Origin of the sequence: Leptothrix sp. (in: b-proteobacteria) (assembly GCF_965250675.1) — a bacterium.
Lineage (GTDB): Bacteria > Pseudomonadota > Gammaproteobacteria > Burkholderiales > Burkholderiaceae_C > Sphaerotilus.
Genome location: NZ_CBDFPH010000001.1, coordinates 668272 through 720945 on the forward strand (window position 1 = coordinate 668272; position 52674 = coordinate 720945).

The following is a 52674-nucleotide window of genomic DNA, read 5'->3' on the forward strand; positions in this document are numbered from 1 at the left end:
CCAGTTGCAAGACACCGGTCTTGCTGGTGCGCTGAATCAGCGCTTGGCGCGGGCCTTCTTGGCAGCTTGATCGGCGCTGTTCTGCAGGCTCATGTCCAGACCGAAGGCCGTGCCGTGATCGGAGAAGTCCGGCGTGCGCTTGACACGCCGCTTGACGCGCGGATGGCGGCGCGTGCTGGGCTGCACCTCGGCTTGCGGCTTGAACCAGTTGCTCAACCGCGCCCACCACTTGATTCGAGTTTCCATGCTTTTCTCCTGCCACCCTGATTGACCGACGAATCCAGCTGTTACTTCAGCCTGTACGCAGTTTCATGATAGTGAGCAGGATCTGCACAAATTTGATGCCATCCTGTTGCAAGCCGGTGCGCCGTGCGGTTTGACCGTCGATGTTGTTAATTCAAGACGAATTTTCAAAGCGGGCCTGTCAACCCTTGGGTTGAGGGGTAGCCAGTGCGGGGTGCGCCTTGCGTCAGTGCCGCACCGATGCGATCGAGCAGCGAGTTGGGGCCGGCATCCGTCGCACCCTCGCCTCCGTTCTCGCCATGCAGCTTCCACTGGTGCCAGTGCAGCGCAATCTCGATCGTGACCTGCGGATGCAGCACCTGCAGCGCGCCCGCCGCCACGCGTTCGGCCAGTAGTGGCCAGGCCGCCACGCCGATGCCCCAACTGCTCTCGACCGCCCGCACGTAGGCCTCCGCTGACGGGACATAGCGCTGGCGCAGCCGGGGCGCGCGCACGCCAAACGTCCGGCTGACCCACTGCGCCTGCACGTCGTCCTTGCGGTTGAAGACCACAAAGGGCTGATCCGTGAAGTTGCCCCGGTGCAGGCCCGCGCTACCCAGCTCGGTGGCAATGAAGCGCGGGCTGGCCACGGCGGCGTAGTGCATCACGCACAGGGGCGTGATGCGGCAGCCGCGCAGCGCCTCGCTCACGGTCGAGACGCAGCCCAGCACGCGGCCCTCGCGCAGCCATTCGTGGGTGAAGTCCTGGTCGTCGACCACCAGTTCCAGCGAAATCCCGGCGTCGACCACCGGTTGCAGCGCGGGCAGCACCCAGGTGGCGAGGCTGTCGGCGTTGACGGCGATCGGCACGCGCTCCTGCGCATCGGCGCGCTGGCCCAGTTCGCGGGCGATATCGCTGCGCATGGCCTGCATCTGGCGCGCGTAGCGCAGCAGCACCTGGCCGGCCTCGGTCAGGCGCAGTGGGCGCTCGCGCACCACCAGCGGCTGGCCGACTTGAACTTCCAGCGCGCGCAGGCGCTGCGACACGGCGCTCTGGGTGATGGCCAGGCGGTGGGCGGCGCGCTCGAAGTGGCCTTCATCGACCAGCGCGGCCAGGCAGTCAAGGGCGGCGGGGTCGAAGTTGTTCATCGATCAATCATCAGTGTTTCTAATGAAATTCAATAAATATTAATCTATCTATTCAAAAGCATGGCTGCGCCCGAAGATTGCATCCCAACGAATTCATGTCTATTTCAGGAGCTTGTCATGCACGTTGTTGTACTTGGCGCCGGCATCATCGGCATCAGCACGGCCTGGCATCTGCTGTCGCAAGGCCATGAGGTCACGGTGGTGGATCGCTGCGCGGACGCAGCCATGGAGACCAGTTTTGCCAATGGTGCGCAGATCTCGGTCAGTTTCTGCGAACCCTGGGCCAACGCCGGCGCGCCGTTCAAGGTCGCCAAATGGCTGTTGCGCGACGATTCGCCGCTGCTGTTTCGCCCCCGGCTGGACCCGCACCAGTGGCGCTGGGGCCTGTCGTTCCTGGGGCAATGCACCGACGCGGCTTTCGAGCGCAACGTGCGGCAGCTGGTCGCCCTCGGGCGCTACAGCCATGCAGCGCTCAAGGACGTGGTGGCCGCAACCGGCATCGAATACCAGCGGCTGGAGCGCGGCATCCTGCACTTCTTCTCCACCCAGGCCGATCTGGAGGCCGGCGCGGCGGGTGCCGAGTTGATGCGCCGCTACGGTGTGGACCGCCGCGTGCTCAGCCGAGACGAGGTCCTGCGCGTGGAGCCCGCCCTGGCCGCCTATGGCGCGCAGATTGCTGGTGGCACCTACACCGCCAGCGACGAGTCGGGCGATGCACGCGTCTTCACCCAGGCGCTGGCGCAGCGCTGTGCGCAGATGGGCGCGCGCTTCCTGTTCGGCCATGACATCGAAGCACTCGCCACTGCGGGCGGTGCGGTCGAGCACGTGCGCGTGCGCAGCCGCGAAACCGGCGTGAGTCAGACGCTGCGCGGCGATGCGGTGGTGGTCGCGCTCGGCTCCTACAGCGCGCCGCTGCTGCGGCAGGTGGGTGTGTGCCTCAACATCTATCCGGCCAAGGGCTATTCGGCAACTTTCAAGCTGCGTGATCCGGCGCGCGCCAGCGTCGTCAGCCTGCTGGACGACTCACGCAAGATCGCCATCTCCCGGCTGGGCGATCAGGTCCGGGTGGCGGGTACGGCCGAGATGGCGGGCTATGACACTCGCCTCGACAGCGCCACCGCCCGCGTCCGCTGCGAGGCGCTGCGCACCCGCTACGAGGAACTTTTCCCCGGTGTGGCCGACACCACCGAGCCGAATTACTGGACCGGCCTGCGCCCCAGCACGCCCGACAACATCCCCTACATTGGCCGTACGCGCGTGGCTGGGCTGTGGGTCAATGCCGGGCACGGCACGCTCGGCTGGACCCATGGCGCCGGCTCGGGCCGCGCGCTGGCCGACCTGATCGGCGGCCTGCAACCGGCGCTGGATTTCAGGTTCTGTGGCGTCGATGCATCCTTTAGCCAAGCTCGCTACGCACCGGCTTGACGTGTCTCAAAACGAGGCGACTTAGCGACGCTGCTTCCACCATTGTGGGGATGTGCAGGGGGATGAGGCTTACCTACATTTCATTTCAGTTGCTGTCGCACGAAACCATCAGAACCAGAAACCATTGCACTGAAGTCCGCACCCAATAAAAAGCAACACGCGGAACGGGGCAATGATCATCCGGACATTTACGGCGTTCTGCCTGCAGAATTGCTCTTGAGCCCACCCTGGCGGTGGGCTTTTTCTTTGGGGCGGATTCAACCGCGAATTGGATCCGCTGAGACTCAAACCACCTGCCGCAGTGCCTGCGCGGTTTCCTGCAGCAGCGGCAGAAGGCGGGCGACCACTTCCTCGCGGCTGTAGGGCTGGATAGGCATGGTGGTGCCGATGGCGCCCAGGCAGTTGCCCTTGCGGTCTTTCAGTGCGACGGCCATGCCGCGCAGGCCGATCTCCAGTTGCTGCTCGGTGATCCAATAGCCCAGCCGGCGCGCGCCCATCACGTCGGCGTGGAACTGCACCGGGTCGGTGATGGTGTTGGGTGCGAAGGCGGCGAAGTGGTGTTCGGCAATCCAGCGCTCCAGCGCCTCGTCGGTGTAGTGCGCCAGGATGACCAGCGACGGCGTGACCACATGCGCCGGCACCCGCGCGCCGGCATGGAAGCCGATCGAGATCACGCGCGGGCTGTTGCTGCGCGCCAGGTAGACGATCTCGTGGCCATCAAGCACGCTGAAGTTGACCGTCTCGCCGCACGCCTGCGACATCCGCTGGATGAAGGGCTGCACCAGGCGTGGCAGCCGCGCTGCGCCCAGATAGCTTTGCCCCAGCCGCAGCACGCGCGGCAGCAGCCAGAACTGCTTGCCGTCGTGGTCGGCATAGCCGAAGTGCACCAGGCTCAACAGATAGCGGCGCGCTGCGGTGCGGGTGATGCCGCTGCGGGCGGCGCACTCGCTGGGGGTCAGGCGCGGGTGCTCATCGTCGAAGGCCTCGATGACGCGCAGGCCCTTGCCCAGGCCTTCGATCAGATCCTTGCGATCAATGGGGGGTTCCATGGGCAGCCTCCGGTGGACGGTGTGGGGAAGGGCGACCGTCATCGCCTGGGAGCCTAGGACAAACCCCGGAAGCGTTCGATGAGCGCGCAGCGTGCGCGATTATCGCGCAAATGGCGTGTTTGCTGCTTGTGACTGCGACAGCGCAAACCTAGAGTCGCATCCATCGCAGCATGATCGTGCTGCAGCGCATACAACCACTTCATGCAAATTTCCGGCAACACCCGCGTCTTCATGGTTCTGGGCCATCCTGTGGCCCAGGTGCGGGCGCCGGAGGTTTTCAACCACCTGTTCGCCCAGCATGGCGTGGACGCCGTGCTGGTGCCGGCCCATGTGGCGCCGGAGGATCTGGCCGGCTTTGTGCGCCACACCCTCGCGGCCCGCAACATCGACGGCCTGTGGGTCACCGTGCCGCACAAGACCGCGCTGCTGCCGCTGCTGGCGCACTGCGACCTGAGCGGCAGCACGGCCGATGCCGTCAACGCCGTGCGCCGCAGGGCCGACGGCAGCCTGGAAGGCGCGCTGTTCGATGGCATCGGCTTCGCCAAGTCGCTCGACCACTTCGGCGTGCCCTGCCGCGGCGCCCGCGTGCTGATCGTGGGTGCTGGTGGCGCGGGCGTGGCGATTGCCACCGCGCTGGTGCAGCGCCCGCTGGCCGAGCTGGCGCTGTTCGACGCCACGCCTGGCCGCGCCGAGAGCGCCGCCGAGCGGCTGCGCAGCGTCACCGCCGTCAGCGTCAGCACGCCCGCCAGCGGCGACCCGGGCGGCTATGACATCGTCATCAACGCGACGCCGCTGGGCCTGGACAACACCGATCCGCTGCCGCTGGACGTGAGCCGGGTCGACGCCGGTGCGGTGGTGATGGACATCCTGATGAAGAACCAGCCCACGCCGCTGCTGCGCGCCTGCGCCGAGCGCGGCCTGACGGCGCACCCCGGCTACGAGATGCTGATCCAGCAGGTGCCCGAGTACCTGCGCTTCTTCGGCCTCGACGACGTGGCGCGGGCGGTGCAGGCCGATCTGGCGCCGGTGCGGGCGTTGTTCGAGCCCGAGTTCCGTGATTGATTTCCGCGACTGATCCGCGACCCTTTTCCCGACCGACCTTGTTCTACCCCCTGGCGCATACCGCCTGACCTTGCAGGAGACTTCCATGAACTTCACCCGTCGTCACGTGAGCGCCGCCGTTGCGCTGCTGGCCCTGTCTGCTGCCGGTCTGGCGCAGGCGCAAGCCACCATCAAGATTGCCAATATCGTCGAGCTCTCGGGCGCGGGCGCCACCGCCGGCACCAACTTCAAGAACGGCGTCGAGCTGGCGGTCAAGGAAATCAACGCCGCCGGCGGCATCCTGGGCAAGAAGATCGAGACCGTCACCTCCGACACCCAGAGCAACCCCGGCGTGGCCAAGGGCCTGACGCAGAAGGCCATCGATGACGAGGTGTTCGCGGTGTTCGGCCCGGTGTTCTCCGGCTCGATCATGGTCAGCATGGCCGAGACCCAGCGCGCCCAGGTGCCCAATTTCACCGGTGGCGAGGCCGCGGCCATCACCCAGAAGGGCAACCCGTACATCTTCCGCACCAGCTTCACGCAGACCACCGCGATGCCCAAGGTGGCCAAGTACATCGCCACGGGCCTGAAGGCCAAGACGGTCGCGGTGATGTTCGTCAACAATGACTTCGGCAAGGGCGGACGCGACGCCATCACCAAGGCGCTGGAAGCCAGCGGCGTGAAGGTGGTGGCCGACATCTCGACCGACTCGGGCCAGGTCGACTTCTCTGCGCCGGTGCTCAAGGCCAAGCAGTCCAACGCCGACGCGCTGTTCGTCTACACCAACGAGGAAGAGTCCGCCCGTGCCCTGCGCGAACTGCGCAAGCAGGGCTGGAGCAAGCCCATCGTCGGCGAGACCACGCTGACGGGCCAGAAGGTGATCGAGCTGGCCGGTGAAGCCGCCAACGGCGTCGTCGCCCACGTCGGCCTGACGGTGGACGCGCCCAACCCGCTGATGCTCAAGTACAAGGCCAAGTTCTACCAGGACTACAAGTACATCTCCGACCACAACGGCATCAAGGGCTACACCGGCGTCTACTCGCTCAAGGCGGCGATCGAGAAGGTCGGCAAGCTCGACCGCATCGCCGTGGCCAAGGTCCTGCACGGCCTGCAGATCAGCGCCGCCAAGGAGCCCGGCGTGCTGATGGACGTGAGCTTCGACGCCAACGGCGACCTCGACCGCGAGAGCTTCGTGGTCGAAGTCAAGGACGGCAAGCAGATCGTCAAGGAAGTGCTGCCCCCGCTCAACCCGATGTCCGCTGCGGCGCCCGCCAAGGCCGCTGCACCCAAGAAGTAAGCCGCTCCTGCGGCGCTCGGGTCGGCGTTCTGCCGGCCTGGTTTCTCTCTCTCCCGTCATCGCCCCCAAGTCCCTCCCCTGCATCGGCGCCACAGAAGCGCCGGGCGGGGGAGGGCACCCCTCGGCATTCCCTGTCACTGGCCACGTCGAAAGGACCGCCCCATGACCGACTTCCTCCAACTGCTGTTCTCCGGTGTCGCCACCGGCAGCATCTACGCGCTGGCCGCCCTCGGCTTCACGCTGCTGTGGCAGGCCAGCGGCACCATCAACTTCGCCCAGGGCGAGTTCGTGATGCTGCCCGCCTTCATCATGCTGGCCTTCATGGCCGCCGGCCTGCCGCTGCTGGCTGCGTTTGCGGCGACCTGCTTCGTGGCGGTGTTCGTGCTGGGCTGGGCCTTCAAGCGCGGCATTGCCGACCCGCTGCTCAAGTTCGGCCTGATGCCGATCGTGGTGGCCACCATCGGTCTGTCGATCGCCATGCGCAACGGCATCCGTGCCGGCTACAGCGCCGAGGCGCACCCGTTCCCGAGCCTGTTCGCCGACAAGCTGTTCAACATCGGCGGCGTCACCATCACGCTGGCCGACGTCGGCACGCTGGGCTTTGCGCTGCTGCTGGTGCTGGCCACGCAGGCCTTCCTGAACAAGACCGTCACCGGCCGCGCCATGCAGGCCGTGGCGCAGAACACCGAGAGCGCCACGGTGCTGGGCATCAACGTGCCGCGCATGGTGTTCTACACGTTTGCCATCAACGCGCTGCTGGCCTGCGCCGCCGCGTTGCTGGTCACGCCGACCTATCTGGCCAAGTTCGACATGGGCGAAGGCCTGGGCAACAAGGCCTTCTTCGCCGCCATCATCGGCGGTTTCAACAACAGCCGCGGCGCGCTGCTGGGCGGCGTGATCGTCGGCGTGGCCGAGAACCTGGCCGCAGCCTACATCTCGCCGGCCTACAAGGACGCGGTCGCGCTGGTGCTGTTCATGGTCGTGATTCTCTTCAAGCCGCAAGGCCTGCTGGGCGTCAAGGAAATGCGCAAGGTCTGAGGAGCCACACGTCATGAAACTTCTACACAAGCTCGGCCTGCTGGCCATCCTGGTGCTGTTGCTGGCGGCGCCGCCGCTGCTCAAGAACTACGGCATCTACCTCTTCACCTACTGGCTGGTGTTCATCATCGCCACCATGGGGCTGAACCTGACCATCGGCTATGCGGGGCAGAAGTCGCTCGGCCACGCGGCCTTCTTCGGCATCGGCGCCTACACGGTGGCCATCATGATGCAGGCCGGCTTCAGCTTCTGGGTCGGCTTGCCGGTGGCCATGATCGGCTGCTTCGTGATCGGCCTGGCGGTCGGATTCCCGGCGCTGCGCGTGCAGACCATCTACCTTGCATTCGCCACGCTGGGCTTCAACACCGCCGTCTGGCTGGTGATGCGCAACGAGGAGTGGCTCACCGGGGGAACCTTCGGCATCAACGGCATTGCCCGCCCGACGCTGTTCGGCCTCGACCTGAGCGGCAACCTGGCGTACTACTACTTCGTGCTCGGAGTGGCGCTGATTCTGGGTGCGCTGCTGTTCGGTCTGCTGCGCTCGCCCTGGGGCAAGGCGTTCACCGCACTGCGTGACAACCCGATCCGGGCCGAGTCGCTCGGCATCAGCGTGCAGGGCTACACCTTGCTGGCGTTTGCGATCGGCGCGGTCTACGCCGGCGTGGCCGGGGCGCTGTTTGCCAGCCTGGTGCAGTTCATCGAGCCGGCGCCGTTCACCGTGGGCGCGTCGATCATGATGTACCTGATGGTCGTGCTGGGGGGGCCGGGCTACTTCTTCGGCCCGGTGCTGGGCGCGGCCATGGGCGTGCTGCTGCCCGAGTGGCTGCGCTTCGCGCAGGCCTGGTACCTGTTCATCTTCGGCGCGGCCGTGATCCTGCTGATGCTGTGGCTGCCCGATGGCCTGCTGAGCATTCCGGACCGCCTGCGCGCCCGCCGTCTCTCGCGTGAGGCGTCTGCCGCCCGCGCTGCATCGGCCGCTGCCGCTGCTGCCAACGAAGGAGCCCAGTCATGAGCCAAGCGCTGCTCAAAGTCACCGACCTGAAGAAGTCCTACGGCGCCATCAAGGCCGTGGGCGGCGTGAGCTTCGAAGTCCGCCCCGGCGAGATCTTCGGCGTGATCGGCCCCAACGGTTCGGGCAAGACCACGATGTTCAACAGCGTGCTCGGCCAGATCACGCCGGACGCCGGCCGCATTGAGCTCAATGGCCGCGACATCACCAACCTGAGCCCGCTGGAACTCAACCGCCGTGGCGTTGGCCGCACTTTCCAGACCCTGCAGGTGTTCGGCAAGATGACGGTGCGCGACAACCTGATCGTGGCCGCACAGGAGCACAAGGGCACGATGTTCAGCCGCATGTTCGCGCCGAGCGACTCGGGGCTGGGCGCCAAGGCCGACGAGCTGATCGACCTGTTCCGCATCCGCCATGTGGCCGACAAGAAGGCCGGCGAGCTGAGCTACGGCCAGCAGAAGCTGGTCGACATTGCAATGGCGTTCATGAGCGAGCCGGATCTGGTCTTGCTGGATGAGCCGTGCGCCGGCGTCAACCCGAGCCTGGTGGGCGGCATCAGCACGCTGCTCAAGCAGTTGAACCAGAAGCAGAAGGGCTCCTTCGTGGTGATCGAGCACAACATGGACTTCGTGATGGACCTGTGCCACCGCATCATGGTGATGGTCGAGGGCCAGGTGATGGCCATCGGCACGCCGGCCGAAATCCGCGCCAACAAGCAAGTTCTGGACGCCTACCTGGGAAGCTGACCATGACGACCTCTCATTCAGAGCACGCCATCGAGTTTGACAACGTGCTCGCCGGCTACGGCGACTTCATGATCCTGAACAACCTCAGCTTCAAGGCCAGGCGCGGCGCCATCACGCTGCTGCTGGGGCCCAACGGCGCGGGCAAGAGCACGGTGCTCAAGACGCTGTTCGGCCTGCTGAAGGTGCGCAATGGCAGCATCAAGCTCGACGGCCAGGACATCACCGGCGCCAGCTCCAAGGACCTGCTGGTCCAGCACGGCATCGCCTTCGTGCCGCAGGGCCGCAACCTGTTCGGCCAGCTGTCGGTCTACGAGAACCTGGAACTGGGCGGCATCACCCTGGGCATGAAGACCACGCGCGAGCGCATCCCCGAGGTGCTGGAGCGTTTCCCGCGCGTCAAGGAGCGCATCAACAGCCCGGCAGCGGCCTTGTCCGGCGGCGAGCAGAAGCAGCTCGAAGTGGGCCGCGCGCTGCTGCTGCGCCCCAAGGTGCTGCTGATCGACGAGCCGTCCATCGGCCTGTCGCCGCTGGTGGTGCAGGACGTCTTCAAGCTGCTGCGCCAGCTGGCCGACCAGGGCACCACGGTGCTGATGGTCGAGCAGAACGTCAAGAGCGCGCTGAAGATCGCCGATGAGGCCATCGCGCTGGAATCCGGCCGCCGCGTGCTGCAGAAGCGCGCCGACGAGTTGCTCAACGACCCGAACATCGAGCGGCTGTTCCTGGGCGGTGCGCATCAGGCGTCGAGCGGCGCCAAAGCAGCATGACGGCAGCCAGGCTCCGTATCGCGGTGGCCGGCGCCGGGCTGATCGGCCGGGCGCACATCGAGCGCATTCAGGCCAGCAGCGAATGCGAGCTGGTCGCGCTGGTCGATCCGAAGCCCGCGCCGGCCACGCTGGCGCAGGCGGGTGAACACGTGCCGGTCTACGCCGATCTGGCCGCGATGCTGGAGTCACAAAAGCCTGACGGCGTGATCCTGGCCACGCCCAACGCGCTGCATGTCAGCGGTGCGCTGGCCTGCATCGCCGCCGGTGTGGCGGTGCTGGTCGAGAAACCGATTGCCGACAGCGTGGCCGAGGCGCAGCGCCTGGTCGACGCGGCCGACGCCAGCGGCGTGCCGGTGCTGGTGGGCCACCACCGCCGCCACAGCGCGGTGCTGGCGAACGCGGTCGAGGCGATCCGCAGCGGCCACATCGGCCGGCTGGTGGGCGTGCAGGCCAGCGCGACCTTCCTCAAGCCCGACCATTACTTCACCGACGCGCCGTGGCGCACGCAGCCGGGCGGCGGGCCGATCCTGATCAACCTGATCCACGAGATCGACAACCTGCGCGCGCTGGTGGGTGACGTGGTCGAGGTGCAGGCTTTTGCGTCGAACGCGACGCGCGGCTTTGCGGTCGAAGACACCGTGGCCATCAACCTGCGCTTTGCCAACGGCGCGCTGGGCACTTTCCTCTTGAGCGACACCGCTGCCAGCCCGCGCAGCTGGGAGCAGACCAGCGGCGAGAACAAGGCCTACGACCACCACGGCGACCAGGACTGCTACGTGATCGCCGGCACGCAGGGCTCGATCATGGTGCCGACGCAGCGCGTCTACCGCTACGAGGGCGAGCGTTCGTGGTTTGCGCCGCTGAGCATGGCGCCGCTGCCGCAGACCGAGGTCGATCCGCTGGTGCGCCAGCTGGCGCATTTCTGCGCCGTGATCCGCCGCGAGGTCGCGCCGCTGGTCAGCGCCCGAGAGGCCTTCAAGACGCTGCAAGTGACCTTGGCGGTGGCCGAGGCCGCCCGCACCGGCCAGCGGGTGCGGTTGATCTGAAAAATCGCCTGAGACGCGGCTAGAGTTACGGTTTACCGAACCCAGCCTCAGGAGCCCCCCGATGACCGAAGTCCTGCTCGAACGCGAAGCCGCCGAGGCGCTGCCCAACCCGATCGGGCTGGATGGCATCGAGTACATCGAATACGCCACCTCGCGGCCGCAGGCGCTCGGCCAGGTGCTGGAAACGCTCGGCTTCAGGCCGGTGGCGCGGCACCGCTCGCGCGAGGTGCTGCTCTACCGCCAGGGCAGCATGAACATCATCGTCAACGCGCATCCCGGCCTGCTGCGCGGCTCGACCGCCAGCAGCCGCCACCCGCAGGCGCCGGGCGAGTCGCCGCGCATTTCGGCGATCGCACTGCGCGTGCGCGACGCGCGCAAGGCTTTTGAGGACACGCTGGAGCGCGGCGCCTGGGAAGTGCCCATGCACGCGCAGGTGATGGAGCTGAATATTCCCGGCATCCACGGCCCGGGCGGCGCGCACATCTATTTTGTCGACCGCTACCGCGAGTTCTCGATCTACGACGTCGACTTCGTGCCGATTCCCGGCGTCGACCAGCGCCCGCCCGCCGTGGCCGGCCTGCATTTCTTCGGCGTGGTGCAGTACATCGGCCTCGACCGCACCGACGACTGGGTGGCGTTCTACCGCGAGCTGATGGGTTTTGCCGAACTGCCGCCCGAGCAGCGCTTCGGCATCCTGCCCAAGGGCGTGGTGCTGCAGAGCCCGTGCGGCCAGTTCTTCCTGCAGCTGATCGAGCCCGATCCGCTGGTGCTCGACAACACCGAGCTGTTCCAGCGCATCGGCCTGGGCGTGGCCGACGTGCAGCAGGCCGCAGCCGTGCTGCGCGCGCAGGGCGTCGAGTTCGTCGAGTCGGCCAAGACCCACACCGACGAGCGCGGCGCGCTCACCCGCACCTACATGGGCACGGTGATGTTCGAGCTGGTGCACGACGAACGCGGTGAACGCGGCGAATGGAGCAAGGGCGCATGAACAGCTTCGGCATGGACACCATCACGCTGGCCGGACCGCTGGAGGCCAAGCTGCAGGCGATCAAGGGTGCGGGTTTCAGCCAGGTCATGCTGGCCGCGCGCGATCTGGTCGGTCACCCGCAGGGACTGGACGCCGCGATTGCCGCCGTGCGCGACAGCGGCCTGCGTGTCACCGGCTTCCAGGTGCTGCGTGATTTCGAGGGCCTGTCGGGCCACCTGCACGCCTACAAGGTCGACATCGCCAAGAGCATGATCGAGATGGCCGCGGCGCTGGGCTGCAAGGTGCTGCTGGCGTGCTCGTCGACCTCGACCCACGCCAGCCAGGACAGCGCTGACCTGGTGCGCGACCTGCGCAAGCTGGCGATGCTGGCGGTGCCGCACGGCATCCGCATCGCCTACGAGGCGCTGTCGTGGGGCCGCACGGTCAATGAGTTCCAACAGTCGTGGGACCTGGTGATGCGCGCCGATTGCCCCAACCTCGGGCTGGGCATCGACTCGTTCCACATCCTGGCGGCCAGGAGCTCGCTCGAAGAGCTGGACTACATCGATCCGGCCAAGATCTATCTGGTGCAGCTGGCTGATTTCATGTGGCAGGAAGTCCGCTCGTTCGAGGAGCGCATGTCCACCGCGCGCCACTTCCGCGTCTTCCCTGGCGAGGGCGTGCACAGCGACGAACTGGTCGACCTGGTGCTGCGCCTGGACCGCATGGGCTACCGGGGCGACTACAGCTTCGAGGTCTTCAACGACGACTACCAGCAACTGCCGCTGCCGGTGGTGGCCGAGCGCGCCCGCAAGAGCGCGCTGTGGCTCGATGAGGACGTGCTGCGCCGCTCCACCCCGCTGCCCGACCGCGTGACGCTGCGCGGGCGCGAGTCAGTGGTGCTCTGAGCAGCTTTCGTTCAAGCTTTCGTCCATCACGGCGGCCCGGTACGCATGCCAGCTGGCATGCCCCAGCACCGGGCCGACCACCAGCAGCCCGGCAAACCACGGCAGCATCGCCAGCACCACCGCCACGGTCAGCAGCGCGCCCCACAGCAGCATCACGCCGGGCTGGGTCAGCACCAGGCGCAGGCTGGTGAGGCCGGCGGTGATGGCGTCGACCTGGCGGTCCAGCATCATCGGAATGCTGATGACGCTGACGGCGAAGATCAGCCCGGCAAACACCGCGCCCACGCCCAGGTAGGCGACGATGAAGCCGAGGTTCTCGGGGTCGAGCAGCGCCAGCAGCGAGCCCTTGAAGTCCGGCATGCCGTCGAAGCTGACCGCAAAGATCACCAGGCTGGCGCGGCCCCACAGCATCTCCAGCACCAGCAGCACGAAGCCGAAGATCGCCATCGGCCCGATGTGCTCGTCCCAGGCGGTCAGGCTGTCGCCGAGGTCGGGCTGCTCGCCACGCTCCAGCCGCAGGCTGACCTGGTACAGCCCCATGCACAGGAATGGCCCCATCAGCAGAAAGCCGGCCGAGAGCGCCAGCGTCCAGGCAGGCGCCTGCTCGAACACCTTCATCAGCGCCCAGCCCATCGCCATGAAGCACAGGCCGTAGAAGCTGCCGATGCCGGGGTGACGTGCGTAATCACGCCAGCCCAGCGCCAGCCAGCGCAGCGGGTCGCGCAGGGTGAGTGGGGCCAGCGTGGGAGCTGCTGCATGGCCTGCCGCTTTGTGCGGGTCGACGTCGGACATGTTCGGTAGAGGGTCGCTCATCGGGTTGCAGTTCCAGGAAAGTGCGGCGGTGGATCTTTCGGGCAGATGAATTTATTAACTGCGCTTAAGTTTCGAGAATTGCAAGATCAAGCGCGTTGATGAATCCCGTTAATGAGGTGGCGAAACCCCCTATTCAAAGCAATTCAGCGCCTCATTTCTGCACTAAAGTGAGGGTTATTGAAACAAATTTGTAACAAGGACGCCATCGTGCAGGGATCTCTACGCAAACAGGACCGCTTTGGCTGGGTCGATTTCGCCAAAGGCTTTTGCATTGTGGCCGTGGTCGCCATGTGGGTCGTGGGCACGATGCAGGAGCACGTTGCAGGGACTCCGGCGGGCTGGCTGGGCTACTTCGTGTCATTCGCGAAGCCGTTCCGCATGCCCGATTTCTTCCTGATCTCGGGCCTGTTCCTGTCGCGCGTGATTGATCGGCCATGGCGGCATTACCTCGATACCAAGGTGGTCCACTACCTCTACTTCTTTGTGCTGTGGACGTTCCTCACCGTGCCGGTGACTTGGCTGCTCGGCCATGAGACGCCGACCAGTGCGACTGAGGCGCTCACGTCGCTGCTCTACCTGCTGTATTCACCGTTCCAGAACCTCTGGTTCATCATGATGCTGTCGGTCTACTTCGTCGCCACGCGTCTGCTGCGTCAGGTGCCGGTCTGGATCGTCATGCCTGCTGCGCTGCTGCTCATGGTTTTTCCGCTCAGCACCGGCATTTATCACGTCGACCGGTTTGGCGTGTATTTCGGCTTTTTCTATGCCGGTCATGTGTTCGCAAACCGGTTCTTTGCGCTGGCTGACTGGACCAGCGAGCATCGCAAGGTGGCGACTGCCGGCCTGCTGGTCTGGGCCATCTGCAATGGCGCGGCAGTGAAACTGCGGTTGAACGATGGCTTTACCGCCAACATGATCATGGGCTTCCTGGGCATCAGCGCCGTGGTGGTGCTCAGCCAGTTGGTCGCCGCGCAACGTTGGGCTTCAGGGATCAACTACCTTGGCAAGAACTCCATCGTCGTGTACCTGGGCTTCTACCTGCCGATGATCATCATCGTGCCGGCACTGAAAGCCTCGCCGGTTGGCGCGCAACTCCATGTCGTGGGCACGGTCGCACTGGTCGGCTGCATCGGCATCTCCGTCCTGGCCTATCACTTGGCCAATCGCGTGGGCCTGTCGTTCCTGTACAAGCGACCGGCTTGGATCAGCTTGGTCAAGCCCACGCGCCCGCTGGGTGAACACAGCAAGTCGCGACTCGGCGAGGTCTGAACGACCTGGGTCCAGTTTCAAATGAAAAACCCCGCTTCTCGGTGGCGAGAAGCGGGGTTTTTTGTTGTCCGGATCAGTGCGTCTTGACGCTTTGATGGTCTCGCCGACAGGAATCGAACCTGTATTTGCCGCTTAGGAGGCGGCCGTTCTATCCATTGAACTACGGCGAGATAAAGCAGGATTTAAGAGCTTTCTTCAATGGAGATTTTCAGCGTGAATCAGCCAATATCAGCCAATATCACGTACCAAGTGAGTGATAAAGTGATACCGAATCAAATGGCGGTATTGATATGGAAAATGCACTTGCGGAGCAGTTCAAGGGAGACGCAGCAGCATACCTGCGCAGCCTGAAGCAGACGATCGATGCCGCGAAGCGGCTGAAGTCTGCTGCAAGGCGGCAGGCCTGGAGCCGTTGGCGGCAGATGTGGGCGCGGTGCACGAACGAGCAGCACCATGCGTTCCACAACTATGGCGGTCGCGGCATCGCTATCGATCCAGCATGGTCAGATTTCGACACCTACTTCGCTGATGTAGGGAATCCGCCCCGGCCCGGTATGCAGTTGGACCGAGTCGACAACGATGGCCCTTACAGCAAAGGCAATGTGCGCTGGGTGACGCCTGCCGAGAACGGCGCCAACCGACGGATTTCTGATCCAGTGAAGATCACCAGCGCCGGTCGGCGCTGGAAAATCTCGGTGCGCCATTCGGCGAGTTTTTCATCGGCAGCAGAGGCTGAGGATTTCGCGCAGGCGCTGCGCCAACTGCTGAAGCGGGGCCGCTGATGGCCAGCATCTGCAAGATCAATGGCAAGTGGCGGGCGCTTGTCCGTCGCAAGGGTTTTCCGACCTTCTGCAGGACGTTCCGCACCAAGACTGAAGCCGACCGCTGGGCGCTTCAAATCGAGGCCCAGATCGATCGTGGCAAGGCCCCAGCCCCGGCCGCTGTGCTGGGCCGCGTGCTGCTGCTGGGCGATCTGGTCGACGAGTACCGCAAGCTGCGCGACCACTCGCGGCCCATCAGCGACACCAGCACCGAGCATTACATGCTGCGGCAGATCAAGGCGGGCCTGGGCGAGCTGGACGCGATGACGGTGAGCCCGCATGACCTGGTGGGCTACTGCCGCATGCGTGCCGATGAGGGCGCCGGGCCGTACACGATCAACATGGAGATCAGCAAGCTCGGCACCGTGATGCGTTATGCCAGCGTGGCGCTCAAGGTGGTGGTGCCCGACGTGGCTGCGGCCGCGCGGCCGCTGCTCAAGCACTTGAGCTTGATCGGTGGCGGCGGCAAGCGTGAGCGGCGCCCGACTGAAGACGAGCTGGTCGCGCTCACGACCTGGCTGGCGGCAGAGAAGGGCGAGTTGTTCGCGGAGATCGTGCGGTTCGCCGTGGCCACGGCGCTGCGGCGCGGCGAGATCGAGCAGCTGGTGTGGGGCGACGTCGACCGCGATAAGCGGCTGCTGCTGGTGCGCGACCGCAAGGATCCGCGCCACAAGGCGGGCAACGATCAGTGGGTGCCGCTGCTGGGCGACGCCTGGGCGCTGCTGGAGCGCCAGCCGCAGGGCGCGGCCGATGCGCGGATCTTCCCGATCGGCGCTCAGACGGTCAGCAAGTACTTCACCGAGTGTTGCCGGGCGTTATCCATCCCTGACCTGCACTTCCACGACCTGCGCCACGAAGGCACTTCACAGCTCTTCGAGGCCGGCTTTGCGATTCAGGAAGTCGCGCTGGTCACGGGCCACAAGTCCTGGAACATGCTGCGGCGCTACACGCAGCTGAAGCCCGAGGCGCTGCACCAGGTGGCAGCGCAGAAAAAAGCCGCTGAGGCGCAGGCCGCAGCGGCAGATCAGGATGCGGCAGAATCCGGGCCGCTGGCTCCGTCGCACAATGGATAGTGCAACCCCCTCCTAAGGGGTAGATACAGGTTCGATTCCTGTCGGGGCCACCATCACGAGGCCGCACGCGCCGATTCCCGGCACTTGTCCAAGTGCTCCGCCACATCCCGGTAGTCGGCCCAGCGCTTGCCCTGGTCCTTGTACGTCGGGATGGCGAGCGTGCCGGCGCTGGACTGGGTGTAGACCGCGCCCTTGCTGAGCCCGAGGATTTCGGCCAGCTGCTCGATGCTCAGGCGCAGGCCGTAGCGTTCGGCCACGATCATCTGGGTGACGAGGCTGCTCATGCTGCACCACCCTTCACACCAGCCGGCAAGCCCAGTCGCGCCCGCAGTTCGTTGATGGTGTCATCGGTCCGCTGGATCGGCCGCGTCTGCTCGCGGTGGTATTCCAAAGCGCCCAGCGCCATAGCCATCATGTCCTGGTATCTCGCGTGGTCCATGTTGGTCAGACGATCGCCGAACTTGATCGTCTGCTCAGCTTGCAGCAGCTGCGCGTTGAGGCGATCAATCTCCCCCAGCAGCAGCCGCGCCTCTTCGCAGGTGATGTTCACGGCAAGCCAGCGGGTGGGCGGCGTGCTGAGGCCGCGCAGCGCCGTGATCGTGGTTTGCAGGTCGCTCATGCGCGGGCCCCTTTCGTCGGCTTGGCGCGGAGCGCATCCCAGCCGCGGCTGAACTCGCCCACGTGGTCGGGATCAGCCGCATAGCGGCACGGCGGCGTGGGGTGGATGGTGTGCTTGGTCTTGTCGGTCACCACAATGGCCGGGCCGGCGGGTCGGTCGGGCACAGTGCCCGGGGCCATGCGCTTGCTTTCGTGGATGCCCAGCGTTTCGCGCGGGAAGATCTTGCGGCTGGTCATGCGACTCTCCAGACGCCGATGGTCTTGTCGTTAATGCGCCGCACTGCGAACTTGCGGCCATGCGCTTTGGCGAACACGGTGGCGGCCTTGTTGATGGCGCCGATGTACTGGGCCGAGATCTCGAAGCTGGTGCCCGGCTCGGTCAGCAACCCGAGCACGCCCTCGTACTTGGTGCGCCCCAGCATGCCTGCCGTGCGCATCGGCATCGGCACGCCCTTGTGGATCTTGACTGCGTTGAGGTCGATGTCTGGCAGGCGCTTGCGGCTGCCACGCTGAGCCTTGACTACAGGGGGCGCGACTACCTTGGCGCTGGCCGCTGCCTCAGCCAGCCGCGTGCCGGCGGCGTAGGTGTTGGCCTGGCAGATGCGCAGCAGCTTGGCGCCGATGGCCGGCTCCAGCAGCTTGCCGATGCTGGCTGCGGCGGCGACCAGGTCGAACTTGAGCATGATGTCTTTGGCGCTCAGCGCTTCGTCGGGGTTCTTGAGGAAATAGGCGCAAACCTTTTCGGCCAGGCTGCCGGGCTCAGGGGTGTAGGTGTGTGAGGTGGTCATGCTGCGGCTTTCGGGAGTGATGCGGGGGTTGGGTGCGCTGCGCGGTGCGCGGCCGCCAGCTGGTTGATCTGCCGTTCGGACCAGTCGGCGGCCAGCACGGCAGTGGGGCGGTCGACGATCTCGGCCAGCGCGTCCATCACCTGTAGGCCGGTGCGGGCGATCTGCAATTCAGTGCCGGTGAAAGCTATGCGGCCGGTCTTGCCGTAGCGCTCGATCAGGTGGGTGACGCTGGCGAGGTGCTCGGCCATCTCGGGCATGCCGGTCTCCAGCAGCTGCGCGATGCATGAAAACGTGAACGCACCGCCGGCGTACTGCCACAGCGTGTCCTCATCGGCGCTGCCGTCGCGGATGGCGTCGACGTTGATGTGGTGCGCCAGGCTGAGGCCGCTGAGCTGATCGGGCGTGAGCTTGGGGCGCAGGCCTCGATGCAGCCGGGCGATCAGCTCGGTCTTGCTGGGCTGATGGCGGGGGCGCTTCATGCGTCGGCTGCCTCGAACAGGTCGACGGTCGTGGCATCGCTCGCATCGCCGGCAGAGCCGGCATCAACCATCTGGACAGGGGCCGAAGGCACCGAAAGGGGGTCGACGCCGTAGCGCCGTGCCAGCGCCAGGCGATCGGCTGCATCTTGCATGGCCTCGTCGGTGACACGGTGATAGCCGTAGGCGTTGTCGATGGCTGCCATCACCAGCAGCGCAGCCAGGTCATCGGCGCCCATCGCGGCCAGCGCAGCACGGCGCTCGGTGTCCGTGATGACCTCAGACCAGCCGAACATGGATTCGGCCAGGCCAAGGCAGCCGGTGTCTTCGACCATTCGCAGCAGCAGCAGGCGCAGGTCGTCGGTCGTGCGTGGTGTTTGGCGCACGCGCAGCATGATCGCGGTGCGTACCGCGAGCCACGATTCACGGTCGAGCACGGCCCGCACCTCAGGCGCAGCATCCTCCACCAGGCCCGGCAAGTCGGCGCCGCGCGCAGCGGTGGAAGGGGTAGATTGGGCTGCTGCCGCTTTTTGTGCCTCGGCCGGCCGGGCTTTCGCAGCGAGCCGCATGGCCTCCGCATCGCTGCGCATCACGCATTCGATCAAGCGCTCACCAGCAGTGGCCGGGCGTAAGGTGGTGTAGACCACCGGCAGCGGCTGTGCATCGGCACGCAGCTGGTCCAAGGCTTGAGCCACGGTGAAGTTAACAACTGTTCCAGACGTGTGATCCGTGTAGAGATAGCTATCCAGCGAGGTGTGAGTGGCATGTGAGAACTTTTCGATCCACAGGCCTTGGCGAATGGCCCGTTCCTTGACCTGCTCGATGTGCGCCGCATCCTTGCCCTCGTAGCACGGCACGTTCGTGCAGACGTATGCACCGAAGTCGCTCAGGCCCGGATCGTTGCTGCTGCAGTCGTGGCAGTGGTCGCAACTGCCGGCAATGGGCACCAGCAGGTGATCGGACGGGTTGAATGTGGCATCGGCCAGCGTGCGCGTGAAGCCGCGCTCCAGCTCGCGGCGGGCATCGCGGTAGCTGCGGACCACGGTGACCGGCTTGTGTGCAAAGTGGTCGGTGGTGTGGCAGCGCTCCAGTGCCTTGGCCTGCAGCGCGAGCGGCACGCGGGCGATCAGCGTGGCGATCTCTGCGCCCACGTCGCCGCTCATGCAGGCTTTGCGCACCTCTGGCGTGAGCGTGGCCAGCTTGAGGCGGTTGTAGATGTAGGTGCGGCTCTTGCCGGTGTCGCGGGCGATCTGGTCGGCGCTGATCTTGTGGTCATCCATCAGCCGACGGAAGGCCTCGGCTTCTTCGATCGGGTGGACGTCTTCGCGTTCGAGGTTCTCGTGCAGCTGGGCGATGCTGGCGGCCTGGTCGGTCATGGGCCGCACGATGCAGGGCAGGTAGTTCAGCTCAGCCAGCAGCGCGGCGCGGTAGCGGCGGTGGCCGAAGACGATCTCATAGTTGGCGCTGCCGGTGATTGGCCGCACGACGATGGGCTGCAGCAGGCCCTGGCTGGTGATGCTGTCGGCCAGCTCCTGCAGGCCGGCGTCGTCAAACGTCTTGCGGGGGTTGGTGGGGCTCTCAAGCAAGAGATCAAGCGAGAGCAGTGATACGGCTTCCATGGCGGTCTCCGGGCGGTGAATGTGGGGCGGGCGTAGAGGGGGTGGCAGCGCGTGGCGGTGGCGCTGTGCTCTGTGGGCGCACGCGCCCAGCAGGGATGACGGGTTGAGACCGAGGTGGCGTCGTGGCTGTACGCGCTGCGGCGATGCGCTTTTCTTGGTCATCGGCAAACAACCGCAGCGCGGCGGTGGCTGCATCTGGTTGCGGCGCACGCAGCGCCTCAGACCACAGCACAGCGGCGAGCAGCTCAACCACCACTGCAGACAACACCGCCACCAGCAGCGTCAACGCCTCGACGTTGGCGCCGGTCAGGCGGGCCAATTGACCCGCCACTGGGTCGACGGCAGCGGCAGCGCGGCGCGTGTCCAGCGCGGCCGCTGAGGCGGCCAGCTGCTCACGCAGGTCTGCCGCGCGCTGGGCTTCGGTGTGCTCGGTCTTGAGCGCATCGGTTCGGGCCTGGGCTTGCTGTACGGCCAGCCGGCGTGCACCGCAGCGGCCGGGCTGGTCTTGTTCGCACCGGGTCAGCTGCAGATTCAGCGCCGCAGCACGGGCATGCGCTGCAGCCAGGTCAATGGCGACCATGCCCAGCGGCCGCGCGCTGATGTTGGCCAGCTGGTCAGTGAGCGCGGCCGTGTGGGTGCTGGTCTGCACTGCACTGGCCCGAGCACTGCCGGCGTGCGCTGCGGCCCCGCTGAAGAACGTCGCGTGCCCATAGATCGTGATGCCCATGCAGGCCAGCCACAGGCCCCAGATCGAGCCGACAGCCGGGCCCTTTCCCCCGGTGCGGCGTGCCAGCGCCGGCAGCACGTGCGCGGCCAGCGTGATGGTGACGGCCACGGCCAGCACCAGAGCCCGGTCGACCGGCGTGGCCGCGCGCTCAAACGCTGCGGCCGCAGCCATGCCGACACCGCACAGCGAGACCAGCGCAGCAGCCACGGCTGTGGCGCGGCGGGCAGTGATGCCGCTCACAGCCGCATCACGCCGCCGCGTGTCAGTTCGCCCTGCTGCTGGCGGGGCTCGGCTTCGGTGCGGGTGGGGGCTTTGCCCAGCGGCTCGATCTGCTCGACGTCGACGCACAGCAGCACCAGGCCGTCGCGGGTCTCGGTGTGGTGCAGGCCCCGGCAGTGCACGTACACGCCTGCGCCCCGGCGCAGCTGGTTGGCGGCACTGCGCGCCACCATCGCCGCCACGTTGCCGGCGGCGTACTGGCGGTAGGCGCGCACGGCCGGCATGTCGGGTGTTGCTTCCAGCTCGATGTAGATGCGGTAGGTGCCATCCGGGGCCGTGATGCGGGCTTCGGCATCGCGGGCAAGAGTGCCGCTCAGGCGCTGGGTCGTCATGGGCGGCCTACGTAGTCAATGCCCAGGGTGCAGGTCGCGCAGTCCAGAGCGCGGACGCTGCCGGTGGGGATGGCCTCCGGTGCGTCGAGAAAGCCGGTGTCGTTGATGCCAATGCGCTGGCCGACCACGGCGTCGGGGCAGTAGGTCACCATCCAATCGGTGCGCACATGGTTGTTGGGCTGCTGCACAAGGGCACCGGTGTAGTGGTTGTGTGGGGCGTAGTACTTCACGGCCGGCTCCCGAGCAGCCAAAACACGATGCGGCGCAGCAGGCTCTGACGGCGGCGCACGCTGATGCCCAGCGGCCCGGTCTGGGTAGGGAGCCATTGCGGGCGCATCACGCCAGCCACCGGATCAACAGGCTGCCCAGCGCGACGACCAGCGCGGTGGCAAACAGGCGGTTGATCGCGCTGGGCTTGCGGCGCAGTACGGCTCGGCGCGGCTGCTCGTCGGCCAGGCTGATCGTGTCGGCAAAGTCCAGCTGCTCAGTGAACGTGGGCAGGTCGTCATCAGCGTCACTGTCTGCGGCGGTGGCGCAGTGCACCGGGTGATCGCAGGGCAGGATGTTGCGCACGCAGCTGCCACGGCAGGCGGGAAGCTGGCGGGCGTAGACGCCGGGCATGGTGCGGGGCGCGAATTCCTCGGCCTCGGCTTGCGCGGCGGGCAAGTCCCATGCGGCGATCAGGCTGCTGGTGTCGACGCGGCGCTGCTCGCCGGTGTCGAGCATGCGCACGACCAGCTGGCCGCCACGCTCAATCGCCAGCGGCTCAGCCTGGCGGATGGTCATCCCGCCGAACGAGCTGAAGCGGATGTTCAGCGCCCGCAGGACCGGTGTGTTGCTGCAATTCATCACGGCGCTCATGCCGCTTCTCCCGTCGCGACCTGCCCCGGTCGGGGCGCTGGGGTGCGATGGAGCGAAGTCTAGCTAAACGCTAAGACTAGTCAAGCGTTTCGCTAATTCAGCGTGGAAGTTTTTGCGGACGTCTGCACAAGTCCCCGTGAATCAGGGGTGTCGCCAGTTTGCGAGCGGGTCTGCTCTGGGTATGCTGCAGCCTCTACAAACAACAGTGGAGGATTTGATGGCGAAGATGATCTGTACTGCTTGCGAAACGCAAGGCGAGCCAAAGTCGCATACCAAAGGCTCGATCCTGATCGAAATCGTTCTTTGGTGCTTTTTTCTGGTTCCCGGCTTGATCTACTCGATTTGGCGGCTGACGACGCGCAGCAAAGTGTGCGGAGCTTGTGGTTCTAAGGCTATCGTTCCTACCAATTCGCCCGTTGGCCGACGTATTTCAGGCGGCGTCTGATCTGCGCCATCCCCCTTCAGGGGGATGGTTCCGCCAGCAGCAGCATGCGCAAATCAGCGCATGCAATCCACCACAGACCCCGTCGAGCTGCTGACTGCCCTGCAGCGTGTCATTGGCCAGGCCGTGATCGCCGAGTCAGGCGCTGACGCCTGGGAAGGCGTGAGGCAACGAGCCTTGGCGCGCCTGGACGAGTTCACCGCCGTGGTCGAGGTTGATCCTGCTGGTGATGAGCTGCTGGCGGCTTGGGTAGCTGGGTTGCGGGCGTAAAAAAGCCCGCTGGGAAGCGGGCTTTTGAAGTGACCGATGAGTGCAATTAGGCGTGCTCGCCTGCTGCTTCACACTCGTGAGTCACATGGTCGAAGTGCTCTTGCACAGATTGCAACTCGGCCTTGAATTCCTTCAGCAGCACCAAGATGTCGTCGGCGCTCTTAGGCTTCAGCATGGCATGCAGGTTGAGGGTCTTGGTCGTGTTCATCTGGCTTTCCTTGCGACGTTAAATCTGTGCTTGACTTCTTAACAGGGCCATTGCGGCCTCGTAGTCGTCCTGACGTTGGTGTTTTAGTGCGGTCACTACCCGTTCAATGTGATTGATTTGCTGTTTAGCGTTCAACATCATCCGAGACAGCTCGTACTCATCCTGAACTTCGGCATAGATGGCATCAAGAATAGCCTCCATGACTTTTAGACTGAGAAGAATCTCATGAAAAGATGGATTGATCTTGTTCTCAATCAGCTTGTAGCCAAAACTCTCATGATGAGAAATGACCGTGTTCACAACCTTGAACACGCCGCCCCATGCGGTTTCAATCTCGGTCTTGATCTCTTCCCATTTGGTGTCGATTGCACCAGTGTCAATGTTCATGTTCTTCCTCCTGATTCACTTTTGGCAAAGCCAGCTATTGTGTCATGCAGGCTTCGCATAGTGGAGCAACTTAGACTGTTCTGGGGGTCTGTTACGTTTTTGATGCACTGCAGCAAGCCTTGAGAGTACACCCGACTTGATGCCCCTATCAATCAGTGCAAACCTTGTGCAGACATCTGCACGTTAAAGCAACAGATCAAGCTCTTGCCGTTGAAAAGAGCCCCCACGCTCCCGTGATTTCAGTGATCGAGCACCCCGCACTCAGGGGGTGATCCCTCTTTTGGTGGAAGCGCTTGACCTGCGTCAGGTCGTAGATTCGAGCCCCCATCAAGCCGCGCGGCGCGGTTTGGTGGGCGTGGCTGCGACGGGTGCAACGCTCAGTGCGGCGATCAGCGAGTCGCGGGCTCGCGTGCTGTCAGGCGAGTCGGCCAGCTTCTGCAACTGCTTGGCGGCGTTGGCCAGCGCGTCATCGTCGAGGCCCGCCAGCAGGTCCATAAGGTGTTGAACAGTGGCGTTGACCGTGGTTGCCTCTTTCGGCTCCGAGACTGGCTGAAGGCGGGCCCAGTTCGGAAAGGCTTTCTCCAGCTTGTCAGCAACTTGCGGGCCGACGCCTCTCGGTTGACCGGACGGAAGCTTCGTGCCGACCAAAATTTGTTTGAGGTTGTCTGCGCTGACGCGGGCTTTTTCGGCAACGACATCAACACCGTGCAGATCGCACAGACGCTTGAGATGTTCTACGAGCATAAGTTTTGGCGACATAGGCAGATTCAAGCAAACGGCTAGCAGCCGGTCTTTGCGAAACGCTTGAAATGTCTTAGCGTTACGCTAGACTCTCGCTTATGGAACAAACCACCCATGAGCAACGCCTGCTGATCGCCAGCCTGTGCGGCATAGGCGAGCCTTACCTCTACCAAGTCCTGACACGCCGCCGCGTGGCGAGCGAAAAGCTCTGCGTCTTGATCGAGCGTGCAACGGCTGGGCGAATCATGCGCTGGCACCTGCGCCCTGATGACTGGGCCGATATCTGGCCTGAACTGAAGACCCGGGCCGATGCGCCCACCACGAAGGCGGAGGCCTGACATGATCGATTTCCAATCCCAGGCTCTGGCGGCATACATCGCCGCAGTGACCCCACGCTGGCTGTATGAAGTCGCTGAGATCGACGGCTTCAGACCGGCTCGTCCAGGTTGGCGATCACGTGATCGACTGCGCGCTGCAGCACATGCACGGTCTCGCCGTTGCGCTGGCTGGAGCTTGAATAAGCCGATCAACGCCCCTGTGCGCGCAGTGCCAGCAACGCGGTCGCTAGTAGCTGATCTCGTATGGGATGGTCGTCCGCGCCTTGCGCAGTTTTTATCCGACGCGCGAGCGCAACAGCAAGCGCTTGATGCCCGATCACGTCGCCAACTGCGAGCGCAAACGTGGCGGTGGATTGCTTCTGCGCTTCGAGAAGCTCGACAACAAGACTGCGCATGAGTTCGTCGCCAGTTAAGTTCGGTTGCATGGGTGCCCTCCTTGGGTCGTTGGTGTGGGTGAGAGCTGCCAGCGTACCTGAGGCTGGGCGCCCGCCCTTTTGTGAGGCTGCGTGATGGCATCGCGTCTTCTCCCTCTGGTTTGTGTGGCCCGATCTTCGGTACATGTCACCCCCTTGAATAGGGGGGTTGCGTCGGAACGCGTCGGACGCCTTGAAGGGGTGTGCCATGCATGAGCACTTGGCCGATGCGCTGGCTGCTGCGGTGCAGCAACTGGGCGGCGCCAAAGCCGCCGCGGTGCAGATCTGGCCCGACATGCCTGCCGATGCTGCAGGCCGCCGGCTGCGTGATGTGCTCAACCCTGACCGCGCTGAAAAGCTCAGCCTGGATCAACTGGTGCTGCTGATTCGCCTGGGCGCCGCACAGGGCTGCCATGCGCCCATGCAGTGGCTGGCTCAGGCGGTGGGCTATGAGGCTGTCCGGCCCATGAACCAGGACGCCGAGCGCGCAGCACTGCGCCGGCAGATGGAAGAGCTGATGCAGCGGCTGGAATCGATTGAGGGTCGCAGCTGATGCGCCCCAAAGGTGAAGTCCGCCTGGCCATTGCCATGGCTGCAGCCCAGTGCCCTGATGGTGCCACCTGGCGTGAACTGGCGGCCATGGCCTGCGTGGGCTGGCTGCCGGCGCGGTACGCCATCAAAGATATGACGCGGGCGGGCGAACTGGTGGTGGTGTCCACACGCCGCCAACCGGGCGCCGCCCGCCCCCTGAACGTGTACGCACCGGCCACCTGCGAGCAGCGCGACGGTGCATCACTCAACCAGGTGCTGACGAGCTGGGCACAGACCCAGCCGCAGCCAGCCTGACGACAGACCAACAACAACGACGCGCAGAGGCGATATGAGTGGACAGGATGTGCGGGCCGCAACGGCACCGCTGAGAACAACGCACCCTTTCACGGGGGTGCAGCATGGACGGTGATCGGATTGACTTCGTTGACCTGGCCGCAGCCCTGTTGCAGCGCGCGGACAGCCTGGTGCCGCAGTGGCTGCCGGGCGGTCACCAGCGTGGCGCCGAATGGGTTTGCGGAGACCTGAGCGGCGGTGCGGGTGAGAGCTGCAGCGTCAACCTGACCACGGGCCGCTGGGGCGACTTCAGCGGCGATGACAAGGGCGGCGACCTGATCAGCCTGTACGCGGCGATCCACGGCCTGAACAATGGCCAGGCTGCGAAGGCGATTCAGCGCGACCTGGGCTGGGGCCCTGTTCAGGCGTCTGCACCGGCCCCGCAACCCCGCCGCACAGGCGGTGTGGACGCGCAAGCCATGGATGGGGGTGATCAGCGCCCCGAGCCGCCAGCAGAAGAGGGCAAGGCCTACCGCAAGAGCCTGTGGCGCGCCCTGGTGCCAGTGCCGGCCCATGCGCCCAAGCCTGATTTCCGGCACTGGCACTACGCTACGCCGTCGGCCACCTGGGAGTACCGCTTCGAGGGCGTGCTGTACGGCTACGTGGTGCGCTACACCACCAGCGACGGCGGCAAAGAGGTGCTGCCCCACACCTGGTGCGTGGACGAAAGCGACACGCGCGGCACCTGCCGCTGGCACTTCAAGCAGTGGGACGAAGCCCGGCCGCTCTACGTGCCGGCAACGGTGCTGAGCGCAGACCTGAGCCTGCCCGTGGTGCTGGTCGAAGGCGAGAAGTGCGCACTGGCCGGCCACCAGCTGCTGGGCCATGAATACGACTTCGTGACGTGGCCAGGTGGCGGCAAGGCCTGGCCCAAGGCCGCGCTGGGCTGGCTGATGGGCCGCACGGTGACCCTGTGGCCGGACTGCGATGCAAAGCGCGAGCGCCTGAGCAAGATCGAGCGCGAAGCCAACATCGACCCAGCCACCAAGCCGCTGCTGCCCGAGCACAAACAGCCGGGCGTCCAGGCGATGGTGGGCGCAGGTCAGGCGCTGCTGGCTGAACATGGCTGCACGGTGCTGATGGTGCCGGTGCCGAAGCCGGGCGCGGTGTCGGACGGCTGGGACTTGGCCGATGCGATCGAACAGGGCTGGGACGCTGAAACCGTGCGTGCTTTCCTGCGTGGCGCGAAGCCGTTCCAGGCGCCGAGCGACGAAGCCCGCGCCAAGGCTGGCCAGCTGGTGGTTGTCCCAGAAAAATCGGCGCGATCCATGGCTGGCGCGGGAGGTGATGAAGATGCGGCGCTGGCATGGCGTGGCAAGCTGATTCAGGCGTCAAGCGGCGCCATCAAGCCGGTGCGCGAGAACGCGGTGCTGGCCCTCGATGGCGCGCCGGATACCGGCCTGCCTGGCGTGCCTGAAGCGGCCGGCATCATCGGCTACAACGAGTTCACGAACGACCTGATCAAGACCCGCCGCACGCCGTGGAACACCCCGGCCGGCGAGTGGCAAGAGGTCGACGAGCTGCTGATGGGCGAGTGGCTGGTGCGCGAGCACTGGCTGCCCAGCATGCCGCGCGGCACGCTGGAAGAGGCGGTGCGCATGGTGGCTTTTCGTCACCGCTTCCACCCGGTGCGCCAGTACCTGGATGGCTTGAAGTGGGACGGCACCAAGCGCCTGTCGACCTGGTTGCGCCGGGCCTGCCTTGAGGAAGACGAATGGGATGACAACGATCCGCTGCAGCGCTACCTGGCGCGCGTGGGCACGTTCTTCCTGATGGGCATGTGCGGCCGCGTCATGCAGCCGGGCTGCAAGTTCGACTGGATGCTGATCCTGGAGGGCGCGCAGGGCATGCGCAAGTCGACCTTGCTGCGGGTGCTGGCCGGCGACTACTTTGCGGACACGGGCCTGGTGCTGGGCGACAAGGACAGCTACCAGCAGCTGCAGGGCCGGTGGCTGTATGAGTTCGGCGAGCTGGATTCGTTCGGCAAGGCTGAGGTCACCAAGATCAAGAGCTTCATCGCCAGCAGCAGCGACTATTTCCGCGCCAGCTTCGACCGGCGTGCTCGTGAATACCCGCGTCAGCTGGTGTTTGGCGGCACCACGAACGAAGACCACTACCTGACCGACCCGACCGGCAACCGCCGCTTCTGGCCGGTGCGGGTGACGCGGGTGATCGATATCGACTGGGTGGCTGAGAACAGGGATCAGTTGTTCGCTGAGGCCATGGCCCGCATCCAGGCCGGCGCCCGCATGTACCCCACGCCTGAAGAAGAGAAGCTGCTATTCGTGCCGCAGCAGCAGAACCGGGCCGTCGAGAACGCGATCGAGGCGGCGGTGAACCGCTACTTGTACGACGAAGACCAGAAGCCAGGCCTGCACGGCATCAACGGCGCCTTCGTCAAGGAAATCAGCCTGGTCGAGCTGCTGGGCCGCATCGGCATCGGCATCGAGAAGCTCGGGCCGGGTCGCTTCCACGAGAAGCAGGCGGCCGCAGCACTGCGACGCATGGGCTGGACCGAGGGCCGCAGCAGCAAGCCCGGCCGGCCCCGTGTCTACAAACGACCTGCTGACGATGTGGCCATGCAGCCGCAGCGTGATGCAGATACCAACCGGGCTGACGCGGCCCATGAAACCAACGGGGCCACCAGTGACTGCCCGTTCTGACCAGAGATCGGTGCGCGCGCCGGAAAAGGTCGGGGCAGTCGTGGCCTTGCCTATGTGATTTGACGCGGCCTGGCGCCCCAGGATATCCGTCTGTCCACGTGTCCGCGTGCAAACAGAGATCGCTCAGAGCGCTGCAGTGTCAGCAGCAGGGGGTCTCAGCGGAGCTGTGTCCGGATTGGATGTCCATCTGTCCCTGCAAAGCGGGGGTGGGCGCAGGTAGGTGCAGGGGCAGGCCCGCGCGGGTGAACGAATGCGGATTGTGATGACTCTCTGATAGGAGATGGACAGATGGACAAAGAGCAGAAACCGAAACAGAACAGCTTTGCCTGGTTGCCTCAGTTCATGCCTGGGGTGGCGAAGCTGATCCGGGAGAAGCGCGCTCAGATGGGTGATGCGCACGTCAACGAATGCTGGCGGCGCGGGGTGATGGCAGGCGAGCCGGGCTGGTTCTTTGCTGCCGAGAACCGCTTGAGCGTGGGCATCCCGCCTGTTGGTATGGCTGAAGCGTTCTTCGAGCAGATCCACCCCAAGTACCCGAATGCCTGCATGGTGTACATGCGGCCCGTGGAGCCGGCCCATGCACCCGCATGACCGCCGCAACTGGGTGCAGGCTCGGCTCGACAACTGGGCGCGCTGGATGGCAGATCGATCCACTGGCAGTGTGGGCTATCCGCGCCAGTCACCGTTCATGCGGCTGGGCGGCCGGGCCGCCAGCACCGACAACGTGATCCCGCTTGATGCGATCGAGGCAGAGCACACGGATCGTGCAGTGGAGTCGCTGCGGTTCTCGTCGGCTGCGGTGTGGCTCACGCTGCAGTGCCGGTGGCTGGGCCACCCGCAGACGCCTGCACATCAGCGCCGGCCGATGTTGATCAGCGAGATCGCGTTGCAGCTGTCCTGCACGCAACGCACCGTGCACCACCGTATCGACGCCGGCCTGATGCTGGTGGCTCAGGCGCTGGCCCAGCAGCGCGAGCGCGCATAAAAGAGTTTTCCCCATTTCACCTTATCGGTACATTTCAGGCACTCTGCGCAAGCGGTGTGTCTTTCGAGATCACCGCGCGCTTCAGCCCCGTTCGGACGCCATCCCGACGGGGCTTTTTTTTGGACCAAAGCCACCATGCCGACCTCAGCCCCGAAGCCCTGCACACAGTGCGGCGTGCTGGTGCGCGATGGGTCGTCGCGGTGTGAGGCGCACAAGAGCAAGGCAAGTAACTTCGGGCGTCAGCTGAGCCGTCATCAGCGCGGCTATGGCACAGCTTGGGATAAGTTGCGCTTAGTGGTGCTTTCGCGTGATAGCGGTCTGTGTCAGGTTTGCACACCCACTGGACGTGTCACTCTGGGCGGGATCGTCGATCACATCAGGCCAAAGGCTGAAGGCGGTGACGATGACCTGTCAAACCTACAAACGATCTGCAAGCCTTGTCATGACCGTAAAACCGCTTTTGAGTCGGCGCGTGGTGGCGGCCAAGTCGCACTGATGCCCGAGTGGTTGCCTGCGCCAGCCGTGCCTGTGGTTGTGGTGTGCGGTCCTCCTGGTAGCGGAAAGACTACATGGGTCTCAGAGCAGGCTGGCCCGCAGGATCTGGTGATCGATGTTGATGTGTTGGCATCTGAGTTGACCGGCAAGCCGATGTATCAGGCCACGCGAGAAGAAACGGTAGGCGCCCTGCGCGTCCGAAACAAGTTGCTTGCCTCTCTGGCTGATGTGAAGACGTGCCGTAAGGCTTACTTGATCGTGACGGCTGGTGAGCCGGCGCAGCGCGATTGGTGGATGCGTAAGTTGAAGGCTGAGATCAAGGTCATGCCTACGCCTAAGGCGGAATGCGAAGCCAGGATTCGAGCTGATACCCGGCGGCCTGGGGTGGTCAAGGTTCAGCACATTCGCGCGGTGATGGAATGGGCATGAAGCACACGTACCAGGGGGGTGTAAATCTCTACGGCACCCCCACCCAGGACCGCGCTCGTACCCACTTTTTTGCGCGCGCAGGTTTTGAGGGTGGGGGGGGGTTCTGATCATGGGAGCACGTGGACCCGCACCCAAGCCGCCTGAGCTGAAGCTGCTCGAAGGCAACCGAGGTCACCGCCCGCTGAACCTCGACCAGCTCTTCAGGCCTGAGGTCGGTGTGCCCGACGCACCGAAGTGGCTCTTGCCAGAAGCCAAACGCGCCTGGCGCCGCCTGTCAGTAGAGCTGACGCACTACAACCTCCTCAGCAAAGTCGACCGCGAAGCATTCGCGATGCTGTGCCAGACCATCGGCCGACTGGAGCAACTGGAGCGCGGTCTGCAGGCACGGCAGGCGCTGCTGTTGGCGGCGGGTGCCGACATCACCGACGCCTACTTCGACGTCACGCCCAACGGACTTCGCATCCAGTCTGCGCTCTACCAGGTGCTCAACAAGGAGCAGGCCAAGCTGCACAAGATGCTGGAGTCCTTCGGCCTGCGGCCTGATGCCCGCGCCAAAGTCACCACCGCGATTCGGGCGCAGCTCCAACTCTTCGAGGTGCCGAAAGCCTCGACCGAAAAACCAGCGGAGCTGCAAGGCTTCGCCGATTTCGACTGACCATGACCGCCCCCACCAGTACCTACTTCGACCTGATCATTGCCTACGCGCAGCGCGTGGTCGATGGCACCGAAGTGGCCGGGCGTTTCGAGCGACTGGCCTGCCAGCGCTTTCAGCGCGACCTGGCGCGCGAGGGCACACCGGATTTCCCGTACGTGCTCGACCGAACCCTTGGTCACCGCGCCTGCAAGTTCGTCGAGCTGCTGCCGCACATCAAGGGCGAGTGGGCGCGGCCCGTCTACATCGACGGCAAGCTCGGCTATGCCAAGCTGCACCTGGAGCCGTGGCAGCTGTTCATCGAGTTCCAGATCTTCGGGTGGGTGCACCAGGCATCTCGTCTGCGCCGCTTCCGCCGCAGCTACGAAGAGGTCGCCCGCAAGAACGCCAAGAGCACCCGGGCCGCTGGCCGCCTGCTCTACATGCTCACGGCCGACAAGGAACCCGGCGCCCACGTCTACAGCGCGGCCACCACCGGCGAACAGGCGCGTGAGGTCTTCGACGTCAGCCGCAACATGGCCTTGCGCGAGAGCGAATTCCTGCAGCGCTTCGGCGTCGAGTGCGGCAAGCACGACATCACCGTGCCCGGTACCGTGTCCAGCGCCAAGCCGCTGAACGCTGAAGGCTCCACGCTCGACGGCCTCAACATCCACTTCGCCTGCGTCGACGAGCTGCACGCCCACAAGACCCGCGCGGTGTATGACGTCCTCGACAGCGCCACCGGCGCCCGCAGCCAGCCCTTGATCAGCATGATCACCACGGCTGGCAGCGACCGCGCCGGCATCTGCTACGAGCAGCGCGACTACACCATCAAGGTGCTCGAAGGCACTGTGGTTGACGAGACCTGGATGGGCATCATCTACACCATCGACGAAGGTGACCTCTGGCACGACCCGGCGGTGTGGCGCAAGGCCAATCCGAATCTGGGCATCAGCGTCAAGATCGATGACATGGAAGCAGCCTGCCGCAAGGCGCTGGCGATGCCCAGCAGCCAGGGAAATTTCCTGACGAAGCGGCTCAACGTCTGGATCAGCAGCGACAGCGCCTGGATGGACATGACGGGCTGGGATCGCTGCCAGGACAAGGGCCTGCAGCTCAGCGACTTCATGGGTGAAGAGTGCTGGATCGGCATGGACCTGGCCGAGAAGGCTGACTTTGCCGCGCTCTGCCTGGTCTTCCGCCGGGAAGACCACTGGTACGTATTTCCGCGTCTGTACCTGAATGAAAGTGCAATCGACGAAAGCGGCAATGCACACCTGCAGGGCTGGGCGCGCAGTGGCCATGTCGTCGTCACTGATGGCAACGTCACCGACTTCGACGTCGTCGCCGATGACCTGCGCCAGTACTGCCGCGACTACCAGGTGCGCGAGATCCCATTTGACCCCGCACTGTCGCGCTACTTCGCCACCAAGCTGATCGAGGAAGGCCTGCCGCTCGTCGAAGTTCGACAGGCACCCCTGTTCTACACACAGCCGCTGATCCTGGTCGAGAACGCTGTGCTCGAAGGCCAGCTCCACCACGCAGGCAACCCTGTTTTCACCTGGATGATGAGCAACGTCGTCGTGTCCGTGTCCAAGTTCTCCGGTCTCAAGCACCCCACCAAGGCCCGTGCCGAAAACAAGATCGACGGCCCCGTCGCCATGCTGATGGCGCTCGGCCGGGCCATGGTCGAACAGGCCCCCGAGAAGTCGTTCTGGGAAGACTCAGCTGCTGCGGAGAACGCATCCCATGCGTAACCCCTTCGCCTTCCTCAACCGCAAAGCCGCCGCCGGCACCAGCTACGGCAGCGCCACGCTGGGCCGCCTGCTGGCCGCTGCGTTCGGTGCGGGCGGCGCCACCAAGAGCGGCGCCACCGTCACGACCGAGACCGCCCTCGAAGTCTCCGCCGTGCTGGCCTGCGTGCGCGTGCTGGCCGAGGGCGTCGCTCAGGTGCCCTGGAAGCTCATGCGCCAGACCGCCCGCAAGCGCGAGGAGCAACGCAGCCACCCGCTGTGGAGGCTGCTGCACCGCAAGCCCAACCGCTGGCAGACCTCGTTTGCGTTCCGCGAGACCCTGATGCTGCATGCGCTGGTGGGCTGCCGTGGTGCCGCGTTCGTGTTCCGCAGCTACACCACCATCGGCGGCCCGCGCCGCCTGTCTGAGCTGATCCTGCTCGACCCGGCCCGCATCACCGAGCACGTGGCCGATGATGGCACCAAGACCTACACGGCGCGCGGCAAGAACGGCAGCACGCGCACGCTGACCGAGGCCGACATCTGGCACATCCCCGGCCCGAGCTGGGATGGTCAAACCGGCATGCCGCTCATCGTCAAGGCGCGTGAGGCCATCGGCCTGGCCATGGCTGCCGAAGAGACCCAGGCCAACCTGCACAGCAAAGGCGTGCAGACGTCCGGAACCTACTCTGTTGAAGGCGCGCTCAACCCCCAGCAGTACAAGGATATGAAGGCCTGGGTGGTCAAGGAGTTCGGCCCTGAAAACAAAGGCGCACCCATGATCCTGGACCGTGGCGCCAAGTGGCTGCCCACCAGCATGACTGCCGTCGATGCGCAGCACATCGAGACCCGCAAGCACCAGGTCGAAGAGATCTGCCGCATGTTCCGCGTCATGCCCATCATGGTCGGCCAGGCTGACAAGGCTGCCACCTACGCCAGCGCCGAACAGATGTTCATCGCGCACCTGGTGCACACCCTCATGCCCTGGTATGAGCGCATCGAGCAGAGCGCCGACTGCAACCTGCTCACCGACCGCGAGCTGGACGACGGCTACTACACCCTGCTGGAGCCCACCGGCATGCTGCGCGGCAGCCTCAAGGACACCGCCGATTACATCGTCAAGCTCACGCAGATCGGCACGATCACGCGCAACGAGGGCCGCGAGCTGCTCGACCGCAACCCGATCGATGGGCTCGATGAGCCCCTCACCCCCATGAATCTCATGGGCGACACCACCACCGCCGCCACTGCCTGAGAGGCACCCATGCACACACGATTCACCCCAGGCCGCTTGCGCACCAAGTCGGCCGGCACGGTCACGGACGTCAAGTACATCGACCGCCCGTTTGAGCTCAAGGCCATCGACGATGCCGGCGAGTTCAGCGGCTACGGCAGCGTCTTCGGCAACGTCGACAGCTACGGCGAAATCGTTGCCCCTGGCGCCTTCGCTGACAGCCTCAAGGCCTGGAAAGACACCGGCCGCCTGCCGCCCGTGCTGTGGCAGCACCGCTCTGGCGAGCCGGTCGGTGTGTTCCTCGAAATGCGCGAAGACGCCTACGGCCTGTTCGTGCGCGGCAAGCTGCTGGTCGACGATGTCGTGCGTGCCAAGGAAGCCCGTGCGCTCATGAAAGCCAAGGCCGTCAACGGCCTGAGCATCGGCTTCGTCACCCGTGAAGACAGCCAAGACCGCGTCACCGGCATCCGCACGCTCATCAAGGTTGACCTGTGGGAGACGTCGATCGTCACCTTCCCGGCCAACCCTGCGGCGCAGATCAGCGCCGTCAAGAGCGTCATCGACCAACTTGAATCCCTCGCGGATGCCGAGCGCTACCTGCGTGATGCAGGTGGCCTCAGCAAGCGCGAAGCCACGGCCTTCGTCGGCCGCATCAAGTCCCTGCAGAGCCGGAGTGATTCCGATCAGCTGGGCGATTTGCAGGACCTGCAGAAGTCCCTTGCGGACCTCAAAGGCCTGTTCACCTCCTGACCCAAACCACCTTTATAGGAATCACCATCATGACCCGCACCCGCGCCCTCACCACGCTCTTCGCCGTGGCCTCTCTGGTGGCTTTTGCCGCCGTTCAGCTCTTCGCCCCGCACCTGCTGGGCAGCCTGCAGCCGCATGACCTGGGCGGCCTGTTCCTGCTGGCCAACGCGCCTGTCGGCTTCACCGAGGTCAAAAGCTTGGTCGAGTCCATCCAGAAGAGCTTTGCCGACTTCAAGAGCCTCAACGATGACCGCTTGGCCAAGATCGAAAAAGGCGCCGCCACCGGTGACTTCGAAGCCAAGCTCGCCGCCGTGCAAGGCGACATCGCCAAGGCGCTCGACCTGAAGAAAGATCTCGAACGCCTGGAGTCCAAGCAGAACCTGCAGGGCCTCATGGGTGGTGGCGACACCAAGGGCACCAGCCCGGAAAAGCTCGCCTACAAGACCGCCTTCTTCGACCGCTTCGTGCGCAAGGGCCAGGACGACGCTGAACTGAAAGCCCTGCAGGCCAAGGCCGTCAACACCACCACCCCGGCCGACGGCGGCTACGCTGTGCCCGAGCAGATCGACCGTGAAATCGAGAAACTTGCCCGCGACATGAGCCCCATGCGCCAGGTCGCCAACATCGTCACCGTCTCCACCAGCGACTACAAGAAGCTGGTCAACCGCAACGGCATCGCCAGCGGCTGGGTCGGCGAATCCGATGCCCGCAGCGCCACCAACACCAGCACGCTGGCTGAAGTCGTGCCGACCATGGGCGAGCTGTACGCCAACCCGCAGGTCACCCAGCAAGCGCTGGACGACATGTTTTATGACGTCGAAGCCGACATCGCCACGCAGCTGGTCGAAGAGTTCGCCATCGCCGAAGGTGCAGCCTTCATCACCGGCAACGGCGTCAACAAGCCCACCGGCTTCCTGGCCGGCCCTACTGCGGCCACTGCCGACACCACTCGACCTTTCGGCACGCTGGAACACATCGCCACCGGCGTGGCTGGCGACTTCGCTGCAGCCAACAAGGCCGATGTGCTGTTCACCGCGGTCGGTGCCCTGAAAGCCGCCTACCGCAACGGCAGCGGCTGGATGATGAACAAAGGCGTGCTGTTCGAGATCCTGCGCATCAAGGACACCAGCGGCCAGTACCTCTGGCAGCCCTCCATCCAAGACGGCGGTCTGGGCATCCGCCTGCTGGGCTTCGGCGTCACCGAGGCTGAAGACATGCCCGCCAAGGCCGCCAACGCCCTGGCCGTGGCTTTTGGCAACTTCAAGCGCGGCTACACCATCGTCGACCGCGTCGGCATGCGCATGCTGCGTGACCCGTACAGCAACAAGCCGTACGTGGGCTTCTACACCACGAAGCGCGTGGGCGGCAAGCTGGTCAACAGCGAAGCCATCAAGCTCATCAAGTTCTCGGCCGCGTAAGCCACGCCCCGCCGCAACCTGCTGCCACCCTCAAGCCCGGCCACGCGCCGGGCTTTTTCATGGAGCCTGCACATGCCAGCCCTCGTCATCATCAAGCCCTTCAAGTTCGCCCACGGCGGCATCCACGTCGAAGAGTTCCTGCCCGGCGCTGAGCCCCAAGAGCTGACCGACGAATGCGCCACCGTCGCGCTGGCCGAAGGCTGGGCCAAGCCCAAGCGCGGCCGCCCGCCAGCACCGCCTGCAGCCACGCCAGCAGTTGCCCCTGACGCTGAAGCCACCGACAGTGCAGACGCCGGCACTCAGCCCGACCTGGTCGACAGCGCCGACACCCAAGCCTGATCCATGCGCCTGCTGCCCACGCCCATCGTCCCGCCGGCGGTGGAGCCCGTCTCGCTGGCCGATTGCCGTGGCGACGCGCGCATTGACCACGACGCCTTCGACGGCCTGCTGCCCACCTACATCGCCGCTGCCCGGCAGACGTGCGAGCACGAAACTGGCCTCAAGCTCATCACCCAGACTTGTCGCGCCGAGTCCCACGACTGGCCCGCCGACGACGACGTGATCGGCTTCGGCCCGGCCAGCTCTGCCGCCATCACCTACTGGGACGGCGCCGCCTGGGTCGCCCTGTCCACCAGCCTGTACCTGATCGACCACGTCGCAGGCGGCATCGTCATCCTGCCCACCCCTGGCGCCGTCTGGCCTGCACTGGGCGACCGCAACGGCCCCCGCGTGCGCATCGACGTCGTGTGCGGCTATGGCGACACGGCAGACGCTGTCCCCGCCAGCCTGCGCCTCTGGATCCGCGCCCATGTCGTTGCCAACGTCAACGACGCCTCGGCCGTGACGGGGTCATCCGTCGCCATCAACCCCCACCTGTCGGGCCTGCTGGACCCGCACCGGGTTTACGCCCGCCTCTGAAAGATCGCCCATGCCCACCAAGCTCAAGTACAACGGCGCCGGCCCCATCTGGGGCACGACCATCGTCAACAAGCCCGACCGCTGGTATCCCGGTCAGATTCAGGACGTGCCCGACGCGGATGCAGCGCTGTACCTGGCGGCTGGTGTTGGGTTTGAAAAGGTCGGGGGAGAGACTCAATCCCCGGTGTCAAGGGCTGGAAATTCGGTTGACCTGATGAACCCCGCCAGCGGTGTGCCGGTGCTGTCGTCGGCTGGCCGCGCAATCTCCTTTCGGTCTAACGGCGCTCCACTCATTGCATCCGGCGGCGTGCTCACATCGTCGGCAGGCGCCGGGCAGCGCGCGTGGTACTCAGATATGCCAATGCCAGCCGGCTGCAAGCGCATCAGGGCGGAGATTCGCTTTCGGGCTGGCTCGGGAGGAAGAAACGGGGCCGCGGCACTGATCCCATGGCGGGACAGCGTGACGGCTAGCGCCAATATTCCGCCGACTCCGGCGCACTTGGTTTTCAATCGGTGGGGCTGGTCAATCGGGAACTTGCCGAATACAAACGGCACCATCACCAACTACAAGACCGGTCGGTACAACAAGGCGCTGGACGTTGACAAGTGGTACACGGTCGAGCTTTCGCTTGATGGCGGGAAGGCATACATCCTGTTGCCAGATGGCACGACCGCGGTTGGCGAGAACCCGGCCATTGCGGACGTGGTTTGTGCGTACCCGGGCGTCGAGTTCTACCAGTTCGATGGAGCGACCGACGATGTTGTAGAGATTCGACGCGCTTGGTTCAGCGATGGCGATCAAGCGGTCGAGGCAGCGCCGGCCATGACAGCCGGGATGCTGGACATTCCGCGCAGACCGACCGCACTGCAACTCACCAGCCTGACCAGCACAGCCATCGGGACCAGCGCGGCCATCATCGACAGCGCGGCGGTGTGCCCGGTCTACAGCGGCCCCACGGGGGCAGCCAACGTGATTTGCCGGTTCACCGGCTGGGTCAACCTGGCGGCCGGGCGCAGCCTGATCCTGGCGCCCCGATTCGTGGACATTGACGGGGGCGTGGTGGCGCAGCCCTACATGTTCGGCTACACCGCGCCGGACGTCGCCGCCTATGCGGGTCCGTTCACGCTGGAGATGGTGCAGGCCGTCGCATCCTCAAAACCGGTCAACTGCCAACTGTGGGCCAACAGCGCTGGCCCAGGGGGCAGTTCAGGCGACTCCTTCAGCATTGCAGCCAATAAGCCCATCACGATGCAGTTCATCCCTCTGGGCTAGGTTATGCCGCTCCACTTCCACTGCAACTTCAAGGTTTCCGAGACGTTGTCCAAGATGGGCATTAAGTGAACCTTCGAGACACCTCTCAGCCAAAGCAACCTAAGCAACTCTCCTGCTTCGCTGTGTGCAAGGGTGAGCTTCTTGATTGCGCCTGGCTGTGCGTAAGTTGCTATGTCGGGCCACACCCCCTTCTCCGCGAAATGAGCGTGCCCAAAGTCGTCCCCATCGGAGAAGTAGGTAAGGGTGCCGTGTTGTGCATGCAAATAGGGCAACTCGGACCGATGTACAGGAACTTCCTTGAAGTTGGCGCCGATGCGCGTTCTATTGATTGCCCAGACGGCGAGGCGTTCGTCGGCCACCGAACTGGCTTCTGGCACAGCCGCGGCAGCGAAATATGCGGCCACTTGGCCGCTCCCGCTCCAGTCAAGCAGGCTGGTGGGCATCCCGTGGTGTTGAGCCATCGCAGTGAGCGCATCGGGAGCAGACACTCCGGTGAGGCGCATTGGCGGTCCCTGTTCCAAAAGGCGGATCAGAGGAAGTTCTCCAGGGATTCGGCGGACGTATTGACCAGCAGAGTTCGCCAAGTCTGCAAACTCTCTGCAGATTTTCTGCTCAATGGCTGCAGTGGCCAACGCAATCCGGAGTCGATTCGAGGTTTCGGCAGAAATTGGCGACGTCGCTGGGAAGCACGGCGTGAGGCACAACGGATCAACGGTATCGACAGCGCTCCTTACAAGCTTCGTCATCAGAGCGTCGGTGGGTCGCCATGCGGAGGGCAACAACGGCCATTCGGACCGCAGCTGACCGCGGAATACCCAAGGCGTCTTCCACTGCTGTCTGTCAACCCAGCGTTCAGGTTGCAAAGCAAGCAAAAAGTCGGCTGCACTCGTGAAGTGCTCCACCGAGAGTTGGGTAGAAGTGTCCCCGCCCATGTTCAGTTTTCCCAAATGTTATTCGTCGCGGAACGCTAACCCATCTTTTGCAGCCCGTGCCACCAGCCTCGCCAAATTTCCAAGCCCCTGCCGGTGAGTATTAATACCCCATGAAGCTCCCCTCCCGCCGCATCACTCTGCAGCAACCCGTGGTCACCCGCGACCTCACCTACGGCGCTGAGGTCACCACCTGGCAGGACGTCGCCACCGTCTGGGCAGCTCTGACCGAGCGCCAGGTGGCCGAAGGCGTTGACGCCGCCCAGCGCACGATGACCCGCAGCACCACCGTGCGCATCCGCTACCGCACCGGCGTGCTCAACACCTGGCGGCTGGTACTGGGGAGTGGCGCTGCGGCGCGGGTGCTGCAGATCACCGGCACGCTGGAGATCGGGCGGGATTGGCTGGATCTGATGTGTGAGGAGTACGCCGGTGGCTGAGACAACGATCAAGGGCCTGGCCGCGCTCGACAAGCTGCTGAAAGAGCTGCCACAGAAGCTGGAGCGCAACATCATCCGCAGCGCGCTGCGGGCCGGCGCCAAGGTGATCGAGGACGAAGCCAAGCAGCAGCTCGAAGGCCACACCCGCACCGGCCAGCTGCTGGACAGCATCCGCGCCAGTGTGCGGCTGCGCAAGGGTGTGCCGGTGGCCACGATCAAGGCCGGCGGCCGGGGCAACAAGAGCCAGCGCGGCGCGTTCTATGCGCACATGGTCGAGTTCGGCACCGCCGCCCACTTCATCAAGCCCAAGTCGGCCAAGAGCTTGTTCATCGCGGGGGTGATGCGCAACGGCGTCGACCACCCCGGCGCTCAGCCCGTGCCCTTCATGCGCACGGCCATGGATGTGGCCGCCACCGCCGCCGTGCAGGCCTTCGGTGAACAGCTCAAGAAGCGCCTAACCAAGCAGGGCCTGGACACCGCCGACATCGCCATCGAGGCTCCCGAGACCTGACCATGCAAGCCGAACAAGCCCTCCGCGCCCTGTTGATGCAGGACAGCGCGGTGACCACCCTCGTCGGTGCGCGCTGCTACCCCGTCGAGCTGCCGCAAGACACCGCCCTGCCGGCGCTCGTCACGCGCGTCATCAGCACGCAGCTGGCCATCAAGCCGGTGCAGGCGTCTGCACTGCGCGGCACCCACACCAGCCGCGTCAGTGTCGTCGTGCTGGCGGCGGACTACCCCGCGCTGCAGGCCCTGATCCCCCTCATTCGCCGCGCCGCCCATGGCTTCAGTGGGCTGGTGGCGGGTGTCTCCGTCGGCCGCATCAGCGCAGAGCTGATCGGGCCGGCTTTCCGCGACAGCGACCTGCGGCACTACAGCCAGTCGCTGGATTTTCTCGTCACCGTTTATCAACAGGAGTCGCCATGACTGTTCGTTCCACCGCCGGCACCACGCTGCGCATCTCTGCCGCCGCGCCGGCAACTTACAACGCCGCCGGCTACGCCGCGCTGACCTACACCAACATCGGTGAGATCACCGACCTGGGCGAGTTCGGCCGCGAGTACGCCCCGATCAAGCACAACCCGATCGACACGCGCGCTACGGTCAAGCTCAAAGGTTCATTCGACGAGGGCCAGCTTGCGCTGCAGTTGGGCCTCGACACCGACGACGCTGGCCAGATCCTCTGCAAGGCCGCGCTGCTGTCGGACAACAACTACAGCTTCGAGGTCACGGCCCAGAACGGCGATAAGTACTACTTCCCGGCCTTGGTCATGAGCTTCAAGACCAACTTCGGCTCGGTCGACAGCGTCACCAGCGCGTCGATGAACGTCGAGCTGACGTCCAGCAAGCTGGGCGTGGGCGTGGTCGAAGTGCTGGCCGTCTGATGAAAAAACCCGCACTCGGTCGCGAGCTTGGCGCGGCCATCGTTGCCGCGCTGGGTCTGCCCAAGTCGACCGTGGCCATCGACATCCGCATTCGTCACGACGAACTGGTGCAGGTCGAGTGCAGCTACTACCCCGACGAAGACGCGGCGCGCAACTTCGCCACGGTCATGACGCGCCTCACGCTCACTGAGCGTGAGCCTGACAACACCCCCAAACAGATCACCTGACTCCATGGACATCACCATCTTCTCGGCCCGCGACACGGCCACCATCACGCTGCTGCACCCTGTGAGCGGCAACCCCATCACCAGCGACAAAGGCCCGGCCACAGTCACCCTGTACGGCCCCGGCACTGCCCAGCACCAGGCCGCCAGCGCCGCGCGCCAGCAGCGCCTGATGGACCGCCTGGCCACCGGCAAGGCCGGGCAAATCAGCGTTGAGGCGCAGAACAAAGAGCAGGCCGCCTTCCTCGCCGCGTGCACCCACAGCATCAGCGGCTGGGACTACAAGGGCGGCACCGACCAAGCTGCGATCACCGCTGCGTACCTTGACCACGGCATCGGCTGGATTGCCGACCAGGTGGGCAAGGCGCTGGGGAGCTGGGCCAATTTTTTGCCCGAGCCCTTGACGGCCTGATCCCCGTCGTCCGGCAGACCGCATGGCTCAGCGCCACCCCGACCGCACCGGGCGGCAAGCCCGGCCCTGCGTCGCGGCTCCAGCAGATGCAAGGCCGGGGCATCACCCCGGCCATGCCACCGCCCGGCCCTGCGGCTTACCTGCTGGAGTACTTCTGGGACATCGGCCCCAGCGCAAGCGGCGGCATGGGACCAACACCCCTGACCTGGGCAGAGATCCAGGCCTGGCAGCACGTCACCGGCACCCCGCTGCGCCCGTGGGAGGCCCGCACTCTGCGGCGCCTCAGCCACGAGTACATCAACACCTTGCAGGCGTCTGCAGACCCTGCCGCCCCCGCCCCCTACGCCCCCATCAACCCAGACCAGCAGCAGCGTGCGCAAGTGGCGCGCACCGTGGGGTCGATTTTCGGAAGCCGCGCACGTGCAAATCGGTGAACTGACTATCCAGATGGCCGCCGATCTGGCGCGCCTGCGCAGTGACATGGCCGAAGCCCGCCAGGCGGTGGGCGGCGCCATGGCCGGCATCGAAAGCGCCGTCCAGTCTGCCCAGGCCGCACTCGGTGCGCTGGGCATTGGCCTGGGGATTGGCGCCATGATGGGCATGGTGCGCAGCGCGATCGACGCCGCCGATGCGCTGGATGAAATGAGCCAGCGCATTGGCATCAGCGCCAACGAACTGTCGTCGCTGCAGCTGGCCTACAAGATGGCTGGCCTCACCAGCGACGACATGGCCAGCAGCCTCGGCAAGCTGCAAAAGCAGATGGCCGACGGCAATAAAGCCTTCGACGCGTTGGGCGTCAAAACTCACGCCGCCGACGGCAGCCTGCGCGGCACAACCGACGTGCTGGCCGATCTGGCCGATGAGTTCGAGGGCCTCGAAGGCGGCGCCGGAAAGACCGCGCTGGCCATGGAGATCTTCGGCAAGTCGGGCGCCAGCATGGTGCCGCTGCTCGACGCTGGCTCGCAAGGCCTGCGCGACATGATCGAGCAGAGCGAGCGCCTGGGCATCGTCATCAGCAACGAGACCGCCGCCGCTGCGGGGCAGTTTAATGACACGTTGGACCTGCTGGGCACCGGCCTGCAGGGCATCGGCCAGCGCCTGGCCGCGCAGATGCTGCCCACGCTCAACACGCTGTCCGAATCCTTCTTGACCAGCATGACCAGCGGTGACCGCCTGCGCGGCGTGGCCGATACGCTGTCGGCTGCACTCAAGATCCTCTACACCGTGGGCGTGGGTGTGGGCACGGCGTTCTCGATCGTCGGCAAGACCGTCGGCGCCGCTGCGGCGCAGATCGTGGCCGTGTTGAACGGCGACTTCGCGGGCGCCAAAGCCATCGGCGCAGAGTGGCAAGCCGACGTCACCAGCAGCTGGACCGCTGCGGCTGCGCAGATCAGCAGCGCCTGGAACGATACCGGCGGCGCCGCCGTGGCGGCCATGGCCAAGGTGCAAGCCGCCGGCAAGCGCATGGCCCCCAGCGTTGGCAAGCCCGGTGGTGCAGCTGCTAGTGCCGACCCCTACGCCGCCGAGCGCGAAGCCGCCAAAGGCTGGGCCGACGCCTGGAGCGACTTTGCCAAGATCGCCGCCGAAGCCCAGGCCAAGACCAACGACCTGAGCAAAGCCCAGGCCCGGCTCGCTGAATACCTGCAATCGCCCGCGTACAGCAAGGCATCCGACGGCATGCGGCAGCTCGCCCTTGAGCAAGCCTACGCCGCCATCGCCGCCGAAAAAGAAGCCCAGGCCCGCGAGCTGGGCATCAAGGCCGTGGCCGAAGCCATCAAAGGCCACCAAGACCTCGTCAAGGCCCTGACTGGCACGGCAGACAGCACGCTGGAAAGCGCGGTCAAGATCGAGGAAGAGAACCGAGCCACGGCCCTGGCCACGCAGCTGCGCATCAGCCTAGCTGCCGCCATCAGTCTGGTGGAAGTGGCGCGCCTGCGTGAGAAGCAGGTCGAGATGATGGGCAACGAAGACGCGGTTGCGGCGATCGAGCGCGAGATCGAAGCACGCCAGCGCCTGCGCGCTGCCGAAGGCATCAAGACCACCAACGCCGACGCCGAAAAGCGCCTGACCGACTACCTGAGCAAAGACGTCGGCACCAACTTTGCAGCCGGCTTCGACAAGGCCAGCCAGAGTCTCGGCACGTTTGTGCAGACGTTTGCAAGCCTGATCGACGCTCAGGACAAGTACAACAAAGCCCGTCAGGATGCTGGCGGCGATGCTGCCAAGCTCGCCCAGGTCGAGGCCAAAAACTTCGCGCAGCAGATCAACAGCTACGGCAGCCTGGCCGGCGCAGCCAAGGGCATGTTCAAAGAGCGCACGGCCGGCTACAAGCTCATGGCCGGCGCTGAAAAAGCATTCCGCGCTGTCGAGCTGGCGATGGCCGTTCAGACTGCCGCGACTCAGCTCGGGTTGATTCAGGGCGTGACTGCTGCCAAGGTGGCCGGCGATCTGACCGGCACCGCATCTACGCTGGCCACCGTCGGCCCGCAGGTGGCGGCAGCGGCCACCATCGGCAGTGCCAACGCAGCCGCCGCAACAGCCGCTGCAGCCATTGCGCCTCCGCCCTTCGGCTTCATCAACATGGGCCTGATGGCCGCAGCCATGGCTGCGCTGGGCTTCGCCGTGTCGGGCGGCGGTGGCAAAGGTGCCTCGGCTCCCACCAACTCCGGCACCGGCACCGTGCTGGGTGACAGCAGCGCCCAGAGCGAGAGCGTCACCAAAGCCATCGAAGCCCTGGCGCAGGTCGACACCGCCACCATGCGCTACAGCGCGCAGATGCTACAGAGCCTGCGCAACATCGAAAGCAACATCGGCGGGCTGGCCAGCCTGCTGGTGCAGTCGGGCGACCTGGGCTCTGCGGCGGTTGGTGTCCAGACCGGCACGCAGCGCAACCTGCTGGGCGAGGGCGTCAAGGGCGTCACTGATGTGCTGACCTTCGGGCTGCTGCCCGGCCTGGGCAAGGCGCTGGGCAACCTGTTCGGCAGCAAGACCAGCGTCACCGGCCAGGGCATCAGCGCCAATGCGCAGTCGCTGGGCAGCATCCAGCAGCGGGGCTTCGACGCCAGCTACTACGCCGACGTCGAGACCAAGAAAAAATTCTTGGGCGTCACCACCAGCACCAAGAACAGCACACAGCTGACCGACGCCAGCGCAGAAACCGAGCGCCAGTTTGGCCTGATCCTGAGCGGCTTTGCCGACACCGTGAAAGCGGCCGGCGGCCCGCTGGGCGTCAACCTAGATCAGCTGCAGCAGCGCATCAACGGCTTCACGGTCGACATCGGCCGCATTGATCTGCAGGGCCTGACCGGCGGCCAGATCAGCGAAAAACTCACAGCGGTCTTCAGCGCCGCTGGCGACAAGATCGCACGCGGCGTGCTGCCGGGGCTGGATGCATTCCAAGCCGTGGGCGAAGGCTACCTGCAGACCGTAGCGCGCGTGGCCACCGGCGTCGAGACCGCAGGCGCTGCGCTCGATGGGTTGGGCGTGCGTGCGATCGGCTTCCAGGCGCTCACGCAGAAACAAGGCGACGTCGGCCAGAACATCGTCCGGCAGAGCTTGGTCGAAGCCGAAACACAGCAGGTGTACCGGCTCACGCGCGGCATGTTCGGCCTGATCCGCACGACGGTCGAGAGCAGCGTGAGCGGCATCGGCCAGATCATCAGCAGCCTCGACGGCAGCGCGCAAGAGCTGGCCGACACCTACAAAGCGCTGACCGACGTGCGCACCTCGCTGCAGCTGCTGGGCATCAACGGCCAGGCCGTGAGCTTCGCACTGCTCAAGGGCGCGGGTGGGCTGGAAGGCCTGACAGCTGGCGTGGCCGCATTCGAGGAGAGCTTCTTCACCGACCAAGAGAAGGTAACCGCGCAGACCGCGCGCATGCGCAAGGAGTTCGAGCGGCTGGGCGTGGCCATGCCCGCCACGAACGACCAGTTCAAGGCCTTGGTTCAGGGCACCAACACCAACACCGAAGCCGGGCAGCAGCTGCTCGGGGGCCTGCTCGGGCTGTCGAGTGGCTTCGCGGACCTGACTGCCGCCATCGAAGCAGCCAAAGAAGCCGGCCCGGCCAGTGTCGTGAGCGAGGCCATGCAAGCCATCATGCAGCAGCGCGCCGGCCTCGAACAAGAACTCGCCGACCTGGTCGGCGGCGCCGAAGCCGTCCGCCGCCGCGAGCTGGAAGCGATTGATCCCAGCAACCGGGCGATCTATGTGCGCGTGCAGGCGCTCAAAGACGAGCAGGCCGCCGCCACCGCTGCAGCCCAGCAGCGCACGGGCCTTGAGCAACAGCTGCTGCAGATCACCGGCAACACCGCTGCCCTGCGTGCCCGCGAGCTGGCCGCGCTGGCACCCAGCAACCGCGCCATGCAGCAGCGCATCTATGAGCTGCAGGACCAGCAAGCCGCCGAACTGCTGGCCAGCAAAGCCACCGCCGATGCCGCCAAGGCCGCGACCGACGCGGCAGACAAGGCCCGCAGCCTGAGCGAGGCGTGGCGCTCGGTGGGCGGATCGCTGCAAGACGAGATCACCCGCATCCAGGGCCTGGCCGGGGGCGAAGGCACCACCACAGCCAATGCCCAGGCCGCGTTTGCCATGGCCACCGCGCAAGCCCGGGCGGGAGATCAGGGCGCGGCCGACCGCTTGTCGGGGCTGTCCAAGGCCATGCTCGACGCCGCAGAGCAAAGCGCCGGCAGCCTGCGAGAGCTGGCCGCCATCCGCGCTGCCACGGTCGAGAGCCTGCAGCAGACCCGCAGCGTGTCTGCGGCCTACGCGGGCGGCTACGCCACCCAGGCCGGCGCCATCGCCGACAACCCCATGCTGACCAGCCCCACGCTGATCACCTCAGGCGCCAGCAACCCTATGAGCGCACCCGCGCCCGAATCACCTGCAGCCGCTGCGCAAAACGCCGTGCTGTACGAGCTGCAGGCCCTGCGCGAAGAAACGCAAACGCTGCGCAAGTCGCTTGAACGCATGGGCGCTGAGCAGCAGATCAACACCTCGGCCATCGCCAGCAACACCGGCAAGTCCACCCGCATCTTGGAGCGCGTCACGCCCAATGGCGACGCCTTCGAAACCCGCATCGCCAGCCCGATCTAACCCATGCGCTTCCTATCCCCCATCGCCGTCACCGACACGGTGCTCATCAGCAGCAGCGTGCCGGAAGATGAGTTCCCGCTCTGGTCCAGCACGCTCACGTACCCGGTCGACGCTGTCGTCATCAACTTGGCTACGCATGAGATCTATCAGTCGCTGGTCTCTGGCAACCTCAACCGACCACCCGCCACCAGCCCGCTGCACTGGGTCCTGGTGAACCCCACCAACCGGTATGCGATGTTCGACACCAGCCGCGCCACGCCCACTATTGCCGACGGCTCGATCACTGTCACGCTGGGCGGCGGCACCGCCGGCAGCATCTCGCTGCTCGATGTCGTGGCCGACAGCGTGCGCATCACTGTTAACGGCGGCGGCGCGCTGCTGTACGACCTGACGGCGCAGCTGACCGGCATCGCCAGCCTCTACCTCACTGACCTGCCCACCGGCACGGGCAACGAGATCACGATCACCGCCACCAGCACCGGCCAAGTGTCCATCGGCTCGGTGCAGGCCGGCTTCATGTTTCGCATCGGCGACACGCAAGAGGGGTTGTCGATTTCGACCACGGACTACTCGGTGAAAAAAGTCGACGAGTTCGGCAACGCCACGCTCAAGAAACGCAACTTCGCCCGCACCATGCGCGCGAGCGTCAAAGTGGCGGAAGACAACGTCGATGAATCCATTCGCCTGCTGTCTGCCATCCGCGCCACGCCGGTCATCTGGATCGGCTCGCCGCGCTTCAGCTCGACGTTCATCATCGGCTACCTGACCGAGCAAGAAGCGGTGCTCAGTTCATCGCCGCTCAACGAGATCAGCCTGCGCATCGAAGGCATCGCCGAAAGCGACACGTTCACGTTCGAAGACCTCGCCAACGGCGGGCTGGGTGTGCCAGGTGCCACCAGCAGTATCGGCTTTGCCGGCGGCGTCACCAGCTACACCGGCGGCCCCATCGGCTCAGGCGGCGGCGGTGCAGCCAGCACGGGCAACAGCCTGGAGCTGTACTTCAACGGCGACCTGCTCGACTCCTCGGGCAACGGCAATCACGCCGCGCCTTATGGCGGTGGCGCGGTGCGCTTCGTCGAGCCGCGCTGCGGCAGCGGTGCGCTGGTGGGTGTGGCCAGCACGATCAACACCTTCAGCGTCACGGGTGATTTCCTGCTCACGGCCTGGATGTTGGTCCCCCCGCCGGGCGGCGGTGTCACGCTGCTGCTGGGCGATCTGGCTGTCACCACGGCGCTGCAGGCATCGATCAGCACCACACAGCAGGGCGGCGAGGGCGGGCCGTATCCGGTCATCGTCGAGGCGGTGTTTCAGGCTTTCGTGGCGGCTGCCGATGCCTCAGGGGGTGCGCTGCCCCTGCAGACGCCAGTGACTGCCGTGCCCGGCGACTGGGTGCACGTCGAGCTGTCGCGCGTCGGCGCCACCACGCGCCTTTTCGTGGCAGGCCAGCTGATCGGCAGCGCCACCTTGACCGGCTTCAGCGGCCCCATGCGCGTGTATGCCGGCACTATTTCCGACAGCGGTGCGGTCGACAACGTGATCTTCAGCCTGGGCACCACCAGCGCAGCGCACACCGCCAGCTTCACGGTTGATGCCGCTTGCACCGTCGCTTCAGGCGGTGCGCCGTCGCCCTCGAACACGCTGCCCACGGTGCAAATGAGCGCCGGCGAATACGAGGCCAGCAGCGCCACCACCGGCTTTGTCGTGCTGTCGCTTAGTGCGGCATCCACGCAGCCGGTGGTCGTCACGCTGGGCATCGAGAGCCAAGAGATTACCCCTGTCACGCCCATCACCGCCACTATCCCGGCCGGCTCCACCAGCCATGCAGTGATGATCGAGCACGCCGACGCGCATCCTGGCACCGTCGTATCCATCCTGGGCGCGACGTATGCCCACGTCGGCGGCTACAGCAACACCGCCGTCTACCTGGCCGGGACCAGGCCGCCGCCACCGCCCGAGACGGTGCCGTTGCCGGTGGTTTCCATCACGCCCACCAGCGGCAATTACACCCGGGGTGTCAGTGGCGTGCTGGTGACGATCAACGTCGATACCCCATCGCACGGCGGGCTGGATGTGCCGGTCTACATGTACGCCGGACGCGACAACAGCAACGGCACGTACAGCGTGGTGGCCGATCCGCTGCAAGGCAGTCTGTTCATCCCAGCAGGGGTGACGTCCATCACGCTGCGCCCGCAAGATCCGGCGCAGTGGTCCAGCCCACTGCAAATCGGCAACGTGCCGGCGGGCTCCTACATCAGCGGATACATCGGGGTCGGGCTATCCAACAACGAGAGTCAGTACACGCGCGGCCCATCCAGCTTCTTCCTCAACATCGTCTGACCATGCCCGACAAATCCCCCGACGCCTGGCTCAACGCCCCCAACCTCCGCATGATCCGCGCCGGTACCTACGCCGGCCCGGACCGGCGCGAGCGGGCGCACATCACCGAGACCCAATTCAGCGACCTGGTCGAGCGCATCGTCACGCACGACGAGATGCGCGCCATGCGCAGCGACCTGGCCGCCAACTCCGAAAAGACCGCCGAAATCTATGACCTGCTCACAGCTGCGAAGGGGGCGTTTCGCTTCTTGAGCGGCCTGGGCGCCGTGATCGCCTGGGCCGGCAAGATCGCGGCCGGCGCAGCCGCTCTCTACGGCCTTTGGTATGGCCTCACGCACCCGGGCGGCAAATGAGCGACGCTGAACACACCCTGCTGATGCTCTTTATCGGCGCGACGCTCGGCATGTGTGCGGGCGTCTGCACTGCTGCGCTGCTGGCCAGCGCCAAAGTCACCGGCCAGGCCAGCCGCGCGGATCTGCTCGCGGCCTACCTGATGGGCTACAGCGATGCCGAGCGCGGCGCGCCGGCGGATACCACTCGACCTGCAACTTTGGGAGATTAAACATGAGCGCCATCATCAGCTTCCTGGCCGGCGGCACTTTCCGCCTGCTGCTGGGGCAAATCGCCAGCTGGCTCGAAAAGCGCCAAGACCACATCCACGAAATCGAGCGTGCCCGGCTGCAGGCCGAAGCCGATCAGGCCGCACACGACCGCAGCCTGCAGGCCATTCGCGTGCAAGCCGACCTGGGCGTGAAAACCATCGCTGTGCAGTCCGAGGCGACCGTCACCGGCGCCGAAGCCGATGCCTGGCGCCAGGCGGTAGCCGGTGCAGTCGATCCGGCTGATCAGAGCTGGGCCGGCCTGTGGAACAAATCCGTGCGCCCGGCTGCGGCCACCATCGCGCTGGGCTTGTGGTGCGCGGCGCTGGCGTCGCAGTCCTGGGTGATGAGCGACTGGGACCGCGAGATTGTCGGCTCAGTGCTGGGCTTCTTTTTCGCTTCGCGCTCGCTGGGCAAGAAATGAGCGCCGATGCCGAGGCGCTGCAGTTCGTCACCAGCCTGTGTGTTCGCTTCGAGGGCGTGATCCTGCGGCCCTACCTCTGCCCAGCCGGCGTGCCCACCATCGGCGTCGGCTCCACCCGCTACGCCGACGGCCGCGCCGTGCTGCTGGCCGACCCACCCATCACCCGCGACGAGGCGCTGCAGCTGCTCGCCACCACCCTGCGCCGCCAGTACCTCCCCGCCGCACTCACACTCTGCCCCGCCGCCGACACCCCCGGCCGCGTTGCCGCGCTGGTCGACTTTGCCTACAACTGCGGCGTGGGCAGCCTGCGCGCCAGCACGCTGCGCCGCCGCGTCAATGCCGGCGACTGGGACGCCGTGCCCGGCGAGTTGCGCAAGTGGGTCAGGGGAGGGGGGCGCGTGCTGCCGGGGCTGGTGCGGCGGCGTGAGGCGGAGGTGGCGTTGCTGTAAATCGACGCCGAAACGCTTGCACACTACACCCAATGGGTGCATAATAGATCCCATGGACAGGCAATACAGCAAGTCCCCGACGCCTCAGGTAGCAGGCAGGAGTATCAAAATGGCTTGGAACACACTGACTTTCGCTTGCGGCCACACCGAGCAAGTGCAGCTCTACGGGAAGATGACCGAGCGCGACCGCCAAGTCGCCGCAGCCGCGCACCACGACTGCCCGGCCTGCCGGGCTGCCAAAGCGCAAGCAGCCGCCGCTGAGGCTGGCCTGCCGGCTCTGGCAGGCACCGAAAAGCAAGTCGGCTGGGCCGGCGAAGTCCGCGCTAAGCTGATGCCGGAAATCGATGCCCTGGCCGCCAAGGCCTGCGCTAACTTCGCCGCTCTTACGACCGACCAGCAAGCCGCCCGCAGTAGCGAACTTGACAAGATCCAGCGCGCCATCGGCATCATCAAGGCCAACACCAAGGCCGGCTGGTGGATCGATCAGCGCCAGATCGACGCCCGCACCATCTTGGGTACCATCGCCAAGAGCCTGTAAAGCAGGGGGAGGCACTTGGCTGCAAGTGCTTGGCATGATCGATTCGATTACACCGTGCACATCAACCACATCACACTCAACACCGGCCACCTGGCGCGCACCAGCCGCGCTGATGTGCGGGACGACGTGCTGGCAATCATGGCGCCATGGCTGCAATCCGCCGTTGACAGCGGCGCCATCGTGCCGCTGCCTGTGCCGGCGCTCAGCCACTTCAGCGGCCGCGCGCTGGTGCAAGACGGTGGCTTGGTGCTCACGGTTTACGGCCCCGCCGGGCCGCATCAGGTCGGCCGGTCGCACCTCGGCGCAACGATGCCGCTGATCACGCTTGGCGTGGCCAAGCGATCACGCCACGGCGCCGCCCTGTGGCAGATGATGGTCGATGCCTTCGACGCCCATCGCGCTACCAGGATGCCTGCCGAGCCGTGGATCGCGGTTGCGCTGCACGCATCGATAGCCGCCTACCCTGACTCTGCCGAGTGGCTGGGCGATTTCGAGCGCTGCGTAGCCTGGGCCTGGATCACCCGCAAGCCGGATTTGAGGCAAGTGTGATCGAGCAACCAACTCCTGACGCAATCCGCACCGCCCGCGCCGCTGCCGGCCAGACCCAGACTCAGGCTGGTGAGCTGGTCGGCGGGACGCTGCGCACTTGGCAAAACTGGGAGTCAGGGGCGCGTGTCATGCCGGCGGCGGCCTGGGAGCTGTATTTGTTGCGCACGGGGCAGCATCCGAGCTGGGTGTTGACGATACGAAAGTGATACGGACGTCTGCGCGCTCCTATGGAGGCGATGCCTTGAACTACGGCGAGGCGGGCGCGATTGTAGGGCGGTCGGACGAGGTGTCAGCGGGCGGGGGACGAGGCTGGGACCGGTGGGCTGGCGGTTTCGGTCTTGTCGGGTTTGTCGTCCTCGCGCAGGTCCATCAGTCCGGGCTGGCCCCATTTCCAGGTCCAGATCAGGTCGAGGGCATTTTCGCTGCCCGACTGGGCGCGCAGCGTGAAGCGTTGGGCCAGGCGGTAGATCAGCTGCCAGGTGCCGCTGGCGGCGTTGAGACTGCGCTCGTAGCCCAGGTACCAGCGGCGGCTGAGTTGCTTGCCGAGCGTGACGACGGTTTCGCGCGTGTCGGTGTCGGCCTGGCGCACCGAGAACTGGTTGAGGCCGACGCGCTCGATCAGCGAGGGCGAGTCGCTCTCGCCGGCGATCAGCGCGTAGGCGGCACGCTGAAGCAGTGCCAGATCGGTGCGGCCCAGGCCGTCGGAGGCGCGGCCGAGCAGCAGCCACGAGAGCCGGTCGGTGTCGCT

Annotated in this window: 66 protein-coding genes and 2 tRNA genes (2 of these 68 cut by a window edge); 47 read left to right on the forward strand and 21 right to left on the reverse strand. The window is 65.5% G+C overall.

Annotated elements, in window-relative coordinates; genetic code table 11:
• Nucleotides 1-35, forward strand: the 3' end of a protein-coding gene (locus tag AC5IG3_RS02965; protein WP_491904783.1) for a universal stress protein. Its footprint begins 388 nt before the window's first position; only the last 35 of its 423 coding nucleotides appear in the window; its start codon lies beyond the left edge, outside the window; the stop codon is at nt 33-35.
• 1 nt (nt 36) lies between these two features.
• Here AC5IG3_RS02965 and AC5IG3_RS02970 read toward each other — a convergent pair whose 3' ends face one another.
• Together AC5IG3_RS02970 and AC5IG3_RS02975 are read right to left on the reverse strand one after the other, a co-directional pair.
• Nucleotides 37-246 carry a hypothetical protein gene (locus AC5IG3_RS02970; RefSeq protein ID WP_491904784.1) on the reverse strand — a complete coding sequence of 70 codons (210 nt, stop codon included), beginning with the start codon at nt 244-246 and terminating at the stop codon, nt 37-39.
• A 164-nt stretch (nt 247-410) separates the two neighbouring features.
• Nucleotides 411-1370 (reverse strand): LysR family transcriptional regulator ArgP, encoded by a 960-nt coding sequence (locus tag AC5IG3_RS02975; protein ID WP_491904785.1) that lies wholly within the window; start codon nt 1368-1370, stop codon nt 411-413.
• Between the two features lie 117 nt (nt 1371-1487).
• Between AC5IG3_RS02975 and AC5IG3_RS02980 the strand changes: the two genes are divergently transcribed.
• On the forward strand, nt 1488-2795 hold the full coding sequence (locus AC5IG3_RS02980) for a D-amino acid dehydrogenase (RefSeq protein ID WP_491904786.1): 1308 nt from the start codon (nt 1488-1490) through the stop codon (nt 2793-2795).
• 284 nt (nt 2796-3079) lie between these two features.
• On the opposite strand, the gene AC5IG3_RS02985 is transcribed toward AC5IG3_RS02980, so the two are convergent.
• Nucleotides 3080-3844: an IclR family transcriptional regulator domain-containing protein gene (locus tag AC5IG3_RS02985; RefSeq protein WP_491904787.1), complete on the reverse strand. Its 765-nt coding sequence runs from the start codon at nt 3842-3844 to the stop codon at nt 3080-3082.
• A gap of 201 nt (nt 3845-4045) precedes the next feature.
• Here AC5IG3_RS02985 and AC5IG3_RS02990 point away from each other — a divergent pair, with 201 nt between their 5' ends.
• The 9 genes from AC5IG3_RS02990 (at nt 4046) to AC5IG3_RS03030 (ending at nt 12660) form a co-directional block, all read left to right on the forward strand.
• Nucleotides 4046-4906, forward strand: coding sequence for a shikimate dehydrogenase family protein (locus AC5IG3_RS02990; protein ID WP_491904788.1), 861 nt, complete (start codon nt 4046-4048; stop codon nt 4904-4906).
• 85 nt (nt 4907-4991) lie between these two features.
• Nucleotides 4992-6182, forward strand: a complete 1191-nt coding sequence (locus tag AC5IG3_RS02995; RefSeq protein ID WP_491904789.1) for an ABC transporter substrate-binding protein — start codon at nt 4992-4994, stop codon at nt 6180-6182.
• Nucleotides 6183-6344: 162 nt separating this feature from the next.
• Nucleotides 6345-7220: a branched-chain amino acid ABC transporter permease gene (locus AC5IG3_RS03000; RefSeq protein ID WP_491904790.1), complete on the forward strand. Its 876-nt coding sequence runs from the start codon at nt 6345-6347 to the stop codon at nt 7218-7220.
• Between the two features lie 13 nt (nt 7221-7233).
• A complete protein-coding gene (locus AC5IG3_RS03005) occupies nt 7234-8232 on the forward strand; it encodes a branched-chain amino acid ABC transporter permease (RefSeq protein ID WP_491904791.1) in 999 nt (332 codons plus the stop codon).
• On the forward strand, nt 8229-8975 hold the full coding sequence (locus tag AC5IG3_RS03010) for an ABC transporter ATP-binding protein (RefSeq protein WP_491904792.1): 747 nt from the start codon (nt 8229-8231) through the stop codon (nt 8973-8975). Before AC5IG3_RS03005 ends, AC5IG3_RS03010 begins: the two co-directional genes overlap by 4 nt.
• 2 nt (nt 8976-8977) lie before the next feature.
• Complete coding sequence (locus tag AC5IG3_RS03015; protein WP_491904793.1) at nt 8978-9739, forward strand: ABC transporter ATP-binding protein; 762 nt, start codon at nt 8978-8980, stop codon at nt 9737-9739.
• Nucleotides 9736-10785 (forward strand): Gfo/Idh/MocA family protein, encoded by a 1050-nt coding sequence (locus AC5IG3_RS03020; protein ID WP_491904794.1) that lies wholly within the window; start codon nt 9736-9738, stop codon nt 10783-10785. Before AC5IG3_RS03015 ends, AC5IG3_RS03020 begins: the two co-directional genes overlap by 4 nt.
• 61 nt (nt 10786-10846) lie before the next feature.
• Nucleotides 10847-11773: a VOC family protein gene (locus AC5IG3_RS03025; protein ID WP_491904795.1), complete on the forward strand. Its 927-nt coding sequence runs from the start codon at nt 10847-10849 to the stop codon at nt 11771-11773.
• On the forward strand, nt 11770-12660 hold the full coding sequence (locus AC5IG3_RS03030) for a sugar phosphate isomerase/epimerase family protein (RefSeq protein ID WP_491904796.1): 891 nt from the start codon (nt 11770-11772) through the stop codon (nt 12658-12660). Before AC5IG3_RS03025 ends, AC5IG3_RS03030 begins: the two co-directional genes overlap by 4 nt.
• Here AC5IG3_RS03030 and AC5IG3_RS03035 read toward each other — a convergent pair.
• On the reverse strand, nt 12646-13473 hold the full coding sequence (locus AC5IG3_RS03035) for a DUF2189 domain-containing protein (RefSeq protein ID WP_491904797.1): 828 nt from the start codon (nt 13471-13473) through the stop codon (nt 12646-12648). The genes AC5IG3_RS03030 and AC5IG3_RS03035 overlap by 15 nt on opposite strands.
• 177 nt (nt 13474-13650) lie before the next feature.
• On the opposite strand from AC5IG3_RS03035, the gene AC5IG3_RS03040 reads away from it, so the two are divergent.
• The gene (locus AC5IG3_RS03040; protein WP_491904798.1) at nt 13651-14742 is read left to right on the forward strand and encodes an acyltransferase family protein; all 1092 of its coding nucleotides are present in this window, start codon (nt 13651-13653) and stop codon (nt 14740-14742) included.
• Between the two features lie 95 nt (nt 14743-14837).
• Here AC5IG3_RS03040 and AC5IG3_RS03045 read toward each other — a convergent pair.
• A tRNA-Arg gene (locus tag AC5IG3_RS03045) sits at nt 14838-14912 on the reverse strand.
• A 120-nt stretch (nt 14913-15032) separates the two neighbouring features.
• Between AC5IG3_RS03045 and AC5IG3_RS03050 the strand changes: the two genes are divergently transcribed.
• From AC5IG3_RS03050 to AC5IG3_RS03060, 3 genes are all read left to right on the forward strand, one after another.
• On the forward strand, nt 15033-15524 hold the full coding sequence (locus tag AC5IG3_RS03050; RefSeq protein ID WP_491904799.1) for a hypothetical protein: 492 nt from the start codon (nt 15033-15035) through the stop codon (nt 15522-15524).
• Nucleotides 15524-16636 (forward strand): tyrosine-type recombinase/integrase, encoded by a 1113-nt coding sequence (locus tag AC5IG3_RS03055; protein ID WP_491904800.1) that lies wholly within the window; start codon nt 15524-15526, stop codon nt 16634-16636. The genes AC5IG3_RS03050 and AC5IG3_RS03055 overlap by 1 nt, the downstream gene beginning before the upstream one ends.
• A tRNA-Arg gene (locus AC5IG3_RS03060) sits at nt 16615-16689 on the forward strand. The genes AC5IG3_RS03055 and AC5IG3_RS03060 overlap by 22 nt, the downstream gene beginning before the upstream one ends.
• Here the strand turns inward: AC5IG3_RS03060 and AC5IG3_RS03065 are convergent.
• The 10 genes from AC5IG3_RS03065 to AC5IG3_RS03110 form a co-directional block, all read right to left on the reverse strand.
• Nucleotides 16690-16920, reverse strand: a complete 231-nt coding sequence (locus AC5IG3_RS03065) for a hypothetical protein (protein WP_491904801.1) — start codon at nt 16918-16920, stop codon at nt 16690-16692.
• Entirely contained in the window at nt 16917-17255 is a 339-nt protein-coding gene (locus AC5IG3_RS03070; protein ID WP_491904802.1) for a hypothetical protein, read from the reverse strand. The genes AC5IG3_RS03065 and AC5IG3_RS03070 overlap by 4 nt, the downstream gene beginning before the upstream one ends.
• Nucleotides 17252-17491: a hypothetical protein gene (locus AC5IG3_RS03075; RefSeq protein ID WP_491904803.1), complete on the reverse strand. Its 240-nt coding sequence runs from the start codon at nt 17489-17491 to the stop codon at nt 17252-17254. Before AC5IG3_RS03075 ends, AC5IG3_RS03070 begins: the two co-directional genes overlap by 4 nt.
• Nucleotides 17488-18042, reverse strand: a complete 555-nt coding sequence (locus tag AC5IG3_RS03080) for a hypothetical protein (RefSeq protein WP_491904804.1) — start codon at nt 18040-18042, stop codon at nt 17488-17490. Before AC5IG3_RS03080 ends, AC5IG3_RS03075 begins: the two co-directional genes overlap by 4 nt.
• Nucleotides 18039-18521, reverse strand: a complete 483-nt coding sequence (locus AC5IG3_RS03085; protein ID WP_491904805.1) for a hypothetical protein — start codon at nt 18519-18521, stop codon at nt 18039-18041. Before AC5IG3_RS03085 ends, AC5IG3_RS03080 begins: the two co-directional genes overlap by 4 nt.
• Nucleotides 18518-20137, reverse strand: coding sequence for a ParB/RepB/Spo0J family partition protein (locus AC5IG3_RS03090; protein ID WP_491904806.1), 1620 nt, complete (start codon nt 20135-20137; stop codon nt 18518-18520). Before AC5IG3_RS03090 ends, AC5IG3_RS03085 begins: the two co-directional genes overlap by 4 nt.
• The gene (locus AC5IG3_RS03095; RefSeq protein ID WP_491904807.1) at nt 20109-21104 is read right to left on the reverse strand and encodes a hypothetical protein; all 996 of its coding nucleotides are present in this window, start codon (nt 21102-21104) and stop codon (nt 20109-20111) included. The genes AC5IG3_RS03090 and AC5IG3_RS03095 overlap by 29 nt, the downstream gene beginning before the upstream one ends.
• On the reverse strand, nt 21101-21475 hold the full coding sequence (locus tag AC5IG3_RS03100; RefSeq protein WP_491904808.1) for a hypothetical protein: 375 nt from the start codon (nt 21473-21475) through the stop codon (nt 21101-21103). Before AC5IG3_RS03100 ends, AC5IG3_RS03095 begins: the two co-directional genes overlap by 4 nt.
• Nucleotides 21472-21705, reverse strand: coding sequence for a hypothetical protein (locus tag AC5IG3_RS03105; RefSeq protein WP_491904809.1), 234 nt, complete (start codon nt 21703-21705; stop codon nt 21472-21474). Before AC5IG3_RS03105 ends, AC5IG3_RS03100 begins: the two co-directional genes overlap by 4 nt.
• 106 nt (nt 21706-21811) lie before the next feature.
• On the reverse strand, nt 21812-22324 hold the full coding sequence (locus AC5IG3_RS03110) for a hypothetical protein (RefSeq protein ID WP_491904810.1): 513 nt from the start codon (nt 22322-22324) through the stop codon (nt 21812-21814).
• A gap of 229 nt (nt 22325-22553) precedes the next feature.
• On the opposite strand from AC5IG3_RS03110, the gene AC5IG3_RS03115 reads away from it, so the two are divergent.
• Complete coding sequence (locus tag AC5IG3_RS03115) at nt 22554-22781, forward strand: hypothetical protein (RefSeq protein ID WP_491904811.1); 228 nt, start codon at nt 22554-22556, stop codon at nt 22779-22781.
• Between the two features lie 60 nt (nt 22782-22841).
• The gene (locus tag AC5IG3_RS03120) at nt 22842-23048 is read left to right on the forward strand and encodes a hypothetical protein (RefSeq protein ID WP_491904812.1); all 207 of its coding nucleotides are present in this window, start codon (nt 22842-22844) and stop codon (nt 23046-23048) included.
• Nucleotides 23049-23094: 46 nt separating this feature from the next.
• Here the strand turns inward: AC5IG3_RS03120 and AC5IG3_RS03125 are convergent, their stop codons facing one another.
• From AC5IG3_RS03125 to AC5IG3_RS03135, 3 genes are all read right to left on the reverse strand, one after another.
• The gene (locus tag AC5IG3_RS03125) at nt 23095-23256 is read right to left on the reverse strand and encodes a hypothetical protein (protein ID WP_491904813.1); all 162 of its coding nucleotides are present in this window, start codon (nt 23254-23256) and stop codon (nt 23095-23097) included.
• 18 nt (nt 23257-23274) lie between these two features.
• Nucleotides 23275-23643 (reverse strand): hypothetical protein, encoded by a 369-nt coding sequence (locus tag AC5IG3_RS03130; RefSeq protein ID WP_491904814.1) that lies wholly within the window; start codon nt 23641-23643, stop codon nt 23275-23277.
• Between the two features lie 327 nt (nt 23644-23970).
• Complete coding sequence (locus AC5IG3_RS03135; protein WP_491904815.1) at nt 23971-24402, reverse strand: hypothetical protein; 432 nt, start codon at nt 24400-24402, stop codon at nt 23971-23973.
• 80 nt (nt 24403-24482) lie between these two features.
• On the opposite strand from AC5IG3_RS03135, the gene AC5IG3_RS03140 reads away from it, so the two are divergent.
• A complete protein-coding gene (locus tag AC5IG3_RS03140; protein ID WP_491904816.1) occupies nt 24483-24722 on the forward strand; it encodes a transcriptional regulator in 240 nt (79 codons plus the stop codon).
• A gap of 188 nt (nt 24723-24910) precedes the next feature.
• Here the strand turns inward: AC5IG3_RS03140 and AC5IG3_RS03145 are convergent, their stop codons facing one another.
• Nucleotides 24911-25147 (reverse strand): hypothetical protein, encoded by a 237-nt coding sequence (locus AC5IG3_RS03145; protein WP_491904817.1) that lies wholly within the window; start codon nt 25145-25147, stop codon nt 24911-24913.
• A gap of 196 nt (nt 25148-25343) precedes the next feature.
• Between AC5IG3_RS03145 and AC5IG3_RS03150 the strand changes: the two genes are divergently transcribed.
• From AC5IG3_RS03150 to AC5IG3_RS03215, 14 genes are all read left to right on the forward strand, one after another.
• A complete protein-coding gene (locus AC5IG3_RS03150) occupies nt 25344-25688 on the forward strand; it encodes a hypothetical protein (RefSeq protein WP_491904818.1) in 345 nt (114 codons plus the stop codon).
• A complete protein-coding gene (locus tag AC5IG3_RS03155; RefSeq protein WP_491904819.1) occupies nt 25688-25981 on the forward strand; it encodes a hypothetical protein in 294 nt (97 codons plus the stop codon). The genes AC5IG3_RS03150 and AC5IG3_RS03155 overlap by 1 nt, the downstream gene beginning before the upstream one ends.
• Before the next feature lie 104 nt (nt 25982-26085).
• Nucleotides 26086-28683, forward strand: a complete 2598-nt coding sequence (locus AC5IG3_RS03160) for a VapE domain-containing protein (protein ID WP_491904820.1) — start codon at nt 26086-26088, stop codon at nt 28681-28683.
• Nucleotides 28684-28971: 288 nt separating this feature from the next.
• A complete protein-coding gene (locus AC5IG3_RS03165; RefSeq protein WP_491904821.1) occupies nt 28972-29274 on the forward strand; it encodes a hypothetical protein in 303 nt (100 codons plus the stop codon).
• The gene (locus AC5IG3_RS03170) at nt 29261-29668 is read left to right on the forward strand and encodes a hypothetical protein (RefSeq protein ID WP_491904822.1); all 408 of its coding nucleotides are present in this window, start codon (nt 29261-29263) and stop codon (nt 29666-29668) included. Before AC5IG3_RS03165 ends, AC5IG3_RS03170 begins: the two co-directional genes overlap by 14 nt.
• A gap of 135 nt (nt 29669-29803) precedes the next feature.
• Entirely contained in the window at nt 29804-30592 is a 789-nt protein-coding gene (locus AC5IG3_RS03175) for an HNH endonuclease (RefSeq protein ID WP_491904823.1), read from the forward strand.
• A gap of 109 nt (nt 30593-30701) precedes the next feature.
• Nucleotides 30702-31247 carry a phage terminase small subunit P27 family gene (locus tag AC5IG3_RS03180; protein ID WP_491904824.1) on the forward strand — a complete coding sequence of 182 codons (546 nt, stop codon included), beginning with the start codon at nt 30702-30704 and terminating at the stop codon, nt 31245-31247.
• A gap of 2 nt (nt 31248-31249) precedes the next feature.
• Nucleotides 31250-32980 carry a terminase large subunit gene (locus AC5IG3_RS03185; protein WP_491904825.1) on the forward strand — a complete coding sequence of 577 codons (1731 nt, stop codon included), beginning with the start codon at nt 31250-31252 and terminating at the stop codon, nt 32978-32980.
• Nucleotides 32973-34211, forward strand: a complete 1239-nt coding sequence (locus AC5IG3_RS03190) for a phage portal protein (RefSeq protein WP_491904826.1) — start codon at nt 32973-32975, stop codon at nt 34209-34211. Before AC5IG3_RS03185 ends, AC5IG3_RS03190 begins: the two co-directional genes overlap by 8 nt.
• 9 nt (nt 34212-34220) lie before the next feature.
• Nucleotides 34221-34940 (forward strand): HK97 family phage prohead protease, encoded by a 720-nt coding sequence (locus tag AC5IG3_RS03195; RefSeq protein ID WP_491904827.1) that lies wholly within the window; start codon nt 34221-34223, stop codon nt 34938-34940.
• 29 nt (nt 34941-34969) lie between these two features.
• Nucleotides 34970-36358 carry a phage major capsid protein gene (locus AC5IG3_RS03200; RefSeq protein ID WP_491904828.1) on the forward strand — a complete coding sequence of 463 codons (1389 nt, stop codon included), beginning with the start codon at nt 34970-34972 and terminating at the stop codon, nt 36356-36358.
• Nucleotides 36359-36430: 72 nt separating this feature from the next.
• Nucleotides 36431-36697 carry a hypothetical protein gene (locus AC5IG3_RS03205; protein WP_491904829.1) on the forward strand — a complete coding sequence of 89 codons (267 nt, stop codon included), beginning with the start codon at nt 36431-36433 and terminating at the stop codon, nt 36695-36697.
• A 3-nt stretch (nt 36698-36700) separates the two neighbouring features.
• A complete protein-coding gene (locus AC5IG3_RS03210; RefSeq protein ID WP_491904830.1) occupies nt 36701-37276 on the forward strand; it encodes a head-tail connector protein in 576 nt (191 codons plus the stop codon).
• Nucleotides 37277-37286: 10 nt separating this feature from the next.
• Complete coding sequence (locus AC5IG3_RS03215; protein WP_491904831.1) at nt 37287-38549, forward strand: hypothetical protein; 1263 nt, start codon at nt 37287-37289, stop codon at nt 38547-38549.
• Here AC5IG3_RS03215 and AC5IG3_RS03220 read toward each other — a convergent pair.
• Nucleotides 38546-39496 carry an FRG domain-containing protein gene (locus AC5IG3_RS03220; protein ID WP_491904832.1) on the reverse strand — a complete coding sequence of 317 codons (951 nt, stop codon included), beginning with the start codon at nt 39494-39496 and terminating at the stop codon, nt 38546-38548. The two genes, AC5IG3_RS03215 and AC5IG3_RS03220, sit on opposite strands and share 4 nt — an antisense overlap.
• A gap of 95 nt (nt 39497-39591) precedes the next feature.
• On the opposite strand from AC5IG3_RS03220, the gene AC5IG3_RS03225 reads away from it, so the two are divergent.
• From AC5IG3_RS03225 to AC5IG3_RS03295, 15 genes are all read left to right on the forward strand, one after another.
• Complete coding sequence (locus AC5IG3_RS03225; RefSeq protein WP_491904833.1) at nt 39592-39918, forward strand: phage head closure protein; 327 nt, start codon at nt 39592-39594, stop codon at nt 39916-39918.
• A complete protein-coding gene (locus tag AC5IG3_RS03230; RefSeq protein ID WP_491904834.1) occupies nt 39911-40429 on the forward strand; it encodes an HK97-gp10 family putative phage morphogenesis protein in 519 nt (172 codons plus the stop codon). The genes AC5IG3_RS03225 and AC5IG3_RS03230 overlap by 8 nt, the downstream gene beginning before the upstream one ends.
• A 2-nt stretch (nt 40430-40431) precedes the next feature.
• Nucleotides 40432-40845: a tail completion protein gp17 gene (gene gp17 / locus AC5IG3_RS03235; protein WP_491904835.1), complete on the forward strand. Its 414-nt coding sequence runs from the start codon at nt 40432-40434 to the stop codon at nt 40843-40845.
• Entirely contained in the window at nt 40842-41303 is a 462-nt protein-coding gene (locus tag AC5IG3_RS03240; protein WP_491904836.1) for a hypothetical protein, read from the forward strand. Before gp17 ends, AC5IG3_RS03240 begins: the two co-directional genes overlap by 4 nt.
• Entirely contained in the window at nt 41303-41530 is a 228-nt protein-coding gene (locus tag AC5IG3_RS03245; protein WP_491904837.1) for a hypothetical protein, read from the forward strand. The genes AC5IG3_RS03240 and AC5IG3_RS03245 overlap by 1 nt, the downstream gene beginning before the upstream one ends.
• 4 nt (nt 41531-41534) lie before the next feature.
• Nucleotides 41535-41939, forward strand: a complete 405-nt coding sequence (locus AC5IG3_RS03250; RefSeq protein ID WP_491904838.1) for a hypothetical protein — start codon at nt 41535-41537, stop codon at nt 41937-41939.
• 113 nt (nt 41940-42052) lie between these two features.
• Nucleotides 42053-42373, forward strand: a complete 321-nt coding sequence (locus tag AC5IG3_RS03255; protein ID WP_491904839.1) for a phage tail assembly chaperone — start codon at nt 42053-42055, stop codon at nt 42371-42373.
• Nucleotides 42360-47030 (forward strand): phage tail tape measure protein, encoded by a 4671-nt coding sequence (locus AC5IG3_RS03260; protein WP_491904840.1) that lies wholly within the window; start codon nt 42360-42362, stop codon nt 47028-47030. The genes AC5IG3_RS03255 and AC5IG3_RS03260 overlap by 14 nt, the downstream gene beginning before the upstream one ends.
• A 3-nt stretch (nt 47031-47033) precedes the next feature.
• Nucleotides 47034-49367: a hypothetical protein gene (locus AC5IG3_RS03265; protein ID WP_491904841.1), complete on the forward strand. Its 2334-nt coding sequence runs from the start codon at nt 47034-47036 to the stop codon at nt 49365-49367.
• 2 nt (nt 49368-49369) lie between these two features.
• Nucleotides 49370-49720 carry a hypothetical protein gene (locus AC5IG3_RS03270; protein ID WP_491904842.1) on the forward strand — a complete coding sequence of 117 codons (351 nt, stop codon included), beginning with the start codon at nt 49370-49372 and terminating at the stop codon, nt 49718-49720.
• A complete protein-coding gene (locus tag AC5IG3_RS03275; RefSeq protein WP_491904843.1) occupies nt 49717-49929 on the forward strand; it encodes a hypothetical protein in 213 nt (70 codons plus the stop codon). Before AC5IG3_RS03270 ends, AC5IG3_RS03275 begins: the two co-directional genes overlap by 4 nt.
• A 2-nt stretch (nt 49930-49931) precedes the next feature.
• The gene (locus AC5IG3_RS03280) at nt 49932-50390 is read left to right on the forward strand and encodes a hypothetical protein (protein ID WP_491904844.1); all 459 of its coding nucleotides are present in this window, start codon (nt 49932-49934) and stop codon (nt 50388-50390) included.
• Nucleotides 50387-50839: a lysozyme gene (locus tag AC5IG3_RS03285; protein WP_491904845.1), complete on the forward strand. Its 453-nt coding sequence runs from the start codon at nt 50387-50389 to the stop codon at nt 50837-50839. Before AC5IG3_RS03280 ends, AC5IG3_RS03285 begins: the two co-directional genes overlap by 4 nt.
• A 109-nt stretch (nt 50840-50948) precedes the next feature.
• Complete coding sequence (locus AC5IG3_RS03290) at nt 50949-51377, forward strand: hypothetical protein (RefSeq protein WP_491904846.1); 429 nt, start codon at nt 50949-50951, stop codon at nt 51375-51377.
• A gap of 54 nt (nt 51378-51431) precedes the next feature.
• Nucleotides 51432-51926, forward strand: coding sequence for a hypothetical protein (locus tag AC5IG3_RS03295; protein WP_491904847.1), 495 nt, complete (start codon nt 51432-51434; stop codon nt 51924-51926).
• Between the two features lie 289 nt (nt 51927-52215).
• Here the strand turns inward: AC5IG3_RS03295 and AC5IG3_RS03300 are convergent, their stop codons facing one another.
• Nucleotides 52216-52674, reverse strand: the 3' end of a protein-coding gene (locus AC5IG3_RS03300) for a translocation/assembly module TamB domain-containing protein (RefSeq protein WP_491904848.1). The gene runs 4131 nt beyond the window's last position; only the last 459 of its 4590 coding nucleotides appear in the window; its start codon lies off the right edge, out of view; it ends in the stop codon at nt 52216-52218.

Coding starts and splice junctions, on each gene's coding strand:
- AC5IG3_RS03155 (WP_491904819.1), top strand. CDS start 25,688: ATGCGCCCCAAAGGTGAAGTCCGCCTGGCCATTGCCATGGCTGCAGCC.
- AC5IG3_RS03075 (WP_491904803.1), bottom strand. CDS start 17,491: ATGACCAGCCGCAAGATCTTCCCGCGCGAAACGCTGGGCATCCACGAA.
- AC5IG3_RS03005 (WP_491904791.1), top strand. CDS start 7,234: ATGAAACTTCTACACAAGCTCGGCCTGCTGGCCATCCTGGTGCTGTTG.
- AC5IG3_RS03020 (WP_491904794.1), top strand. CDS start 9,736: ATGACGGCAGCCAGGCTCCGTATCGCGGTGGCCGGCGCCGGGCTGATC.
- AC5IG3_RS03085 (WP_491904805.1), bottom strand. CDS start 18,521: ATGAAGCGCCCCCGCCATCAGCCCAGCAAGACCGAGCTGATCGCCCGG.
- AC5IG3_RS03165 (WP_491904821.1), top strand. CDS start 28,972: ATGGACAAAGAGCAGAAACCGAAACAGAACAGCTTTGCCTGGTTGCCT.
- AC5IG3_RS03225 (WP_491904833.1), top strand. CDS start 39,592: ATGAAGCTCCCCTCCCGCCGCATCACTCTGCAGCAACCCGTGGTCACC.
- AC5IG3_RS03055 (WP_491904800.1), top strand. CDS start 15,524: ATGGCCAGCATCTGCAAGATCAATGGCAAGTGGCGGGCGCTTGTCCGT.
- AC5IG3_RS03280 (WP_491904844.1), top strand. CDS start 49,932: ATGAGCGCCATCATCAGCTTCCTGGCCGGCGGCACTTTCCGCCTGCTG.
- AC5IG3_RS03030 (WP_491904796.1), top strand. CDS start 11,770: ATGAACAGCTTCGGCATGGACACCATCACGCTGGCCGGACCGCTGGAG.
- AC5IG3_RS03185 (WP_491904825.1), top strand. CDS start 31,250: ATGACCGCCCCCACCAGTACCTACTTCGACCTGATCATTGCCTACGCG.
- AC5IG3_RS03130 (WP_491904814.1), bottom strand. CDS start 23,643: ATGAACATTGACACTGGTGCAATCGACACCAAATGGGAAGAGATCAAG.
- AC5IG3_RS03195 (WP_491904827.1), top strand. CDS start 34,221: ATGCACACACGATTCACCCCAGGCCGCTTGCGCACCAAGTCGGCCGGC.
- AC5IG3_RS03255 (WP_491904839.1), top strand. CDS start 42,053: ATGCCACCGCCCGGCCCTGCGGCTTACCTGCTGGAGTACTTCTGGGAC.
- AC5IG3_RS03150 (WP_491904818.1), top strand. CDS start 25,344: ATGCATGAGCACTTGGCCGATGCGCTGGCTGCTGCGGTGCAGCAACTG.
- AC5IG3_RS03175 (WP_491904823.1), top strand. CDS start 29,804: ATGCCGACCTCAGCCCCGAAGCCCTGCACACAGTGCGGCGTGCTGGTG.
- AC5IG3_RS03270 (WP_491904842.1), top strand. CDS start 49,370: ATGCCCGACAAATCCCCCGACGCCTGGCTCAACGCCCCCAACCTCCGC.
- AC5IG3_RS02980 (WP_491904786.1), top strand. CDS start 1,488: ATGCACGTTGTTGTACTTGGCGCCGGCATCATCGGCATCAGCACGGCC.
- AC5IG3_RS03090 (WP_491904806.1), bottom strand. CDS start 20,137: ATGGAAGCCGTATCACTGCTCTCGCTTGATCTCTTGCTTGAGAGCCCC.
- AC5IG3_RS03245 (WP_491904837.1), top strand. CDS start 41,303: ATGAAAAAACCCGCACTCGGTCGCGAGCTTGGCGCGGCCATCGTTGCC.
- AC5IG3_RS02990 (WP_491904788.1), top strand. CDS start 4,046: ATGCAAATTTCCGGCAACACCCGCGTCTTCATGGTTCTGGGCCATCCT.
- AC5IG3_RS03215 (WP_491904831.1), top strand. CDS start 37,287: ATGCCCACCAAGCTCAAGTACAACGGCGCCGGCCCCATCTGGGGCACG.
- AC5IG3_RS03210 (WP_491904830.1), top strand. CDS start 36,701: ATGCGCCTGCTGCCCACGCCCATCGTCCCGCCGGCGGTGGAGCCCGTC.
- AC5IG3_RS03285 (WP_491904845.1), top strand. CDS start 50,387: ATGAGCGCCGATGCCGAGGCGCTGCAGTTCGTCACCAGCCTGTGTGTT.
- AC5IG3_RS03290 (WP_491904846.1), top strand. CDS start 50,949: ATGGCTTGGAACACACTGACTTTCGCTTGCGGCCACACCGAGCAAGTG.
- AC5IG3_RS03240 (WP_491904836.1), top strand. CDS start 40,842: ATGACTGTTCGTTCCACCGCCGGCACCACGCTGCGCATCTCTGCCGCC.
- AC5IG3_RS02985 (WP_491904787.1), bottom strand. CDS start 3,844: ATGGAACCCCCCATTGATCGCAAGGATCTGATCGAAGGCCTGGGCAAG.
- AC5IG3_RS03200 (WP_491904828.1), top strand. CDS start 34,970: ATGACCCGCACCCGCGCCCTCACCACGCTCTTCGCCGTGGCCTCTCTG.
- AC5IG3_RS03070 (WP_491904802.1), bottom strand. CDS start 17,255: ATGAGCGACCTGCAAACCACGATCACGGCGCTGCGCGGCCTCAGCACG.
- AC5IG3_RS03205 (WP_491904829.1), top strand. CDS start 36,431: ATGCCAGCCCTCGTCATCATCAAGCCCTTCAAGTTCGCCCACGGCGGC.
- AC5IG3_RS03190 (WP_491904826.1), top strand. CDS start 32,973: ATGCGTAACCCCTTCGCCTTCCTCAACCGCAAAGCCGCCGCCGGCACC.
- AC5IG3_RS03135 (WP_491904815.1), bottom strand. CDS start 24,402: ATGTCGCCAAAACTTATGCTCGTAGAACATCTCAAGCGTCTGTGCGAT.
- AC5IG3_RS03115 (WP_491904811.1), top strand. CDS start 22,554: ATGGCGAAGATGATCTGTACTGCTTGCGAAACGCAAGGCGAGCCAAAG.
- AC5IG3_RS03250 (WP_491904838.1), top strand. CDS start 41,535: ATGGACATCACCATCTTCTCGGCCCGCGACACGGCCACCATCACGCTG.
- AC5IG3_RS03180 (WP_491904824.1), top strand. CDS start 30,702: ATGGGAGCACGTGGACCCGCACCCAAGCCGCCTGAGCTGAAGCTGCTC.
- AC5IG3_RS03065 (WP_491904801.1), bottom strand. CDS start 16,920: ATGAGCAGCCTCGTCACCCAGATGATCGTGGCCGAACGCTACGGCCTG.
- AC5IG3_RS03025 (WP_491904795.1), top strand. CDS start 10,847: ATGACCGAAGTCCTGCTCGAACGCGAAGCCGCCGAGGCGCTGCCCAAC.
- AC5IG3_RS03100 (WP_491904808.1), bottom strand. CDS start 21,475: ATGACGACCCAGCGCCTGAGCGGCACTCTTGCCCGCGATGCCGAAGCC.
- AC5IG3_RS03140 (WP_491904816.1), top strand. CDS start 24,483: ATGGAACAAACCACCCATGAGCAACGCCTGCTGATCGCCAGCCTGTGC.
- AC5IG3_RS03265 (WP_491904841.1), top strand. CDS start 47,034: ATGCGCTTCCTATCCCCCATCGCCGTCACCGACACGGTGCTCATCAGC.
- AC5IG3_RS02970 (WP_491904784.1), bottom strand. CDS start 246: ATGGAAACTCGAATCAAGTGGTGGGCGCGGTTGAGCAACTGGTTCAAG.
- AC5IG3_RS02975 (WP_491904785.1), bottom strand. CDS start 1,370: ATGAACAACTTCGACCCCGCCGCCCTTGACTGCCTGGCCGCGCTGGTC.
- AC5IG3_RS03120 (WP_491904812.1), top strand. CDS start 22,842: ATGCAATCCACCACAGACCCCGTCGAGCTGCTGACTGCCCTGCAGCGT.
- AC5IG3_RS03080 (WP_491904804.1), bottom strand. CDS start 18,042: ATGACCACCTCACACACCTACACCCCTGAGCCCGGCAGCCTGGCCGAA.
- AC5IG3_RS03015 (WP_491904793.1), top strand. CDS start 8,978: ATGACGACCTCTCATTCAGAGCACGCCATCGAGTTTGACAACGTGCTC.
- AC5IG3_RS03000 (WP_491904790.1), top strand. CDS start 6,345: ATGACCGACTTCCTCCAACTGCTGTTCTCCGGTGTCGCCACCGGCAGC.
- gp17 (WP_491904835.1), top strand. CDS start 40,432: ATGCAAGCCGAACAAGCCCTCCGCGCCCTGTTGATGCAGGACAGCGCG.
- AC5IG3_RS02995 (WP_491904789.1), top strand. CDS start 4,992: ATGAACTTCACCCGTCGTCACGTGAGCGCCGCCGTTGCGCTGCTGGCC.
- AC5IG3_RS03110 (WP_491904810.1), bottom strand. CDS start 22,324: ATGAATTGCAGCAACACACCGGTCCTGCGGGCGCTGAACATCCGCTTC.
- AC5IG3_RS03145 (WP_491904817.1), bottom strand. CDS start 25,147: ATGCAACCGAACTTAACTGGCGACGAACTCATGCGCAGTCTTGTTGTC.
- AC5IG3_RS03160 (WP_491904820.1), top strand. CDS start 26,086: ATGGACGGTGATCGGATTGACTTCGTTGACCTGGCCGCAGCCCTGTTG.
- AC5IG3_RS03170 (WP_491904822.1), top strand. CDS start 29,261: ATGCACCCGCATGACCGCCGCAACTGGGTGCAGGCTCGGCTCGACAAC.
- AC5IG3_RS03050 (WP_491904799.1), top strand. CDS start 15,033: ATGGAAAATGCACTTGCGGAGCAGTTCAAGGGAGACGCAGCAGCATAC.
- AC5IG3_RS03275 (WP_491904843.1), top strand. CDS start 49,717: ATGAGCGACGCTGAACACACCCTGCTGATGCTCTTTATCGGCGCGACG.
- AC5IG3_RS03035 (WP_491904797.1), bottom strand. CDS start 13,473: ATGAGCGACCCTCTACCGAACATGTCCGACGTCGACCCGCACAAAGCG.
- AC5IG3_RS03125 (WP_491904813.1), bottom strand. CDS start 23,256: ATGAACACGACCAAGACCCTCAACCTGCATGCCATGCTGAAGCCTAAG.
- AC5IG3_RS03010 (WP_491904792.1), top strand. CDS start 8,229: ATGAGCCAAGCGCTGCTCAAAGTCACCGACCTGAAGAAGTCCTACGGC.